At 41.9% G+C, this 40,376-nt stretch carries 41 protein-coding genes, 1 tRNA gene and 2 pseudogenes; 24 read left to right on the top strand and 20 right to left on the bottom strand.

The genetic code is table 11. The features are described from left to right. From AACQ38_RS20730 to AACQ38_RS20705, 6 genes and pseudogenes are all read left to right on the top strand, one after another. Positions 1 to 167 (top strand): annotated as a pseudogene (locus AACQ38_RS20730) (IS4 family transposase); the annotation flags it as partial. Between the two features lie 137 nt (positions 168 to 304). Beyond that, the gene (locus AACQ38_RS20725; RefSeq protein WP_242685640.1) at positions 305 to 3,199 is read left to right on the top strand and encodes a toxin TcdB middle/C-terminal domain-containing protein; all 2,895 of its coding nucleotides are present in this window, start codon (positions 305 to 307) and stop codon (positions 3,197 to 3,199) included. Between the two features lie 193 nt (positions 3,200 to 3,392). Beyond that, complete coding sequence (locus tag AACQ38_RS20720) at positions 3,393 to 4,193, top strand: IS982 family transposase (RefSeq protein ID WP_165578984.1); 801 nt, start codon at positions 3,393 to 3,395, stop codon at positions 4,191 to 4,193. Between the two features lie 161 nt (positions 4,194 to 4,354). Next, positions 4,355 to 7,102, top strand: coding sequence for an RHS repeat protein (locus AACQ38_RS20715; protein WP_165578983.1), 2,748 nt, complete (start codon positions 4,355 to 4,357; stop codon positions 7,100 to 7,102). Positions 7,103 to 7,562: 460 nt separating this feature from the next. Further along, positions 7,563 to 7,859, top strand: coding sequence for a type II toxin-antitoxin system TacA family antitoxin (locus tag AACQ38_RS20710; protein ID WP_113042240.1), 297 nt, complete (start codon positions 7,563 to 7,565; stop codon positions 7,857 to 7,859). Continuing rightward, positions 7,837 to 8,349, top strand: coding sequence for a GNAT family N-acetyltransferase (locus AACQ38_RS20705; protein ID WP_165578982.1), 513 nt, complete (start codon positions 7,837 to 7,839; stop codon positions 8,347 to 8,349). Before AACQ38_RS20710 ends, AACQ38_RS20705 begins: the two co-directional genes overlap by 23 nt. Before the next feature lie 67 nt (positions 8,350 to 8,416). Here AACQ38_RS20705 and fbaA read toward each other — a convergent pair whose 3' ends face one another. From fbaA to AACQ38_RS20665, 8 genes are all read right to left on the bottom strand, one after another. Beyond that, positions 8,417 to 9,493, bottom strand: a complete 1,077-nt coding sequence (gene fbaA / locus AACQ38_RS20700) for a class II fructose-bisphosphate aldolase (RefSeq protein ID WP_011145320.1) — start codon at positions 9,491 to 9,493, stop codon at positions 8,417 to 8,419. Between the two features lie 62 nt (positions 9,494 to 9,555). Further along, entirely contained in the window at positions 9,556 to 10,719 is a 1,164-nt protein-coding gene (gene pgk, locus AACQ38_RS20695) for a phosphoglycerate kinase (protein WP_011145319.1), read from the bottom strand. A gap of 82 nt (positions 10,720 to 10,801) precedes the next feature. Continuing rightward, on the bottom strand, positions 10,802 to 11,821 hold the full coding sequence (gene epd / locus AACQ38_RS20690) for an erythrose-4-phosphate dehydrogenase (protein ID WP_011145318.1): 1,020 nt from the start codon (positions 11,819 to 11,821) through the stop codon (positions 10,802 to 10,804). Positions 11,822 to 12,098: 277 nt separating this feature from the next. Continuing rightward, positions 12,099 to 12,362, bottom strand: coding sequence for a hypothetical protein (locus tag AACQ38_RS20685; RefSeq protein ID WP_158538111.1), 264 nt, complete (start codon positions 12,360 to 12,362; stop codon positions 12,099 to 12,101). Further along, on the bottom strand, positions 12,316 to 12,573 hold the full coding sequence (locus AACQ38_RS20680; protein ID WP_165578981.1) for an SDR family oxidoreductase: 258 nt from the start codon (positions 12,571 to 12,573) through the stop codon (positions 12,316 to 12,318). The genes AACQ38_RS20685 and AACQ38_RS20680 overlap by 47 nt, the downstream gene beginning before the upstream one ends. A 123-nt stretch (positions 12,574 to 12,696) precedes the next feature. Beyond that, positions 12,697 to 13,053 carry a cupin domain-containing protein gene (locus tag AACQ38_RS20675; protein ID WP_049789741.1) on the bottom strand — a complete coding sequence of 119 codons (357 nt, stop codon included), beginning with the start codon at positions 13,051 to 13,053 and terminating at the stop codon, positions 12,697 to 12,699. Positions 13,054 to 13,067: 14 nt separating this feature from the next. After that, entirely contained in the window at positions 13,068 to 13,526 is a 459-nt protein-coding gene (locus AACQ38_RS20670) for a hypothetical protein (RefSeq protein ID WP_165578979.1), read from the bottom strand. Continuing rightward, positions 13,471 to 14,238 (bottom strand): FAD-binding oxidoreductase, encoded by a 768-nt coding sequence (locus tag AACQ38_RS20665; RefSeq protein WP_011145315.1) that lies wholly within the window; start codon positions 14,236 to 14,238, stop codon positions 13,471 to 13,473. The genes AACQ38_RS20670 and AACQ38_RS20665 overlap by 56 nt, the downstream gene beginning before the upstream one ends. Positions 14,239 to 14,446: 208 nt before the next feature. Between AACQ38_RS20665 and AACQ38_RS24205 the strand changes: the two are divergent. The 4 genes and pseudogenes from AACQ38_RS24205 to AACQ38_RS20650 form a co-directional block, all read left to right on the top strand. Next, a pseudogene (locus AACQ38_RS24205) lies at positions 14,447 to 14,599 on the top strand (TetR family transcriptional regulator); the annotation flags it as partial. Between the two features lie 114 nt (positions 14,600 to 14,713). Then, positions 14,714 to 15,040 carry a TetR family transcriptional regulator C-terminal domain-containing protein gene (locus AACQ38_RS24200; RefSeq protein ID WP_242685641.1) on the top strand — a complete coding sequence of 109 codons (327 nt, stop codon included), beginning with the start codon at positions 14,714 to 14,716 and terminating at the stop codon, positions 15,038 to 15,040. Between the two features lie 345 nt (positions 15,041 to 15,385). Next, entirely contained in the window at positions 15,386 to 15,811 is a 426-nt protein-coding gene (locus tag AACQ38_RS20655) for a MarR family winged helix-turn-helix transcriptional regulator (protein WP_158538109.1), read from the top strand. Positions 15,812 to 16,176: 365 nt separating this feature from the next. Then, on the top strand, positions 16,177 to 16,548 hold the full coding sequence (locus tag AACQ38_RS20650; RefSeq protein WP_011145312.1) for an antibiotic biosynthesis monooxygenase family protein: 372 nt from the start codon (positions 16,177 to 16,179) through the stop codon (positions 16,546 to 16,548). 105 nt (positions 16,549 to 16,653) lie between these two features. Here the strand turns inward: AACQ38_RS20650 and tkt are convergent, their stop codons facing one another. Next, positions 16,654 to 18,648, bottom strand: a complete 1,995-nt coding sequence (gene tkt, locus AACQ38_RS20645; RefSeq protein ID WP_109791361.1) for a transketolase — start codon at positions 18,646 to 18,648, stop codon at positions 16,654 to 16,656. Positions 18,649 to 19,357: 709 nt separating this feature from the next. Between tkt and AACQ38_RS20640 the strand changes: the two genes are divergently transcribed. The 4 genes from AACQ38_RS20640 (at position 19,358) to AACQ38_RS20625 (ending at position 21,089) form a co-directional block, all read left to right on the top strand. Further along, positions 19,358 to 20,047: a PAS domain-containing protein gene (locus tag AACQ38_RS20640; RefSeq protein ID WP_165578977.1), complete on the top strand. Its 690-nt coding sequence runs from the start codon at positions 19,358 to 19,360 to the stop codon at positions 20,045 to 20,047. Between the two features lie 97 nt (positions 20,048 to 20,144). Next, positions 20,145 to 20,279 carry a hypothetical protein gene (locus AACQ38_RS20635; RefSeq protein WP_278249270.1) on the top strand — a complete coding sequence of 45 codons (135 nt, stop codon included), beginning with the start codon at positions 20,145 to 20,147 and terminating at the stop codon, positions 20,277 to 20,279. Positions 20,280 to 20,619: 340 nt separating this feature from the next. Continuing rightward, entirely contained in the window at positions 20,620 to 20,886 is a 267-nt protein-coding gene (locus AACQ38_RS20630) for a helix-turn-helix domain-containing protein (RefSeq protein ID WP_011145309.1), read from the top strand. Between the two features lie 59 nt (positions 20,887 to 20,945). Continuing rightward, positions 20,946 to 21,089 (top strand): hypothetical protein, encoded by a 144-nt coding sequence (locus AACQ38_RS20625; protein ID WP_165578976.1) that lies wholly within the window; start codon positions 20,946 to 20,948, stop codon positions 21,087 to 21,089. A 37-nt stretch (positions 21,090 to 21,126) separates the two neighbouring features. Here AACQ38_RS20625 and AACQ38_RS20620 read toward each other — a convergent pair. Together AACQ38_RS20620 and dnaQ are read right to left on the bottom strand one after the other, a co-directional pair. Then, a tRNA-Asp gene (locus AACQ38_RS20620) sits at positions 21,127 to 21,203 on the bottom strand. Positions 21,204 to 21,332: 129 nt separating this feature from the next. Continuing rightward, positions 21,333 to 22,079 carry a DNA polymerase III subunit epsilon gene (gene dnaQ / locus AACQ38_RS20615; RefSeq protein WP_011145308.1) on the bottom strand — a complete coding sequence of 249 codons (747 nt, stop codon included), beginning with the start codon at positions 22,077 to 22,079 and terminating at the stop codon, positions 21,333 to 21,335. A gap of 57 nt (positions 22,080 to 22,136) precedes the next feature. Between dnaQ and rnhA the strand changes: the two genes are divergently transcribed. After that, positions 22,137 to 22,607, top strand: a complete 471-nt coding sequence (gene rnhA / locus AACQ38_RS20610; protein ID WP_011145307.1) for a ribonuclease HI — start codon at positions 22,137 to 22,139, stop codon at positions 22,605 to 22,607. On the opposite strand, the gene AACQ38_RS20605 is transcribed toward rnhA, so the two are convergent. Beyond that, on the bottom strand, positions 22,608 to 23,321 hold the full coding sequence (locus tag AACQ38_RS20605) for a class I SAM-dependent methyltransferase (protein ID WP_011145306.1): 714 nt from the start codon (positions 23,319 to 23,321) through the stop codon (positions 22,608 to 22,610). It lies immediately after the preceding gene. A gap of 44 nt (positions 23,322 to 23,365) precedes the next feature. Here AACQ38_RS20605 and gloB point away from each other — a divergent pair, with 44 nt between their 5' ends. The 5 genes from gloB to AACQ38_RS24195 all read left to right on the top strand — a co-directional run bounded on the left by gloB (position 23,366) and on the right by AACQ38_RS24195 (position 28,426). Then, positions 23,366 to 24,118, top strand: coding sequence for a hydroxyacylglutathione hydrolase (gene gloB, locus AACQ38_RS20600; protein ID WP_011145305.1), 753 nt, complete (start codon positions 23,366 to 23,368; stop codon positions 24,116 to 24,118). Between the two features lie 71 nt (positions 24,119 to 24,189). Beyond that, positions 24,190 to 25,551, top strand: a complete 1,362-nt coding sequence (gene mltD / locus AACQ38_RS20595; protein WP_011145304.1) for a murein transglycosylase D — start codon at positions 24,190 to 24,192, stop codon at positions 25,549 to 25,551. A gap of 671 nt (positions 25,552 to 26,222) precedes the next feature. Continuing rightward, on the top strand, positions 26,223 to 27,158 hold the full coding sequence (locus AACQ38_RS20590; protein ID WP_165578975.1) for a 2OG-Fe(II) oxygenase family protein: 936 nt from the start codon (positions 26,223 to 26,225) through the stop codon (positions 27,156 to 27,158). 538 nt (positions 27,159 to 27,696) lie between these two features. Further along, positions 27,697 to 28,062: a tRNA-dependent cyclodipeptide synthase gene (locus AACQ38_RS20585; RefSeq protein WP_207631944.1), complete on the top strand. Its 366-nt coding sequence runs from the start codon at positions 27,697 to 27,699 to the stop codon at positions 28,060 to 28,062. Then, complete coding sequence (locus AACQ38_RS24195; protein ID WP_445260631.1) at positions 28,007 to 28,426, top strand: tRNA-dependent cyclodipeptide synthase; 420 nt, start codon at positions 28,007 to 28,009, stop codon at positions 28,424 to 28,426. The genes AACQ38_RS20585 and AACQ38_RS24195 overlap by 56 nt, the downstream gene beginning before the upstream one ends. A gap of 1,027 nt (positions 28,427 to 29,453) precedes the next feature. On the opposite strand, the gene AACQ38_RS20580 is transcribed toward AACQ38_RS24195, so the two are convergent. From AACQ38_RS20580 to AACQ38_RS20570, 3 genes are all read right to left on the bottom strand, one after another. Further along, positions 29,454 to 30,125, bottom strand: a complete 672-nt coding sequence (locus AACQ38_RS20580) for a dTMP kinase (RefSeq protein ID WP_165578974.1) — start codon at positions 30,123 to 30,125, stop codon at positions 29,454 to 29,456. Further along, positions 30,122 to 30,331 (bottom strand): hypothetical protein, encoded by a 210-nt coding sequence (locus AACQ38_RS20575; RefSeq protein ID WP_242685639.1) that lies wholly within the window; start codon positions 30,329 to 30,331, stop codon positions 30,122 to 30,124. Before AACQ38_RS20575 ends, AACQ38_RS20580 begins: the two co-directional genes overlap by 4 nt. A gap of 149 nt (positions 30,332 to 30,480) precedes the next feature. Further along, positions 30,481 to 31,524, bottom strand: a complete 1,044-nt coding sequence (locus tag AACQ38_RS20570; protein ID WP_165578973.1) for a hypothetical protein — start codon at positions 31,522 to 31,524, stop codon at positions 30,481 to 30,483. Between the two features lie 1,758 nt (positions 31,525 to 33,282). Between AACQ38_RS20570 and AACQ38_RS20565 the strand changes: the two genes are divergently transcribed. Continuing rightward, complete coding sequence (locus tag AACQ38_RS20565; RefSeq protein WP_242685638.1) at positions 33,283 to 34,197, top strand: 2OG-Fe(II) oxygenase family protein; 915 nt, start codon at positions 33,283 to 33,285, stop codon at positions 34,195 to 34,197. Between the two features lie 122 nt (positions 34,198 to 34,319). Here the strand turns inward: AACQ38_RS20565 and AACQ38_RS20560 are convergent, their stop codons facing one another. From AACQ38_RS20560 to AACQ38_RS20550, 3 genes are all read right to left on the bottom strand, one after another. After that, the gene (locus tag AACQ38_RS20560; RefSeq protein WP_207631943.1) at positions 34,320 to 34,601 is read right to left on the bottom strand and encodes a PIN domain-containing protein; all 282 of its coding nucleotides are present in this window, start codon (positions 34,599 to 34,601) and stop codon (positions 34,320 to 34,322) included. Positions 34,602 to 34,639: 38 nt separating this feature from the next. After that, positions 34,640 to 34,873: an AbrB/MazE/SpoVT family DNA-binding domain-containing protein gene (locus AACQ38_RS20555; protein ID WP_165578971.1), complete on the bottom strand. Its 234-nt coding sequence runs from the start codon at positions 34,871 to 34,873 to the stop codon at positions 34,640 to 34,642. A 352-nt stretch (positions 34,874 to 35,225) separates the two neighbouring features. Beyond that, on the bottom strand, positions 35,226 to 35,360 hold the full coding sequence (locus AACQ38_RS20550; protein ID WP_278249269.1) for a hypothetical protein: 135 nt from the start codon (positions 35,358 to 35,360) through the stop codon (positions 35,226 to 35,228). Positions 35,361 to 35,379: 19 nt separating this feature from the next. Between AACQ38_RS20550 and AACQ38_RS20545 the strand changes: the two genes are divergently transcribed. Then, positions 35,380 to 36,039, top strand: coding sequence for an MFS transporter (locus AACQ38_RS20545; protein WP_242685637.1), 660 nt, complete (start codon positions 35,380 to 35,382; stop codon positions 36,037 to 36,039). On the opposite strand, the gene AACQ38_RS20540 is transcribed toward AACQ38_RS20545, so the two are convergent. Further along, positions 35,939 to 37,186, bottom strand: coding sequence for an RNA-guided endonuclease InsQ/TnpB family protein (locus tag AACQ38_RS20540; RefSeq protein ID WP_165578970.1), 1,248 nt, complete (start codon positions 37,184 to 37,186; stop codon positions 35,939 to 35,941). The genes AACQ38_RS20545 and AACQ38_RS20540 overlap by 101 nt on opposite strands. Positions 37,187 to 37,242: 56 nt before the next feature. Between AACQ38_RS20540 and tnpA the strand changes: the two genes are divergently transcribed. Then, the gene (gene tnpA / locus AACQ38_RS20535) at positions 37,243 to 37,668 is read left to right on the top strand and encodes an IS200/IS605 family transposase (protein WP_112872000.1); all 426 of its coding nucleotides are present in this window, start codon (positions 37,243 to 37,245) and stop codon (positions 37,666 to 37,668) included. Continuing rightward, a complete protein-coding gene (locus AACQ38_RS20530) occupies positions 37,665 to 38,345 on the top strand; it encodes an MFS transporter (protein ID WP_242685636.1) in 681 nt (226 codons plus the stop codon). The genes tnpA and AACQ38_RS20530 overlap by 4 nt, the downstream gene beginning before the upstream one ends. An 87-nt stretch (positions 38,346 to 38,432) precedes the next feature. On the opposite strand, the gene AACQ38_RS20525 is transcribed toward AACQ38_RS20530, so the two are convergent. Further along, positions 38,433 to 39,818, bottom strand: coding sequence for an SLC13 family permease (locus AACQ38_RS20525; RefSeq protein WP_113026620.1), 1,386 nt, complete (start codon positions 39,816 to 39,818; stop codon positions 38,433 to 38,435). Positions 39,819 to 40,376: the final 558 nt, after the last annotated feature.

Genomic DNA, 40,376 nt, shown 5'->3' with positions numbered 1-40,376 from the left:
CCCCGAGTTTGCATTGGGCCTTCATCAATCTGGGAAAACTGGCCGGCTGGTACGATTCCAAACGCACGGGTCGAGTCGGATGGGAACGACTTTGGGAAGGCTGGTTTCGGCTGCAAACCCTGATAGAGGGCTATTTGCTGGCTAAATCAGTTGATTTGGAGATCTGATCAAGAGACAGGTTATCACCGGGCCGGGGCTAAGGGGCTATCACAGCCAACACCCTGATGGTAGCTGGACACGTTTTACACCATTACATGCTCTGCCAATAAAATATTCTCATCCCCGTGCTCAACTTGCCGATTTAATGGGAGCCGGGCTGTCCGATTTAGTACTGATTGGCCCCAAAAGTGTGCGCTTGTATGCTAATAACCGTGATGGTTTTACCCAAGGGCGGGATGTGGTGCAATCCGGTGATATCACTCTGCCGTTACCGGGTGCCGATGCCCGTAAGTTAGTGGCATTTAGTGACGTACTCGGTTCGGGCCAAGCACATCTGGTTGAAGTTAGTGCAACTCAAGTCACCTGCTGGCCAAATCTGGGACATGGCCGTTTTGGTCAGCCAATCACATTGCCGGGATTCAGCCAATCTGCCGACAACTTTAATCCCGACCGAGTTCATCTGGCCGATCTGGATGGCAGTGGTCCTGCCGATTTGATTTATGTTCATACTGACCGCCTGGAGATTTTCAAGAATGAAAGTGGTAACAGCTTTGCAAAACCATTCACACTCCGTTTTCCTGACGGCCTGCGTTTTGATGATACTTGCCAGCTACAAGTGGCTGATGTTCAGGGATTAGGGGCTGTCAGCCTGATCCTGAGCGTACCGCATATGGCGCCACATCATTGGCGCTGCGATCTGACCAATGCGAAACCGTGGTTGCTCAGTGAAATGAACAACAATATGGGCGCTCATCACACCCTGCATTACCGTAGCTCCTCCCAGTTCTGGCTGGATGACAAAGCCGCAGCCTTGGCGACCGGACAAACACCGGTCTGTTACCTGCCCTTCCCGGTCCATACTCTGTGGCAAACAGAGACCGAGGATGAAATCAGCGGCAATAAATTAGTGACCACGTTACGTTACGCTCACGGCGCTTGGGATGGACGTGAACGGGAATTTCGTGGCTTTGGTTATGTTGAGCAGACAGACAGCCATCAACTCGCTCAAGGCAATGCCCCGGAACGCACACCACCGGCACTCACCAAAAACTGGTATGCCACCGGAGTCCCGGAGGTAGACAATACGCTATCTGCCGGGTATTGGCGTGGTGATAAACAAGCGTTCACCGGTTTTACGCCACGCTTTACTCGCTGGAAAGAGGGCAAAGATGTTCCGGCGACACCGGAAAATGATGATAATCTGTACTGGTTCAACCGGGCACTAAAAGGTCAGCTACTGCGTAGTGAGCTCTACGGGCTGGATGACAGCGAACAGCAAAATATCCCCTATACAGTGACTGAATCTCGTCCACAAGTGCGCCAATTACAAGATGGCACTACCGCTTCCCCGGTGCTTTGGGCCTCGGTCGTGGAAAACCGTAGTTATCACTATGAACGTATTATCGGTGATCCTCAGTGCAATCAGGATATTACGCTGTCCAGCGACCAATTCGGGCAACCTCTGAAACAGGTTTCAATGCAATATCCCCGCCGCAATCAACCAACAACCAATCCGTATCCCGATACACTACCGGATACGCTATTTGCCAGCAGTTATGACGATCAACAACAACTATTGCGATTAACCTGCCAGCAATCCAGTTGGCACCATCTAACCGGTAATGAACTCAGAGTGCTGGGATTACCGGATGGTACACGCAGTGATGCCTTCACTTACGATGCCAAACAGGTGCCTGTTGATGGTTTAAATCTGGAAGCCCTATGTGCTGAAAATAGTCTGATTGCCGATGACAAACCACGCGAATACCTTAATCAGCAAAGAACGTTCTATACCGATGGGAAAAACCAAGCGCCATTGGAAATACCGACACGACAAGCTTTAATCGCCTTTACCGAAACGGCGGTATTAACAGAATCTCTGTTATCCGCATTTGATGGCGGTATCACGCCAGATGAATTACCCGGCATTCTGACACAAACAGGATATCAACAAGAGCCTTATCTGTTTCCACGCACCGGCGAAAACAAAGTCTGGGTAGCACGTCAAGGCTATACCGATTACGGAACTGAGGCACAATTTTGGCGTCCTGTCGCACAACGTAACACCCTGTTAACCGGGAAAACGACGCTGCAATGGGATACCCACTACTGTGTCATCACTCAAACCCAAGACGCGGCTGGTTTGACTGTCTTAGCCAATTATGACTGGCGTTTTCTCACACCTGTGCAACTGACTGATATCAATGATAATGTGCATCTCATAACCTTGGATGCATTAGGACGCCCTGTCACGCAACGTTTCTGGGGAATCGAAAATGGTGTGAAAGCAGGTTACTCCTCACCGGAAGAAAAGCCGTTCTCTCCACCAATCGATATCAATACTGCCATTGCTCTAACCGGACCACTCCCTGTCGCGCAGTGTCTGGTCTATGCACCGGACAGTTGGATGCCACTATTCAGTCAGGAAACCTTCAACACATTAACGCAGGAAGAGCAGACGACACTGCGTGATTTACGGATTATCACGGAAGATTGGTGTATTTGTGCACTGGCTCGCCGCCGTTGGTTGCAAAGTCAACAGGCTAGTACGCCATTGGTTAATCTGTTAACTAACAGCATCGGTTTACCTCCCCATAACCTTACGCTGACCCCGGATCGCTATGACCGCGATTCTGGGCAGCAAATTCATCAGCAAGTCGCATTCAGTGATGGTTTTGGCCGTTTGTTGCAAGCATCTGTACGGCATGAGGCAGGCGAAGCTTGGCAACGTAACCAAGATGGTTCTCTGGTGACAAAAATGGAAGATACCAAAACGCGCTGGGCGGTCACGGGACGCACTGAATATGACAATAAGGGACAGACGATACGAACTTATCAGCCCTATTTCCTCAACGACTGGCGATATGTGAGTGATGACAGCGCCAGAAAAGGGGCCTATGCCGATACGCATATTTATGATCCGATTGGGCGGGAAATCCGAGTTATTACCGCAAAAGGCTGGCTGCGACAGAGCCAATATTTCCCGTGGTTTACTGTGAGTGAGGATGAAAATGATACGGCCGCTGACGTGATTATGTAATTGAACCCATATTCGCTCGTTTAATGTTAACGAGCGAATATAAACTACATTGTGAGTTCTAAATAGAGGAACAGGATATTTTGTTACCTTTTATTTCATAAGTAACCTGAGGTTTGCTTAAGAAGGGAACTCAGTGCCTAAGGCACGATCAAAGTTTTTGTCAAAGAAAACAAAATCGTGGAGATCCTCAGGCATGTTTAATTTAGAAGAACTTTACTGCTGCGTCGATGGCTTTTGCCAAAAATTTATTCCTCTCTGGCATCAACAGTTAATTGAAAATGGCTTGCTCAAACGTCGCCGCGAAGCTTCCCTTTCTCTCAGTGAAGTCATGACGATACTCATTTTATTCCACATGAGCCATTATCCTGATTTTAAAACGTTTTATATTCAGCATGTTAAACACTATCTTCAGGCCGATTTTCCCCAGTTGGTCAGCTACACCCGGATGTTAACCTTGAAGCAAAGGGCGCTCATTCCTCTCTGTGCTTTTCTTTCGTCGCGCAAGACTGAAACCCAGGGGAGCGCTTTTATTGATTCAACCAAAATTACCGTTTGCCACAATCTCCGTATTCCCCGTCATCGCGTATTTCAGGGCGTCGCACAGCGAGGGAAAACGAGTACAGGCTGGTTTTATGGCTTTAAACTTCATCGGGTTATCAATGATTGTGGTGAACTTCTGGCAGTGAAGTTGACCTCAGGAAATCAGGATGATCGCCATCCGGTCAACGCGCTGGTACAGGGGTTAACCGGATGTTTATATGGCGATAAAGGGTATTTGTCGCAGGCTTTGTGCGATGAGTTAAGAAGGCAATTTTTGATAGAAACGGTCGTGGATCAGCTTAAAAATATTTCTCAGATAGCGCATTCAAGACACCGCAGTCAGCTCGGTTTTTTATTGGAAATCGTCTCTGGCCTAATTGCTTATACATTCCAACCTAAAAAACCGAGCTTGAATTTACGGGATTGTGATATCGCTATTTTTAAACGAAGCTGAGGTTAATTACCATCAATACAATCTCAAAAATTACCAAAGCGTTTGCATTAATAACATCACGATAAATCACTTTCCTTAACTTATTTAGTGATATAAGGTCTTTTGGCTGTTGCCGTAACTTAAATTATTTTGAAGATTAACACCATCTAAGGAGTTAAAATATGAGCAGTTATCGTTCTGAAATTGACAAAAAAACACCATTAATCAGTGTATTGGATAACAGGAGGTTAAATGTACGTACTTTAGAATATCTACGTACTCAAGCTGATGAAAACAGTGATGAATTGATCACACTCTATGAGTTCAATATTCAAGGATTTGAGGTAAAAAGTACTGATCCTCGTAAGAATAAAAATCAGAGCGGCCCGAATTTCATTCGCGTCTTTAATCTCGCGGGTCAGGTTCTACGTGAAGAAGGGGTTGATGCTGGTCGAACTATCATCCTCAACGATGTTGAAGGTCGCCCGGTATTAACCATCAATGCAACCGGTGTCCGCCAAGACTATCACTACGAAGATAACATCCTACCCGGTCGCTTACTTGCTATCACCGAACAGGTGCAGGCAGAAGAGAAAATGACCGAGCGCCTTATCTGGGCCGGCAATACGCCGCAAGAAAAAGAGTACAACCTTGCTGGTCAGTGTGTCCGCCACTACGATACCGCTGGACTCACTCAACTCAACAGCCTTTCTCTGGCTGGCGTCGTGCTATCACAATCTCAACAACTGCTCGTCGATGATCAAAATGCCGACTGGACAGGTGAAGATCAAAGCCTCTGGCAGCAAAAACTGAGCAGTGATGTCTATACCACCCAAAATAGCACTGATGCCACCGGGGCTTTACTTATCCAGACCGATGCCAAAGGCAACATCCAGCGTCTGGCCTATGATGTAGCCGGACAGCTAAAAGGCTGTTGGTTAACACTCAAAGGTCAAGCCGAACAAGTGATTATCAAATCGCTGACCTACTCTGCCGCCGGACAAAAATTACGTGAAGAGCACGGTAACGGGGTTATCACCGAATACAGCTATGAACCAGAAACCCAACGGCTTATTGGTATCACTACCCGCCGTCCGTCAGATACCAAGGTGTTGCAAGACTTACGCTATCAATATGATCCGGTAGGCAATGTGATCAATATCCGTAACGATGCGGAAGCCACCCGCTTTTGGCGCAATCAGAAAGTGGTCCCGGAGAATAGCTATACTTACGACTCCCTGTACCAGCTTATCAGTGCTACTGGGCGTGAAATGGCCAATATAGGTCAGCAAAATAATCAACTGCCCTCCCCTGCGCTACCTTCCGACAACAATACCTACACTAACTATACTCGCCGCTACAGTTATGATCACAGCGGTAATCTGACGCAAATTCGGCACAGTTCATCGGCTACCCAAAATAACTACACCACCGCTATCACCATCTCGAATCGCAGTAACCGCGGCGTTCTCAGTACGCTGACAACAGATCCAAATCAAGTGGATACGTTATTTGATGCCGGTGGTCACCAAACCAGTTTATTACCCGGTCAGACACTGGTCTGGACATCACGAGGAGAGTTAAAGCAGGTCAATAACGGTTCAGGAAATGAATGGTACCGATACGGCAGCAACGGAATGAGACAACTGAAAGTGAGTGAACAGCCAACCCAGAATGCTACGCAGCAGCAGCGGGTAATCTATCTGCCGGGGCTGGAGCTACGCACAACCCAGAACAGCACCACAACAACAGAAGAGTTACACGTGATCACACTAGGTGAAGCGGGTCGCGCACAGGTACGGATGTTGCACTGGGAGAGCGGTAAACCAGAAGGTATCAACAACAATCAGCTACGTTACAGCTACGATAATCTGATCGGCTCCAGCCAGCTTGAACTGGACAACCAAGGGCAGATTATTAGTGAGGAAGAGTATTATCCATTCGGCGGCACAGCGATGTGGGCAGCCAATAGCCAAACAGAAGCCAACTATAAAACTATTCGCTATTCAGGCAAAGAACGGGATACCACCGGGCTGTATTATTACGGTTACCGCTATTATCAACCGTGGGCGGGCAGATGGTTAAGCGCGGATCCGGCAGGAACCATTGATGGCCTAAATCTATACCGAATGGTGAGAAATAATCCAGTAAGTTTGCAGGATGAAAATGGATTAGCACCAGAAATAGGAAAATATACTAAAGAGGTGAATTTCCTTGATGAATTAAAATTCAAATTGGCAGCCAAAAATTCACATGTTGTCAAATGGAACGAGAAAGAAAGTAGTTATACAAAAAATAAATCATTGAAAGTAGTTCGCGTCGGTGATTCCGATCCGTCGGGTTATTTGCTAAGCCACGAAGAGTTACTAAAAGGCATAGAAAAAAGCCAAATTATATATAGCCGGCTCGAAGAAAACAGATCCCTTTCAGAAAAATCAAAAACAAATCTTTCTTTGGGATCTGAAATATCCGGTTATATGGCAAAAACGATAAAAGATACGATATCAGAATATACAGAAGGGCATAGGTATAGAAGCAATCATCCCGATTTTTATGCAGCAACAGATTTCTTTGCTTTAATGGATAAAAGTGAAAAAAATGATTATTCCGGTGAAAGAAAAATTTATGCGGCAATAGAGGTTAAGGTTTATCATGATTTAAAAAATAAACAATCAGAATTACATATCAACTATGCACTGGCTCATCCCTATACGCAATTGAGTAATGAGGAGAGAGCGCTGGTGCAAGAAACAGAACCCGCTATTGCAATAAATAGAGAATATAATTTCAAAGGCGTTGGTAAATTCCTGGCAATGAAAGCAATTAAAAAATCATTGAAAGGGCAGAAGATCAATAAAATATCAACAGAGGCTATTAATATTCGCTCTGCGGCTATCGCTAAGAATTTAGGAATGCGGAGAGCTTCATAAATTTGGTCACATACCCTATGAATTTCAAGATGGATCGCGACGGCAAGGGAGTGCAGCCAACAAAGAAGCAACTTGAAAGATAACGGGTATAGAACTTTAAATAGAAACTAACTGTACTAGCTCAGACTAGAGCTAGTACAACTCAGGTGACTGCTTCCCGCCGTAAAGAGGGTTTACGGCGGTTTTTGCTAACAATTCTGCATACTCGGATTCACTTGCGCCCGAATTTTGATGATTTTTGTTCTATCTGACTATGGTTTGTTTAGTCTCACAATTATGGCGTCATTTTGGCACACATGTTGAATTTTGTTAAAAAAATCTTAAACTAGCCAATGAAGCGAACTTAGCATTTCACTAAACCAATATGTTCCGCTAGCTCCAAATAAATAATGCAAACGAGTAGTGGATATCTATAGTGAACTAAAGAACTAATAACCGCAATGCGGTAGGAGTAAGGCTTATGGCCACATTAGCAAATGAAAGAATCACCACAAGGGTGAGTTCAGAGACCAAAGAGCTACTTGAAAGGGCGTTATCACTATCAGGGTATGCAAGTTTGAATAGCTTTATTGCCAATGCTGCTGTAGCAGAGGCAAAAAGACTCATTGAACAAAATATGCGTATTCAATTGTGTCAAGAAGATGCATTGGCATTTGTTCATGCATTGGAAAAACCAATCAAGGTAAACGAACGTTTCCTTCGTGCTGCTCGTAGGCATAAAGAAACAATAAAAAATGAAGATAGAACGTCTAGATAAAAACAAACACGATAGAAATAATTTTAACTGTGGTGAACCCGCACTAAACAACTACTTGAAGGCAGTATCGGGACAACATGATAAAAAGGACTTATCAAGAACATTCGTCCTTACAAGTAGTCAAAATGGATCTCAAATAAAGGGATACTATTCCCTAGCACTATGCACGGTAGAGCTAGACGAACTGCCAGAGAAAATATCGAAAAAGTACCCTTCTACACTACATTGCGCACTTATTGGTCTCCTAGCTATAAGTAAGTCATTTCAACGCCAAGGATTTGGTGAAATATTGCTTATAGATGCAATTCGAAAAGCTATAGAGTCGTCAAAATCTATTCCTACCCCGATGATTATCGTCGATGCGAAGAACGACATAGCCAAAAAACTGTATATGAACGTAGGGCTTGAGGAGTTTCCTCAGACAAAGAGCAAACTGTTCATGTCTATGGCTGTTGCAATGGAAATGATGAAAAGAGTAGATGCGATGTAACATCTCATTTACTGAATGCGGCTAACGTTCCCTCTGAATGAAAATTCAGAGGGAACGCTTTCACTAATTACAATACATCAATCGCGTTCAATTCTTTGAATGCCTGTTCCAGACGGGCAGCCATAGAAACCTGACCGGCACGCAGCCATACCCGTGGATCGTAGAATTTCTTATTAGGTTTATCTGCGCCTTCTGGATTACCTAGTTGACCTTGCAGATAGCCTTCGTTCTTTTGGTAGTAGTTGAGAATACCTTCCCAAGTCGCCCATTGGGTGTCAGTGTCGATATTCATTTTAACGACGCCGTAGCTGACCGCTTCTTTGATCTCTTCCGCAGTAGAACCAGAACCGCCGTGGAAAACAAAATCCAGGCTGTTATGTGGCAGATTGAATTTCTCAGAAACATAGTCTTGAGAGTTACGCAAAATTTTTGGCGTCAGTTTAACGTTACCCGGCTTATAAACACCATGAACGTTACCGAAAGAAGCCGCAATAGTGAAACGTGGGCTGATAGCGTTCAGTTTCTCATAAGCATAAGCAACATCTTCCGGTTGAGTGTACAGAGCAGAGCTATCCATATGGCTGTTATCAACCCCATCTTCTTCCCCACCAGTACAACCCAACTCGATTTCCAGCGTCATATCGATTTTTGCCATACGAGCCAGATATTGGCTGCAAATCTCAATATTCTCTTCCAGAGACTCTTCTGACAGATCAATCATGTGAGAAGAGAATAGGGGTTTACCCGTCGCTGCGTAATGCTTTTCACCTGCATCTAACAGGCCATCAATCCACGGCAGCAATTTACGTGCGCAGTGGTCAGTATGCAGGATCACAGGAACACCATAATGTTCAGCCATCTGATGAACATGGTGAGCACCAGAAATTGAACCCAGAATAGCCGTTTGTTGACCTTCAGCTTTCAAACCTTTACCGGCAATAAAAGCAGCACCGCCGTTAGAGAACTGAATGATAACGGGAGAACGAACTTTGGCAGCGGCTTCCAACACGGCATTGATTGAATCAGTACCTACACAGTTGACCGCCGGTAAAGCAAAGCTGTTTTCTTTGGCTATAGCGAACACTTTTTGAACATCATCACCAGTGATGACACCCGGTTTTACGAAATCAAAAATTTTAGACATGTTACGTGGGTCCTGTTTAGAGCGGGCAGGCAGCCAATCAGCCGCTACCCGTCATGACTTAATTACTGTTTTGCACGTTCTTCCAACATCACAACCGCAGGCAGTTTTTTCCCTTCCACGAACTCAAGGAAAGCACCACCACCCGTAGAGATATAAGAAATTTTGTCAGCAATACCGAACAAGTCGATCGCTGCCAGCGTATCGCCGCCACCGGCGATAGAGAAGGCATCACTATCAGCAATGGCGCGCGCGACAATTTCAGTTCCTTGACGGAAATTAGGGAATTCAAATACACCAACCGGGCCATTCCATAGAATCGTTTTGGCGTTTTTCAGAATATCCGCCAGCCGTTGAGCAGATTCATCTCCCAGATCGAGGATCTGCTCATCATCTTTAATATCGTGGGTAGATTTCAAGATTGCTTCGGCTGTTTCAGAGAATTCTGTTGCCACACGAACATCGGTTGGCACCGGAATATCACAGCTTATCAGCAATTTCTTCGCTTCCGGGAGCAAGTCGTCTTCATAGAGAGAACGACCGACATTGTGGCCTTCCGCAGCAACAAAGGTATTCGCGATACCACCACCGACAATCAATTGGTCAGCAATTTTAGACAGCGTATCCAGAACGGTCAGCTTGGTTGAAACTTTAGAGCCCCCAACGATAGCCACCATTGGACGGGCTGGATTATCTAACGCTTTACCCAATGCCTCTAACTCTGCGGACAACAAAGGACCGGCACAGGCCACTGGAGCAAACTTAGCCACACCGTGAGTAGAAGCTTGTGCACGATGAGCAGTACCGAATGCATCCATGACATAAATATCACACAGGGAAGCATATTTTTTGGCTAAGGTTTCGTCGTCTTTCTTCTCACCTTTATTAAAGCGAACATTCTCCAGCACAACCAGTTCACCTTCCGCGACATCCACGCCTTCCAGATACTCTTTTTCCAGTCGAACGGGGGAAGATAATTTCTCTTCTAGATAGTCTACTACTGGTTTCAGCGAGAATTCTTCACTGTATTCGCCTTCAGTAGGGCGGCCAAGGTGAGAAGTGATCATCACTTTAGCGCCCTGTTTTAATGCTGCCTCAATGGTCGGTAAGGAAGCACGGATACGCGCATCAGAGGTGACTTTGCCATCTTTTACCGGAACGTTCAGGTCAGCGCGGATCAAAATACGCTTACCCGCCAGATCTAAATCGGTCATCTTAATTACAGACATGGTGAATCCTCTCATTGATTCTCTAAATTATTTAATCTTGCGCCGTGTGCGGATCTATTATGGATCGTCGATCAACAACAGATCATTTGAAACCCATAGCAGCCATTGCTAACGTTGTATCCAACATTCGGTTAGCAAATCCCCACTCATTATCACACCAGACTAATGTCTTAATCAGATGTTGCCCACTGACTCGCGTTTGTGTGCCATCAACAATCGCGCTGTGGGGATCGTGGTTAAAATCCGTTGAAACTAACGGCAATTCGGTATAGTCAACTATACCACGAAATGAAGTAGCTGCTGATTTTTGCATTAATTCGTTGATTTTATTAACAGTTACTGAAGATTTTACCGTAACACTTAAATCGATAGCTGTAACGTTAATCGTTGGTACACGCACGGAGATAGCTTCAAAACGGTCACAGAACTTTGGAAAAATCCGGGTTATCCCTGCGGCCAGCTTAGTATCCACCGGAATGATAGACTGACTAGCAGCCCGAGTACGCCGTAAATCTTTGTGATAAGCATCAATCACCGGTTGGTCATTCATTGAAGCATGAATGGTTGTCACTGTACCCGATTCAATCTCAAATTGATCATCCAATAATTTAATGATGGGAATAATGCAATTAGTAGTACAGGAAGCATTGGACACAATGCGATCCTCTGCTGTCAGTAAATGCTGATTCACACCATAAACCACAGTCGCATCTAAATCATTCCCCCCCGGATGAGCAAACAGCACTTTTTTGGCACCACTGGCAAGATGTGCCTCACCATCGGCTCTGCTGCCATAAATCCCACTGCAATCAAGAACAATATCAATCCCCAGTTCTTGCCAAGGCAGCATCGATATATCAGATTGATGAAACAAACGAATATTATCATCACCAACCTGCAACACATCATTATTCAGACGCACATCCCAAGCAAAACGGCCGTGACTAGAGTCATATTTCAGCAAGTGAGCAATTCCTTCGGCATCTGCCAGCTCATTAACAGCAATAACCGCAATTTCAGCCCGACGCCCAGACTCATAAAGAGCACGTAAAATACTACGCCCTATTCTGCCGAAACCGTTTATTGCCACCTTAATTGTCATGTTACTCCCTGAATATAGTTATTACCACGCAACCGCTTAGAATAACCGACTCAATCACTGATGTACTGACTGCTTATCACAAAATTGCCAAAACTGCGCGCAGAAAACCGCGTCAGATAACAAAATGAAACGATTCAGCTATAAATAATGAGATTACGGGAAAAGGAAATTGATAGCAATAGTAAAAAGTGACCAACTCATAAAATGAAAGATTACAAAATAATGACCTATTTATTCTGGGTTATTTAAAAAGAACATTCAAAGATTGGTGCTCAACTCAAACATAAGTGTATTGAAGACGGCTATACCCGTTATCTTTCAAGTTGCCTCTTTGTTGGCTGCACTCACTCACCCCGGTCACATCGTTATCTATGCTCCCGGGGGTTCGCTCCCTTGCCGTCGCGATCCATCTTGAAATCCATAGGGTATATAAGCTATTACACGCCCATAGCCGCCTAAAATGAACAGGTGGTACTATGATTCCAATCCAGAAATCAAATATTTGTTCCACCATCCACCGCAATATCCGCACCAGTGACAAAATCAGCCTCCTTACTTGCCAAAAAGCTCACGACGGCTGCAATATCGGTTGTTGAGCCATACCGGCCAGGGACAGTAAGTCTGCGCCAGAAATCAGCATTAGGACCATTGACAGGGTTCATGTCCGTATCAATAGGGCCTGGAGAAATCTGGTTCACCGTGACACCCTTTCCGCCAAGATCACGCGCCAGTCCTTTCGTCAAACCTGTCATTGCCGATCACAGTAGCGGCCCCATAGATAAACAATAAACTCGCTACTGCCCGATCACTGTAACCCGTAATATCTTTAAGAATGGGTGTGAAGTAAGTGAATGCAGCAAAGGTAGCGCCGATGATCAGCATGCGCACAGGGTCGCGGGTACAGTTGATGAAAGCGTGTGGGATGCCCCGTTTGACAAATACGCGCCCCCCGCCGTGACTTGATGCAACACACCATCGGCCATAATTTCCAATTCACCATCTAGTACGAAAAACAGCTCATCAACATCCTTATGGGTATGTATGGGAGGGCCGCTTGTCAGCGGCACTAGAGCATCCAGCAGTGTCATCATGCCTCCACTGCTCTTTGCATCGAGCAAAATGTGATACTCATCGCCACTCATCCAAACCTTGGGGCCACTCCCAGCCGACAAATAGGTGTGCCTTACATCTTCTACAACCTGCAATGGTTGGTTCTCCACAGTCGTACTCATCATCATCTCTCTCGCTAGAAATCGGTAACACAAGCCATTTGGTCTTGTGTATTGGACGCTATTTCATCTCTGATAGTCATCTGACGGGCCAGTCTGAAAATCTCGGGTATAGTATTAGGCACGGCGGGACTCTCGACACCATTCACTTCAACTGTGAGTAATTGCAGCCACTCATCAGCCATCGCAATGAAAATGCCTGACGCGGTTTGAACAATACATCCAGACAAATTAGGGACGCCTATATCTACGCCATGGGGCACTATTGCAGACAAAACAACCACCTTGGTACCATCGGGGAGGAAGAAGTGCGCTCCAGGATGACGATATCCTGCCCGGATATGACGCTGTAATGTCTTCGCATCTAAGTTGAAATTGAGCAGGTAGTCTTGCTCTTGCGGGCGACCATAGTAAGTACGTTTACTGAGATCTTGTGGTACACCGACCGCCATACGACTCAGTGGAAATGGTGTCATAAATTTTGAGAACACCAGAGACAAGCTCTTGAGCTACCCACCGCCGCAATTCTGCAATCGCGGCTTGAAGGTTCTCCCGAGGAAAAGTCAATCTCAAAATACACTGCCTCTCTGGCCGTGGGAGCAGTTTGATGACAGCCGCGGTCACAATCCCAAGATTCGACTGTGTGAACAGATGCAATAAAGCAGGTCCAAGCCCATACGGATTGACGGCAGTTTTCCTGGATTCATCCGGCCACCACCCCACTTTGACTACTTCACCATCCGGTAACACAACCTCCAGCCCGGCGAGATCATCAATCCGCTGACGACGCAGACCAACACCACGATCAAGTGCATTTCCAACCACGCTAGTGTGGCCAGAGGATGCCGTAACATTCAGCATCCGATCAGTACCGACCAAAAAACGTGCAAGTTCTATCTGTGTGAGGCCGGATTCAATCACCGCCCACCCTGATGAGCAATCGATCTCACGAAGCACATTTAAACGTTGAAGATCTATCGTGACCACACCGTCGGTTGCCGGTTGTGCTGATCCCAATCCCCAGTTGCGCCCCGTGCTAATAGCGTGCAGTCCAGCATGAGTCTTGAAGCGATTAAAGATCCTAACGATCTCCTGAACTTCCTCGATCGTTCCAGGACGAATTACAGCACGAATGTCACGCTGCCTAAATTGGCTAACATTCCGCCAGCATACAGATGATGCTGTCACCTGTCACTGTAATAAAGGCCCCAACAGCACCTTACAGCTCTGTGGATCTAGTCTTGATGAAGGATGTGGAACCTTCAAAGTCAGAATCTTCTCGCTTGAGCGTATTTTTATAAAACCTACTACAAAAATCTATCGCGCCTGCCAAAATTGATCAAGATCTTTATGTTATATTGACTACAAAATATAGAAGCTTATATGAGGAAATTGCATGTCTCGACGAGGGAGACCCCCCAATTTCGACCGGGACATCGCACTCAAGCGTGCGATGGAAGTATTTTGGTCAAAAGGATATGAAGGTACACAGTTAGTCGATCTCACCGCGGCTATGGACATCAATCCACCGAGTTTTTATGCAGCCTTCGGAAGTAAAAAGAACGCCTTCTGCAAAGCAGTCGACCTCTACATTAAGACGATCGGTGTCCAGTCGATGCAAGCACTCAATGAAGCAAAAACAGCACGCTCAGGGTTGCGCGCGATGCTGGAGAGTACCATCAATATCGCCTCTTCTCATCAAGCTGGAGGATGCCTGCTTGTCTTGGGTGTTGTGAACAATCTAACGGAAAACAAAGAAGTATGGGCTTATCTCAGGGATGCACGTACCAAAACCCTAGATATGATCCGTGTTCGCCTGGAGCGAGGAATCGCCGACGGTGATCTCCCACCCAATACAAACGTGGATGTGTTGGCGTCGTATTTCCTTGGTTTGACCCAAACTATTTCATTCCAAGCTCGTGACGGCGTACCTCGTGAACGACTTAGGCGCTTGATTGAACCCGCAATGGCAGCTATTCCAGGCAACTGATTCGAATAACGATTATCTCCTTATCACAACCGTGGCTATAGAAACTCAGCATATTAAAGATGCCTGTAAGCAACTACAGCCACCTTCACCGTCAGCTACCAACAGTCCACCCGCTCAATGACCGCCTTGCTACAAATAAAGGCTAAAGCTCGTCTTCATCAGTAAGGCAAAATCTGTCACAAATCACATGTGACACATTAATTTCCCTACATCACTTGTTGAAATATTGACATTTAACCCCGAAAAGTGGAAACTGGTTGTCGTTTTTTGATGTACTTAAGGAAAAGGAAGTAAATCGTGTCAACCGAGAAAACTTCGGCGTTCGAGGTATTCACTGAGATCACATTGGCGGTATTTCGGCTCAACGCCCTACTGCTCTCTAAAGGGGATCAGCTCGTTGCCCCGTTGGGAATCACGAGTGCGAGATGGCAAGTACTTGGTGCGATTGCGCACGCACCACATCCACTTACCACGCCTCAGATTGCCGCCGCAATGGGTATCACACGCCAAGGAGTGCAAAAGCAATTGAATCTCGGGCTGAGCTCAGGGATGGTGAAAACCATCACGAACCCTCGGCATGAACGCTCACCACTCTATCAACTGACCGAGCTTGGTCGGCGTACTTTTGATGCGGCGATATCGCTGGAAGCTGAGTGGGTCGGATCACTGGTGCAATCCACGGATCCTAACGAGCTAAAAGTGACATTAAACACCTTGATAAGCCTGGAGACGAAGCTGGAAGAGTCACCAGTGCCAAATAGCACTATATAAAAATAGCACTATAAAAATAGCACTACATAACATAGTGCTACGGATTCGTTCGTTAATAACGACAAAGAGCTACCAAACAGTTAAACGAAATACAACGTGGAAACAGCATGAATTAGTGGAACACATTTGTCTCTACGTTGACACATTGTTGCCGTTAAAAGCCACGTAAATCACGCGACTCGTCTCGGCAGGATAGCAATACAAGCATATACCTTATAGATTTCAAGATGCATCGCGACGGCAAGGGAGTGAATCCCCGGGAGCATAGAGAACTATGTGACCGGGGTGAGCGAGCGCAGCCAACAAAGAGGCAACTTGAAAGATGACGGGTATAAATATAAACACATAATTTTCAGGAGATAGAAATGGTCAAGCTAGAAGAAATGGACACCCACGTAACCCTGCGGGAACAGTTATTTTCGAACACCGATGGCTCCATCGTGCTGGTGAACATATTCCATGTTGATCCCTCAATGGCTGACACCCTAATAGAAACCTGGAAGGAAGATGCAGAATATTTCCGGTCTAAGGTAGGACTGATTTCCGCACAATTACATCGCGGAATCGCTGGCAGCGGCACATTCATGAACTACGCCATTTGGGAGAGTCTGGAGCGTTTCCGCGCCGCGTTCACGGACCCTGAATTCAAGGAGAAACTCGCCAAGTATCCTGATGGGATTGTCGGTTCGCCTCACGTATTCCAAAAAGTAGCCGTCCCTGGAATTTGCGTGGCATAAGCCAAGGAAAATCGTCACAATCCATCGTCAATAACGATATCGTGCAGAAAAAGAGCGCACCCGCTCAATGTTTACCTCAGGTGCGCTCATTCATGAATTTACTGATTATTTCAGCAAAGCTTTAGCCTTAGCGACCACATTCTCTACAGTGAAACCAAACGTTTTAAACAACTGATCAGCAGGTGCTGACTCACCAAATGTATCCATACCAACGATAGCGCCATTCATACCGACATATTTAAACCAGTAATCGGCGATACCCGCTTCGACTGCAACACGTGCAGAAACCGCAGCAGGCAGAACCGCTTCTCGGTATGCAGCATCTTGCTTATCAAAAGCATCTGTAGACGGCATTGAGACTACGCGCACCTGACGACCTTCCTCAGTCAATTGGTGGTAAGCACTCACCGCCAATTCAATTTCTGAACCCGTTGCGATCAAAATCAGTTCTGGTTGCCCCTGACAATCTTTCAGGATGTAAGCCCCTTTCTCGATATTAGCCAACTGCTCAGCAGTACGTTCTTGCTGTGCCAGATTCTGACGAGAGAAAATAAGTGCTGATGGACCTGCTTTACGATCGATAGCGTATTTCCACGCCACCGCAGATTCAACCTGGTCACATGGACGCCATGTGCTCAAATTTGGCGTCACACGCAAACTGGCGAGCTGTTCTACTGGCTGGTGAGTCGGACCATCTTCACCCAAACCAATTGAGTCATGGGTATAAACAAAGATGCTGCGAATTTTCATCAATGCCGCCATACGCACGGCGTTACGGGCATATTCAACGAACATCAGGAAGGTTGCACCATAAGGCACAAAACCACCATGCAGAGCGATACCATTCATAATGGCTGACATGCCAAATTCACGAACACCATAATGGATATAATTACCTGCCTGATCTTCGTTCAACGGATTAGAACCTGACCACATCGTGAGGTTACTTGGTGCCAAATCAGCAGATCCCCCCATAAATTCAGGCAACACCTTACCAAAAGCTTCCAAGGCATTCTGAGATGCTTTACGACTGGCAATATTGGCTGGATTTTTTTGCAACTGTTCGATAAATGCTTTTGATTCAACTTCCCAGTTTGCCGGTAACTCACCACTGGTACGACGTTTAAATTCAGCCGCTAATTCAGGATACGCCTTTTCATAGGCAGCGAATTTTTCATTCCAAGCGGCTTGTTTCACATTGCCAGCTTCTTTGGCATCCCACTCAGAATAGATTTCCGCTGGAATTTCAAATGCCGGATAATTCCAACCGAGTGCTTCACGAGTCGCAGCAATTTCCGCATCACCCAATGGCGCGCCATGAGAATCATGGGTACCCGCTTTGGTTGGCGCACCAAAACCGATAATCGTTTTGCACATTAACAGAGAAGGTTTATCCGTCACTTTACGTGCTTCTTCGATAGCAGCTTTAACTGAAGCTGCATTATGACCATCAACACCGCGAATCACATGCCAACCATACGCCTCAAAACGGCTTGCCGTATCATCCGTAAACCAGCCTTCAACATGACCATCAATGGAAATGCCATTGTCATCATAGAAAGCAACCAACTTGCCTAACTTTAACGTTCCCGCCAGAGAGCAAACTTCATGAGAAATGCCCTCCATCATGCAGCCATCACCCATAAAGACATAAGTATTATGGTCAACGATCTCATGACCAGGACGGTTAAATTGCGCGGCCAGAGTGCGTTCAGCAATCGCAAAACCGACTGCGTTGGCAATCCCCTGCCCTAAAGGACCTGTCGTAGTTTCTACGCCTGGAGTATAGCCATACTCAGGATGGCCTGGGGTTTTAGAGTGTAACTGACGGAAATTTTTCAGATCATCGACTGAAACATCATAACCGGTGAGATGCAACAGACTATAAATCAGCATAGAACCATGACCGTTAGACAATACAAAACGATCACGATCGACCCAATGTGGATCAGTTGGGTTATGATTCAAATAATCACGCCATAAAACTTCAGCGATATCCGCCATTCCCATAGGTGCACCAGGGTGCCCTGATTTTGCTTTCTGCACAGCATCCATGCTCAGGAAGCGAATAGCATTAGCAAGGGTTTTACGAGTGGTCATTTTCTACTCCAAGTGGGATAAAAACGTTTAGGGGAATAATTTTCTCAGCACAGCGTGCAAACCGCAATCTTTAAAGCCAAATATCAGGAAACTATCTTAATTTCATCTGAACGGCAATTCTTTGATTTGCCTTACTGTTCTACAATGAATTTCAGCATCATCAACGTAATAAACAAACTCACTGTGCATACAAAGGGGGGAAATTAATTAAACACAGCTATTAGTTGCAAATCAAGAGATAAAATAACCAATTAAGAGGCAACACATTCTTAATTTATGGCAATTTTCAGCAACTAAATTGATTGTTTATATTGTTCCCAATCAATAGGACAATACTCTCTTAATATCAACAAACAAATAAACAATTTAAAATAAAATAATACTTATGGTTATATTTTATAATATGATGATATTTTTACCTAAAATAATAAGTAATTTAATTAACAGATATAGATAAAATAAAAAAATATTATTTTTTTGGCGAATTAATTATTGCAATCCATTATATAATCAGGTTATTTTAAATAGAACACATAAAATAGACATATACCCAATGGATTTCAAGATACATCACGACGGCAAGGGAGAGAATCCCCGGGAGCATAGATAACTATGTGACCGGGGTGAACGAGTGCAGCCAACAAAGAGGCAACTTGAAAGATAACGGGTATATACAGACAATTACTTAATTAACAGTCAGGGTACTTTCATGTCAAACATCAGAAAAAGACCAAATAATATCACCCCGCAATTAATTTACATGTGGGAAAAAAGTAATGAGCCGTGGGGCGCTAAAGATCGCCAATCAAAATTTATATACGCAAATCCTGCTTTTTACCAACTGCTCAATTTGCCTGAAGATTTCGATATTTCAGGACTTTCAACGGACGAATTACCTTCACCTATTGCAGAATATACAGAAGAATATTGTCGTCAGGATCAAAAAGTGATGCAAACTATGAAAACAGTCACTTCACTTGAGACGCACCTTTTTGGAGGAAATAAAGTCAAGCAAACCTATCGCTGTAGTAAATACCCACTTTGCGATGAAAATGGGAACTGCATCGGTATCACGTTTCACATGTCCAAAGCGCAAAACTTTTCGACTGCTTACTATCATGAAAAATCACCGCCAGCGGCTTTGGAATTTACACCGCCTAACGACATACTCACCCAAACTGAATGGGAAGTTCTTTTTCTAGCCCTTCGCTCACCGGATGAAGAGAGTATCAGCGAAGAATTAATGATAAGCACAGAAGATGCCGTTAATCATATTCAGTCAATTTATCAAAAATTTAATCTACCACTGCATATAAAATTAAAAGATTTCTGCAAAGCAAATAAGTTTGATCTATATATTCCAGAAAGATTCGTCACTATTGGTAGCCAAGAGTTGTAAATTTCTATTAACTCAAATCTATAGGATATATACCCTATGGATTTCAAGATGCATCGCGACGGCAAGGGAGTGAATCCCCGGGAGCATAGCAAACTATGTGACCGAGGTGAGCGAGTGCAGCCAACAAAGAGGCAACTTGAAAGATGACGGGTATATAAGGAACTTGATTCTACCACGACTCAACTCAATGATATATGGAATAGAATTTCTGGGTCGTGGTTTAAAAAAATAAGAAATTTCACTGCATTTATTATGTGAATATAAAACCGTTAATAAATTATATAAAAAACGGCGTAAAAGTATTCATGAGAAATTATTATTTATTTAAGTTATTAAATTAAAAATATTTTTCAAATAAAATAATAATACTCTTTACATTCAAAAAAAACACCTTCAATATATAGGTTATATTTTTCCATAAAACAATCGATGCCATTATTCAGTATTCTCTCCGATAGCCAATTCAATTAATATTCATTGATAATCTGCACCTAATCACTACCAAACAGCAAGACATTGATAATTTATCTATTATCAATGTTTTTCTCACAATTAAAATTTGGGGATTATTTATGGATATTCAAGACTGGCATCCGGCAGATATTATTGCAGCACTAAGAAAACAAGGAACAAATCTTTCAGCCGTTTCCCGCAAAGCCGGATTAGCATCCTCGACATTGAGTAATGCATTACATCGCCCGTGGCCAAAGGGAGAAGCATTAATTGCTACTGAATTGGGTTTACATCCATCGGATATTTGGCCATCACGCTATAAGCCTGGCAAAGAAAATAAATTCCTAATAAGAATTGCAGAAACAAGCACTATAGAAAGCTGGTAGCGTCTCTATGCCTTACTTCAATGCAATTTCATCATTGTCTATTATCGAGAGATTATTGAATGATATATACCCTATGGATTTCAAGATGCATCACGACGGCAAGGGAGCGAATCCCCGGGAGCATAGATAACGATGTGACCGGGGTGAGTGAGTGCAGCCAACAAAGAGACAACTTGAAAGATGACGGGTATAAGTACAAATGAAAAAGCCCCGGGCAACTACCCAGGGCTTCGGAATCTTTGGCGGTGCGGACGGGACTCGAACCCGCGACCCCCGGCGTGACAGGCCGGTATTCTAACCGACTGAACTACCGCACCGCACAGCGTTCTGGTTGAGAACGAGGTGAATATTACGAATCCAAGATCACTCCGTCAATATTTTTTATAACAAAGTGGCGCACCTGATCAACTTTTCACCCAAAAAGGTGATTTATCGGCAATTTTATATTAGCTTTGTCCAAGATTCATACGCCATAAACAGCTCCCGCCTTTCTTCTCCACTAAATCCAACCTGGATTCATGTGCAGCGAGCTCTTCATCCGTTGCATAAATAACTTTTAATGCCATTTGAGGCCGGGTAATACGCTGTATTTCAGAAACATTCGCACCGCTAGCAATCTCTCCTTCCATTGAAAAGGCAAGAGAAGTCTGCCCGCCGGTCATTATCAAATAGACATCAGACAATATCTCAGCATCGAGTAACGCCCCATGTAAGGTTCGTTTAGAATTGTCTATATCATAACGATCACATAACGCATCAAGGTTATTCCTTTTCCCCGGAAATAGCCCTCTTGCAAGTTGTAAGCTATCAGTAATCTTGCAGAAATCCGCAGTTGGCGGAATATCACGATTCAGTTTGCCAAACTCATAATCGATAAAGCCGATATCGAAGGGAGCGTTATGGATAATCAATTCAGCGCCGCGAATAAATTCAATAAACTCATCTGCAATGTCAGCAAACAGCGGCTTATCTTGCAAAAATTCATCGCTGATCCCATGCACTTCAAATGCTTCAGGGTCGACCAATCTATCCGGCTGAATATAGACATGAAAATGGCGACCGGTTAAACGACGGTTAATAACCTCCACGGCCCCAATTTCAATAATTTTGTGCCCTTCATAGTGAACACCTAATTTATTCATACCGGTAGTTTCGGTATCAAGAACAACTTGTCGTGTAATTGCCGTGCTCATAATATCTTTTTATGTCAAACTTAGGGTTTTGAATTGAATAAGAAGAGTCTACCAGATATGGGCAAGCAGGTAGAAATTTTCACCGACGGATCTTGTCTCGGCAATCCGGGGCCTGGGGGCTACGGTGTGTTATTACGTTATCAACAACACGAAAAAACCCTTAGCGAAGGTTTTTATCATACAACCAACAACAGAATGGAGCTGATGGCAGCAATTATTGGTCTGGAAACACTGACTCGCCCTTGCAAAATTGTCTTAACCACCGACAGCCAGTATGTGCGTCAAGGCATTACACAATGGATCCATAACTGGAAAAAACGTGGCTGGCGTAAAGCAGATAAATCTCCTGTCAGCAATGTCGATTTATGGCAGCGTCTTGATCAAGCCATTAGCCGCCATAACATTGATTGGCAATGGGTCAAAGGCCACGCCGGACATGATGAAAATGAGCGTTGTGATGAACTGGCCCGCGCCGCAGCAAACTCACCAACAGAAACCGACACGGGATATCTCGAAAATAGAGATTAATTACCGCTTCCGGTAACATTTTGTTACGCCAACGGCATTGCCCAATTTAGGTTTTAATCGCGTCACTTTTCTCTGGTTTAGTGTTAATGGCAGTGTGCGCTTGCGAGCAATAATCAGACTGACACAGCCTAATACAGACAAGTGCCGATTAGAAAAACCTGTTTCATTTCGCCAGGGCAATACTTGAAAGCTGTCACGATACACCACTTCATAATTAAGCAAGCTCAACCAATCAAGTTGGCGCATCATGGAAAACATCCGGCTGCAATAGGGTTGATGACGCCATAATCCCGGTACTAATTTCCCCAAACCAAGCAGACTCAATGAATTAAAACCACTGATAATGAGCCAGCCATCATCAATCATCACCCGGTCAACTTCCCGTAAAAGACGATGGGGATCAGCGCTGTAAGCCAACATATGACTCAGTAAGCAAGCATCAACGGACTTTTCTTCAAACGGCAGATGGTAAGGATCGCTAATCACCTGCATATTCTTGCCTTCCCTACCGACATTAATCTGATTAAAAATCGGACAGCCATTACTGTCAATTTCAGCACTCAAATTACCGACTTTCAGCAGATGGAAACCAAATATTTTTGGCCACCAGGGTTGTAATTGGCGCTCCAAAGCGGCACGGTAATACTCCCCCCAAGGTAAATCAGCCCAAGAAGCCGGGGGATTTATATTCTGTATTGTATGTGCAGATTTCATGGCTTCTTTTCCTTATAACCCGCTATTAAAATAAGAGGTATACAATGGAGCTTATCAGCATTCCTGCCCTTTCGGATAATTACATTTGGTTACTTTGTGACGAAAATAGACATGTTGTCATCGTTGATCCGGCAGAATCACAACCTGTTCTTGATACCTTGGAATCTCGCGGCTGGATACCCGATGCAATTTTACTTACCCATCATCATCACGATCATGTTGGTGGCGTCCCTGGAATTATTGATCGATTCCCTGAACTACTAGTATACGGCCCAGCAGAAACCCAGAGCAAAGGTGCCACCATCATAGTATGTGGCGGTGATAGCATCAATTTTGGTCATTTTTCTTTCCAGATCATCGATGTTCCAGGCCACACTCTAGGGCACATTGCTTTTTATCAAGCGCCTTATCTCTTTTGTGGGGATACCTTGTTCTCTGGTGGCTGTGGACGTCTCTTTGAAGGCACCGCTGAACAAATGTATACATCTATCGGAAAAATAGCTGAGCTGCCTGATGACACTCTCATCTGTTGTGCCCATGAATATACTATTTCTAATATGAAGTTTGCTCATGCTGTTTTACCTAATCAGACTATCAGCGAATACCAGCAAAAAGTAATCAGAATGAGGGAAAATAATCAACCAACAATACCAACCACATTACAAACTGAGAAAAAAATCAATATTTTCTTAAAATGTGATGATATTGATTTACAAAGAAATATTGGCATTACACCCAACTCTCAACCGCTTTCCGCCGTTTTCCACCAACTAAGAAGACAAAAAGATCAATTTTGATTGAGAGAGTTGCTATATCAAACCAAGATAAGTATTATTGGTCGTCTTTTAAGCAACCATAAAAATTAATTATGAAGACAAAAGCGATTCTGTTCGCATCTGTCTTGCTGGTTGGCTGTCAATCAGGGCCTGATTGGTCGACGACAGCCGGACAACGGGCACAGAATTCGTCTTCAACGAGTCTAAAGACCGGCAAGATAGCAACTGATAATACCAATCAGCTTGCTGCTTACTGGGGAGAGGGTGATTCTGGCGCTCAGCATGAGCTGTGGGGATATATCCGTGATGAGTTGAAGATGAAAATCCCTGATAACTACAGGGTACGTGAACAACGAAATTATTACCTGAAAAACAAGAGCTATCTCCACGATGTAACTTTACGGGCTGAACCGTATATGTACTGGATAGTCAGGCAGATAAAGCAACGCGATATGCCGATGGAACTGGTACTGGTACCCATAGTGGAGAGTGCTTTTAACCCGCATGCTACCTCACATGCTAAGGCCGCTGGTCTGTGGCAGATTATCCCGGATACGGGTCGCAATTACGGTCTTACTCAAGATAAATGGTACGACGCACGTCGGGATGTTGCCGCATCAACCACTGCCGCCCTGAATCTGTTACAACGCCTGAATAAAATGTTCAATGGTGACTGGTTATTGGCTATTGCTGCTTATAACAGCGGCGAAGGCCGTGTTATGCGCGCAATAAAAGAAAACCAGATAAAAGGTAAGCCAACGGATTTCTGGTCATTATCACTACCACGGGAGACTGCGCTCTATGTGCCTAAAGTTCTGGCGCTCAGTGATGTCATCCGTAATAGCGATAAATATGGCATTACGCTGCCAAAATCCAATAACCAGCGGGCACTTGCTCAAATTGATGTTGGTCAACAAATCACGCTGTCTCAAGCCGCAGAACTGGCTGGCATGTCCCTGACATCGATTAAAGCCTACAACCCTGGGTATAAGCGAGGAGTGACATCACCTAACGGCCCGCATTACATCATGCTGCCAAAGGCAAAAGTTAATCAGTTTAAAAACTCGCTGGCAAATAAAACAGTTTTGAGCAATATTCGCCAAGAAGTTGCTAAAAACAACCACCGACTGAGTAAACAAAGCCAATATAAAGTTCGTTCAGGTGATACATTATCCGCTATTGCCAAGCGGTTTAATATTTCCACCCGTGAATTACAGCGCTTGAATAATCTGAAAACCGCCAGATTGTTAAAAATCGGACAATTATTAAGGGTAAATAATGACAATGCTATTATTTACCGTGTACGCCAAGGTGATTCAATTGCCAGTATAGCTAAACGTCATGGCATCAATATTAAGGATTTAATGAACTGGAACGATGGTATAAAAACAACAGATATCAAGCCAGGAATTGAACTAACGCTTTATATCAATGAATATTATGATGAAGCATAAAACTTTTCCTGCAACTATTTGTTGTTAAATAAATATAATAAATGGCCCTCTCTTAGGGCCATTTCCCCTATTAAGTAAAATAAAACGAATCGATGAAAATCACATAATCAATTGATAAATATAATATTAAACCATTAAATCGGATTAATTATCAATATCGCCATGATGTTAAACATGCTATTTAAGCAATAGCATTTAAATAATATACAATATAATCACGATAAAATATTAATTACAGGACTTAATGAGAGTTATAAAAATATCATTGGTAAACTATCACATTTAATAACAAATAATAAAAGCAATAAAACATCATCAAGTAATTTATAAAACTTTCATATTAACAATCGATTAAAAAAACATGACTCTATTATCGCTATTTATATTTTCATTATTTTTCATATATAAGCCATCAAATTCTTGTAATATTCAAAAAGTCAGCTAGGATAGTTAGTGACCAATATTAATTACTTTGCCGAATAGTTACTTAGGATTTTAATCAATAAACTTGTTGATATAATTATCCAAATTCTAATAAAACGAAAAAAAAGATTAATACACTATAAGAAAACAATATAAGAATAAGCACCAAATGTAATATCGGCAATATACATTCCCGAGATACAAAAAAATAAACAAAAGTTCTGTTACCACAACTAAGGACTATCATTATGACAACATCATCAACAATGCGAACGCCAATCAAGCTACCACCAATGCCATCAGAAAGCGAAGCCTCAAAAACATATAAATCAGCAGACATGGCACGCTCCTATCTAGAGGGAGATGATCTTATTTTTACTGACAACGACGGCTTTAACCGAGCCCTCCGGGATGGTTTTTTCCTCCTGAAAGCACCATCATATATGGATTTTGAACACGGCGATCGATTTGCATACCACTTCTTTGAACCCGCCACAGAAGGTGACCTTCGCCCCTATACGGGATTCAAATCATATACTTTTTCCAATAGTTACGAAGGTTATTTCGACAGAGAACATGATCAATGGGAACATTTCCGCCTCGAACGGGAAAATTGGCACCTCATGCCATCAGAGGTCGCAACACTAGGTCGCCATATGGCACACATTGGTATATGTGTACTACGCTCCGTGTTAACTTATGTTGGTATTCCTCGTCGTGATTGGGAACTCATTACTAATGGTATTTCAGAAGGGCTAAGAAACCAGATGTTATCGTTTAACCACTTCCGATCAGAGAAAGCCATGCGAGGCTCTAAATTTCATCGGGATTCAGGATGGGTGACCGTCCTAAGATCAACTGAACGTGGCCTTCTTGCCTATATAAATGATGAGCTTTTAGCTATTGATCCTGTTCCAGGATACCTAATAATTAACTTTGGTAGTTCGATCGAAGTGCTGACAGAAAATTTAACCCCGAATGTTCGAGCCAATATACATGGCGTTGCTCGCACAGAAAGAAATAGGCAACGCGATAGAATGTCATATGTCATGTTTTTAGTTAGCGATCTGGCTGGCAATGTCTACAAATATGGTCCCAACGGCCCCATCAACGTTCAATCTGTTAAAGAGTTTGTTATCCAAGAAGCGAGTCGAACATACGATGATGATAATGACGCTTTGTAGATATTTTCTGCACGATAAATTGGTGTTATACCCAATGGATTTCAAGATGCATCGCGACGGCAAGGGAGTGAATCCCCGGGAGCATAGGTAACGATGTGACCGGGGTGAGTGAGTGCAGCCAACAAAGAGGCAGCTTGAAAGATGACGGGTATATATAACAATTACATAAACTTTCTACTGGAAAAGATTAGTATATTAATCTCCTACAGCGTTTAAATTAAAAATCTGAGTCTGAATTTATATGCCTATGAAATAATCATTATTAAACAACAGATTACATTAGGTGGTTCGTTTATTATCTTACCAATATTGGTAATTAAAACAAAGCTAACAACAACTCTGTGAAAATTTCATTTATAAATTATCATATTTACTCAAAACACAATAAAATGATTTATAAGACTTTTATTGCAAATAGATTTCTAGTAAAAAAATATATTGTATTTTCTATTCTGGTCATTTGCATTTTAAATTTTTTTATGTCATATATAATGATAAAATCTTCAATTATTAAAAACATATAACCAGGTTGCTATTTATGAGTGAAATAGATAATTACAACATAAACTCTTTTCTAAGAAACAATCAATATCGAGCAAAGATTGCTTTTGTCTCTCCCCAAAGTAGGAGAAATACCTTTAAATCAGAAACAGAATGTTTTTTAGGTGTCAGTTTAGAAAACCGCAATTTCCAATCTAATCGGTTTCATACCTTAGTAAAATGGGCTTCCCAAAGATTTTCCATATGTAAAATATTAATTGGTGACAGTATCCATAGAATTACGCTAGAAACAACGAAAGGATTTTCTCAAGAGGATGCATTATCTCTAGCTATTCAAATAGGCCAAGATTTTATGCAAGAAAATCAATATATTAGATGCATACAGCCATGTCACAAAAATTGAATATATCACTTGTGCACAAATCCAAAAAACATCTGATTACATATTATTTAAGAAGATAATAACTGCATATTTTGAATCTTGCCAAAAATTTCGTTTCTTAGTAGAAGAATTTGGTAAAAAATTTCATCGACATGAATGGAATACTCTCACCGAAAACGAGAAATCATATAGACTACAACAATCATCTGAATATTTTCTCGAAGAATGCTCTGTATTTGCATGCCTGGTAAAAAATGGAAACTCTGTCATGATCTATCCTGGAACATTCAATTCCCTGGCCGAAATAATTGATAAAAAGTTTCCTGGTTTTCTTCCAGAACTTGAGGCTCTCACCGTGGTCTCCATTGATCTAAAAAAGAAGTAGATATAACTAACTAAACCGATTTAAAACTTTGGAGCCTTAAACAAAAAGAATGAAAATAACATAATATTTAAAGATATGTTAATCTTATATTTTACAAATACTAAACCAATTAAAACACTTGAAAGACACATGGCAAAACTATAATGGCTGCCATTCAATCCCTGCTCCATAAAGCTAAGAGCTATTAAGCTATCTGATAGATAGCCAAAACAAGTTAAAGTGGAAATAACAATAAATGAAAACAATATTTTATTATCTTTCATTATATTAAAGTAATTAATTAGTGATATCTTGTTTTTTTGCGATTAACATTGATCAACGGTTCTGAAACAAAAACATATAAGACTGCTGAAATAAAATAAATCATTGATATTAAAATAAGAATCTGTTTTGTTGAGTAATAAATGAGAATAAAACCTAAAAATAACAGGGCCAACATTTTGTATATTTGAAATAAAACCTGCCAATAACTAAATTTTTTTCAAATTGATTGGTTGATATGTTTTTTAATATTTTAAAATTAGAAGGTCCTAAAAATAAACGCAGGATGTTTTTAATAAAAGAATAAAGAATATATATACCTTATGGATTTCAAGATGCATCGCGGCGGCAAGGGAGTGAATCCCCGGGAGCATAGCAAACTATGTGACCGGGGTGAGCGAGTGCAGCCAACAAAGAGGCCATTTGAAAGACGACGGGTATATATTAATGTCATCAATATTGTATTGAAAAGTGGTAATAACACCGCAAAGTAGTGAAATGATAATAATGTACTTTTTTGGTTTTATATTTTCATCTACAAATGATGAAACATAGGGCGTTAGAAATAGTAACGATGCAGCATATGAAATTGTATATAAATATGCGTATATCGTTCTAGTGATATGTGATTAACGTGAATGATATTATCATCTCCAAATACAAGGTGAAAGAGTTTCCTGAGGAGGCTAATATTAATTTACGAAATTCTTTATCCATTATTTCACTCCAACTAAAATAGCCTCAGTAAATATAGCGATTGCAATAATTACCTTCTTTTTAGTATTTCCAATTGAATAATATCCACTATTGATTTAATTACTGCATCTTTAGTTAATGTGTCAATATCAATAATTTTCCAAGTGTCATCATAAAACGTCTGGTATTGATTAAGAACGTGTTTTTGGTATTCTATAAAATCATATTTTTCATTTATCTCTAATTTTCCAGATTCACTAGGTTTTAATATTTTTTTCCTTTTTTCAGCAATGCTTGGAGGAACATCAAGATATATCACCATGTCTGGTTTTGTGTTTATAGATAGAACCGATTTGCTTAATTTTGCTAATTCCGTGGATTTAAGTAAGAATCTTGCTAAATATTTATAATACCAACTATCACATATAATAACTTTACCTTGTAATAAACAAGGTTGAATAATTAAACTATCTAAAACAGCAAACCATGATGCTATCAATAGAATCCAATGCCGGTCACCAAGTTCACCCAATGGAGCTGAAATGTCATAATCCCAAAGGAGATCTCGTATTTTTCCCATGTGATACATACTATACCCAGATGGTAGTAAAGGATAATTCTTATCTAAAAAAACAATATTATTATAATCTAGAGATAAGATATCATAAACTTCTCGTGAAATTGTTGATTTACCTGCACCATCATTTCCTTCAAAAGCTATAAATAAACCGCGTTTAATCATTTCTTTTTTTCCCCGTAGTACGCTTCAGTATCAAGTGAATTTCTACCACTACCGATAATAAATGGTTTGAATCCATATTTTTGATATAATTTATGCATCTCAACATATGTTTTATAAATATCTTCAAAAATAGGTCTAGGGTGATTTTGATATTCAGAACCATGATCAGGATAAAAGACTGCTACTGCTGGAACTATACCCGTCATCTTTCAAGTTGCCTCTTTGTTGGCTGCACTCACTCACCCCGGTCACATAGTTACCTATGCTCCCGGGGATTCGCTCCTTTGCCGCCGCGATGCATCTTGAAATCCATAGGGTATAATCTTTATTCTTTCCATTGCATTCCCCATATGTATTATTTTTTTAATGCCCCTAGTCTTTCGAATTCCAATATATAAAAATTAGCATTTGTATTATTTATTCCAATTTTCTCCAACTCTGAAACAACTTCAAACTCTGTTTTTTCATTATCTATTACTAACCAAACTTTATATGCATCTGAATTAATTTCACATAATGCTTTTTTTGCGAAAAGTATTAATTTCCCATCCTTGCACAAGATTCTATACCATAAATTTTTTATTATTGGTTTATTATTTTCATCTGATAATGAAATGTCGGATGTATTAGCTATTCTTTTCTTTGCAAAAGATACATTGTAACCAAAAATATCTTTTCCTTGACAATAATCTAAAGTTAATTGCCACATTTTAGCAACTGAGTTTATGTAATCAATTGTTGAAATATCATTGATTACATTAAATTTTGAACAAATCATCAAGTATATAGATGTTATTGGATGGTCTTTTCCAAACACCTTCATTGCATTTTGATAACGCCACTTTATTAAAGTGGATGTGTTTCCACTTGAAGCCATAATATAATCCATTGCTGAATTAACTGTTCGTTCAAAGTTGAATGCTGCTGATATTAGGTCATTATTTAAAATATTTCCAATCCCATCGGAAAAACACTTTTCTCCAAAGTTTTTTGCTTTGGTCTTAAGTATTTCACATAATTTAGTCTTATTTATGTCTCCTTTCAATTTGTTAAAATTATTTGACTTTATAATCGATTCCCCTGTTAATATCCTATGAGACAAATGTAATTTATACCAATCGGAATTTGAACCTCCATTGTTGATTATCTTCATGATTTCTTTTATCTCTTTTAAAGAGATTATTGTCACTTCTAACATTCCTATATCGGATGGTATAAATATCTCTTCGCATTCTATTTCCAGATCTCCTTCCAATATAACATAGACATCATAATCAGATTTTGGTGTTGCAAACCCTTCAATGACTGAACCTGACAAGTAGCAAGTATACAGATCAGTATCATTAAATCTTTTATTTATTATTACTGTTATTTCCCTTTTTACGTTAATAATGTCCATGTTTTACCTTTTATCTTATAAATGAAAGGACAAATAAAGGAATAAAGGTTATGGTATACCTTTATTCCTTTTTCTATTAATTAGGGGATGAATTCATTAAACCATTATCATAATTCAATGTTTCATCATTAGTTAGTGGCCTAAATGCTTGTGCTGTTATCACATTCATTTTATTCTCCTCTAGGATTTTTTTGACAAATAAACTGGATTAAAATTTAATTCAGCATCCTAATAATAACAGTTTTTTTAATTCAGCCATGTGATAGTTAATATATTTGTGGGCACTATCACAACTAAAAATATAACCTATTGAAAAGACTGTAAATTATTTGTTGCTTTTTGTGATAAAATCTGTATCAAACTTGGTATGCTTTCCAATAGATTCATTTGACATAATCATTTGAATTTATTGTTATTATTTTTTCGGTCATGTATTCAATACGGTGATCATCATGTAAAATTCTGTCATTTATTAAAGAATTCTTGATGAACAAAATACACGTTTTTATTATCCTTTCAGTCACCGTATTCTCGTTGGCACAACCGAATTCATGTTGTTATCCATGATTACCCCTCTTACACTCGCCTTCGGGACAACCGCATTTGCTACTCAGGAACTTGAGCGGGTATACGATGATAATAATGATGTTTTATCGATCACTTCTCTATTGAAAGCGCCTGACACGTTAAATTTATTTTCTAACAACCTGTTTCCAATAAACTTCTCTCTATAAAACCGGGAGAACAGGATAAGGTAAACAGGTTTTTCTACACACTTTTCATTAATAGTCGATTCGGCAAAGATATCAGTCAATACGTCCATTCTTAATGAACATGAAAAAATTCTAATCCTTGAAATAAGCTTCAAAGAATTTTTTAACAAAATTATATTATTAATAATCTTATCCCCCCTTCTTTAAGTTGCTCATTACAGGTCGATTATGAAGGTTCATCATCATAAAATTGGGAATAATTTCAGTAGCAATTCAATTTATAACAGAATGAAAATACCCGTCATTTATTTTGTACAGGATGATTATGATAAAAAAACATAAAACTGAAAACATTCAATTAATTAACACTAAAAACATAATGATAATATAAATTTTCCTATCAAAATAGACAAGCAGATTAATCTCCCACAGAGTTTAAATTCAAAAAATAACGCTCATTTTATATACACAAATATAAAATAGATATTACCAAACAATAATTTAAATAAAACAAATCATTTATTATCTTAATCAAAATAAATAATCACAACAGAACAAATAAAAATTCCGTAAACATTTCATCAATAAATTACCATAATATAAGATAATGATTTTAAAGATTTTTGTGATAACATTTTTTCCATAAAAAACATATCGTATTTTTCATTGTAGTCATTTGCATTTCAATTCTTTCTATGCCATATATTAACTATATAGATAACAGACATTAATTATGTAAATGCATATGTGACGAAATTGTCACTTATATAGCTATGAAAAATAATTATAATATCATCTTTTTTTTAAGAAACTGTTAATATTGAGTGAAGGTCGATTTAATTTTGGCATCTATATTAGACCAAGAGTGGATCAATATTTCTATCGATATGGCAAAAATGGTGCTCTGACACCTGTAAAGCTATTCCTAAATTTCCAAAAAAGAAAGCTGGTGAAATAATTTATGAATTTAATCCAAAAGTCGAGAGCATAGAAAGTCTTTTTACTACTTTATTTAAGGGCCATAATCATGAAAACCTCATCAACAATGCGAGCTCCAATTAAACTACCATTAATGCCATCTGAAATAACTGCCGCAGAAACTTATAAATCGGCAAACATGGTTCGATCCCGCCTGGAAGGAGACAAACTTGTTTTTACTGATGAAGATGACTTTGATCGAGCTATCCGACACGGTTTTTTTCTCCTGGAAGTTCCACCCCATATAGATTTTGAATACGGAGATCGACTTGCATACCACTTCTTTGAACCTGTTACAGAAGGTGATCTGCGTCCCTATACGGGATTCAAATCATGTACTTTTTCCAACGGTTTCGAAGGTTATTTCGACAGAAAACATGATCAATGGGAAAATCTCTATATCGAACGAGCGCACTGGAACTTAATTCCAACCGAGGTCGCGACACTGGGTCATCATATGGCACACATGGGTACATGTATATTGCGCTCAGTGTTAAATCATGTTGGCATTCCTCGTAGTGACTGGGAATTAGTCACAGGTGGTCTTTCGGAAGGACGAGGGCATCAGATGCTAGGGTTTAATCACTACCGATCAGATAAAGCTACCCGGGGATCTAAATTTCATCGGGATATAGGATGGATAACAATCCTAAGAGCAACTGAACGTGGACTATTAGCTTATATAGATGATGAGCTTTTGGCTATTGATCCTGTTCCTGGTCACCTGATAATTAACTTTGGTAGCTCGATAGAAGTGCTGACAGAAAATTTAACGAAAAATGTTCGGGCCAATATACATGGCGTTGTTCGCACAGAACGTAATGGACAGCGCGATAGAATGTCCTATGCAATGTTTTTAGACAATAGCCTGGCTGGTGATCTCTACAAATATGGTCCCAAAGGTCCGATCAAAGTTCAATCCGTTAAAGAATTTGCTGTTCAGGAAATTAGTCGGTCGTATGATGATAATAACGCTTTGTAGATATTCTTAGCACAATAAATCAAGGTCATAACACAGATTTGAGCTGACAGATACCTTTATATCGGTGTCTGTCAGGTTAAATCAGCAGGTGAACCCCGATCCCTCTCGGGCTCACCAAATCGTCAGACATATGAGAATGGATTTTTAATAACCAAGCTGTCTTCCAACATCTGCCCGTGATTCATGTCTTCACTATAGAGCGTCCGACAACCTGCGATGACCGCAGCCGCCACAATACAAGAATCGTAGAATGACAAGCGATAACGCTCTGCAATAAGCCTAGCTCGGTCATGAACTTCAACCGTAAGAGGCACGATTTTGCAAAAACTACGTACAATATCGAGGAACTCCGCTATCTCTTCCCAACTCATCTTAAGTTTACGCACACACGTGCGCCACTTCATTGAGTACCTGCACATTGCTGTCGATAAAACCACAAGACTTAACCCCTACCATTCGCTTCATCTCTACTGAACTTGAAATCTGTCGGCAACTTACCGCGGAATGTTCGAAGACGCTCCAACAACACCTCAGATCCAGGCTTCTTGCATACTGCGAAGGTACGCGGATCATCCACTACAATCTCAATATCATCACCTTCACGCAATTCCAGAATTTCAACTAAGCTAGCTGGCAGACGTATGGAAAGGCTGTTACCCCATTTTGCTACTTGCATGATATTACCTCCTTGGATATACACTTTTACTGTATATCTACTCTTGCAAAATACAAGCTTAACCAAAGCATCTAACCCGAATGTGGGGAAGACTTTTATCAGGTTTCCTGTAGCTAAAAGAATGTACATAAGGGATAAACTCCGTTCTTATATCCGGCATACCTAATCCGATAAATTAATTCTATGCTCGCTTTCTTTATTACGGATATTACTAATGCGCTTCCCCTTTTTCCTTTGTAATATTTAATACTTTCACATCTGCCTAATCTGGCCTGCCCCCTTATATGTATTTCACAATAGCTTTTCTACGTCACTGACTCATCACGTTTTACCGCAAAAAATATACGAACATCTATCTATACCCGTCATCTTTCAAGTTGCCTCTTTGTTGGCTGCACTTACTCACCCCGGTCACATCGTTACCTATGCTCCCGGGGATTCGTTCCCTTGCCGTCGCGATGCATCTTGAAATCCATAGGGTATACATATGGAGTTAAATCGATCTTATGAACAAAAAAGCACAATATTCATCCACTCTGGAACAAAGCACAAAATACACGTTTTTATTTATCCTTTCAGTCACTGTATTCTTCGTTGGCGCAACCGAATTCATGTTGTCATCCATGCTTAACCCTCTTGCAATCGCCTTCGGGACAACGGCGGTCGGAGCATCCTGGCTGGTATCCAGCTATGCATTTTCCTACGCTCTGGCAGCACCTATATTTGGGTATTTTTCAGATCGTATTAACAGAAGCAGATTACTTCTGATTTCTCTGCTGTTTTTCGCCGCAGATGGCCTCGCTATCACTCTTGCTCCCACTCTTAATATCGCAATCATACTGCGAATTTTTGGCGGTATAGCATCAGCGGTCATCATACCCACCGTATTTGCCTTGATCGCCGATATCATTCCCTATAATCGCCAAACGGGAGCGATGGGCGTTGTTATGCTCGGTATGACTTTTGGCATTGCATTCGGTCCAGCTTTAGCCGGGATGTTGACAGATTTAATAAATTGGCAAGCACCATTTTTATTTAGCGCACTCGGCTGTGTCGTTACATTCATCATCGGGCTCTACTGCTTTCCATCAAAAACTGCACCTGTGACTGCTCCCCGCCCTGTCGGGCGAGGCTTCCCACTTCCCAGGCCGCAACCGTCTGTGTGACGGATTTACACTGGCCTCCATGGGCAGAAACGACGAGTCCCGCCGCTTGTAATTCCAGTATTCCCTTGCGTTCGATGTTGATCGCCGCATTGATATCGCGGTCATGCTCTACTCCGCATTCAGGACATTGCCAGATGCGTTTATTTAACGGCATCTCCGACATTTTGTGACCGCAGCAGTGACAGGTTTTCGAACTGGCGAACCATTGATCCAACTTCACCAGATGCACTCCTTTCTCTGCTGCTTTGTATTCCAGTTTTGCGACGAATCCAGACCATCCAGCATCGCCTATCGCACGAGCCAGATGGTGATTTTTCATCATATTTGCCGCTTTCAGCGTCTCGACAATTACCGCTTGGTTTTCGTCAACAATTGCGCGAGATAATTTATGCTGGAAATCGGCGCGGGCGTTGGCTACCCGCTCGTGAACTGCCGCAAGTTGTATTCGGGCTTTACGTCTGTTTGCGCTCCCCTTTCTCTTACGCGAAAGGGCTTTCTGCTTCCGGCGCAGATTGTGACTGACATTGATAAGGTGGCGCGGATTGGCAATCTTATTGCCGTCCGATTTGATGGCAAAATGCGTCAGCCCCATATCCAGCCCTGTAACGTTTGATATCAGTGCCAGTTTCGTAGGTGCTTCCATTCCGTCATCACAGAGTAACGATGCGTAGTATTTTCCGGTTGCGCTGCGGCTCAATGTGATACTTTTCAGCGTTCCCGTAATTTCACGATGTAAACGAGCTTCAATCGGCAAGATTTTCGGGATTTTGAGCGCACCATCAATGACTTTGATTCCAACACAATGATAGCTAGATTGCTTTCCGTGCTTACTTTTAAACGTCGGGAAACGGGCTTTCAGTTTCGGATTGAAAAAGTTGGAAAAGGCCACTTCGAGATTAATCACCGCCTGCTGTAACGCGATGGAATCATACTCTTTAAGCCATGCGTATTTACGGGATTTTTTTGCTACGGCCAGTAAAGGTTTCAAGTCGTTACGGGGGCTTAAACTCACCCCGTGCCGCTGGTAAGCCTGTTTTTTAATGTGAAGAGCTTTGTTGTACGCAAAACGCACCGCACCGAACTGGGCATTGAGAAATTCCGCCTGTTCCGGTGTCGGGTAAATACGTACTTTCGTGGCTCTTAACATAATCAGCGCTCATTGATATACTTCTGTTATTTTAACAGGTTAACGGAATATATCAATTGAGTAATCATGATGATTTGCTGGAGGGGTTCCTCCGTAAACGGCATAGTGTCAGCAAACTGGTTGTACACCTGATTTTTACCACAAAATACCGCCGAAAATTGTTTGACGGACGAATGATAGAGCAGTTGCGTGATGCTTTTTGTTCTGCTGCCGGAAAGCTCGAATGCGAAATAATTGAGATGGACGGGGAGCCAGAGCATGTACACCTGCTGGTTGCCTACCCGCCAAAGCTTGCTGTCAGTGTGATGGTCAATAATTTGAAATCGGTATCATCACGTCTGCTACGCCAGCAGAACACGCATTTACGGATGCAAAGTAAAACCGGACTTTTGTGGTCAAGATCGTACTTTGTCTGTAGCACCGGAGGGGCAACGATTGAAACGCTCAGAGCCTACGTTCAGAGTCAGTCAACGCCAGATTGAGCTTTAAAGCCCTGCGGGATTTTCGCCTTATATCCCCGCCCGCACTGGCCGAGGGTTTACGGCGTTTTTCGCTAAAGCCAACAAACCCGCGCTTAATCTGGTTTCGACAATGGTCGGTTGTCAGGCCACTCATTGCAAAAGGGGCGTGGAATGGTGCCGGTGTCTCTGCTTTTCTTTTGTCTGGAGAAGTTCTACGTCAACGGTACGGATTTGGCCCCACAGAAATCGGTTTGACTGTTGCAGCCTTTGGTGCTGGCTTAGGCTTAGGCAATCTGTCCGCTGGTTTGCTTCGCAAGCTTTGCGGTCGAGAAGAAGTGACTTTGGTTTTGATCAGTTTGCTACTGACTGGTGTGATCTCAGTTTTTATGCTTGTTCCGCTTACGCTTCCCGGTTCTCTAGGATGTTTAATATTCTGGGGTGCCGCACTGGGCGTTGGAGCGCCGACAAGTACCGTCGTTTTGGCAACACGATCAGGCCCTCACAAAGGTATGGTTCTGGCCTTTGCAGAAACATTCAATAATCTGGGGATCTTGTGTTTAGTGCCATTAGCCACTATTGGGTTAGTCACAGGAGGTTCAAGCACAGCAATGGCCGTGCTATCCGTCGGATTGGTCATCGGCCTTACATTGACAATATTGGATTTCTGGCTGACGCGCTCGGCAAATCCTTCTCGATGAATCTTCACCCTCTGGCTTTATTTCCCCATCGTACATTTGATGGGGATAATAGTTATTCTGTCCAGAGGGACATGAATAAATTTTCAGTTACAACCAGAATAACCAAGCAAACAGAGAGATGATCGCGATACAGGCAATATTCAGCACCATACCCACTCTGACCATTTCAGTCTGTTTAATATGACCGGAGCTGAAAACAATCGCATTAGGTGGTGTGGCAACCGGCAACATAAAGGCACAGGATGCCCCAAAACCGATAATAAGTGTCAGCGTCACTACCGGCATCCCCAACGCTTCCGCAACGGTTGCGAATATCGGTACTAGCAATGCTGCACTGGCTGTATTACTGGTAAATTCAGTCAGGAAGATAATAAACGCAGCTACCGCAACAATAATCACAAACCAGTGGCTTGCGCCAAAAGTCGCGGCCATACCATTCGCCATGATTTCACTAGCACCTGAGTTTTTCAAAATAGCGCTTAAAGTCAGACCACCACCAAACAGTATCAACACCCCCCACTCGGTATTATTTTGAATCTGCGACCAACTCGCTACCCCCGTTATACCAATCAGAACAGCAGCACTGACAGCAATAATAGTATCCAGATCTTTCACACCTCCTAAGGCAGAGCTGATAACCGTGCTAAAGATCCAGCAAAATACGGTTAATAAGAAGATCAGCATGGTCATCAGACGTTTGCCAGTCCAATCCAGTTTTTCTAGCTTCATGTCGAATTTATGATTCAAATTCGGGCGCAGCATCAGATACATAACACCCACCATCATTGGCAGCAGAATAACCACCAACGGAACCCCAAACTTCATCCAATTGAAGAAATCGATACCCAATTGCGCTGCTGCAATCGCGTTTGGTGGGCTCCCCACCAAAGTACCTAAGCCACCGATACTTGCACTATAAGCCACACCCAACAGCACAAATACAAACGTATGGCGCTCAGAACGTGCATCCAGATTAGACAAAATACCCAATACTAATGGCAGCATCATCGCGGCAGTCGCTGTGTTACTGATCCACATGGAAAGGCCAGCCGTCACACCAAACAACAACATCACCGCTACAGATAAACGTCCACGGGCAATCATCAACAGACGGTTAGCTATCAGTCTGTCCAATCCTTGGATGTGAAGGGCCGTTGCCAGAGCAAAGCCACCAAAAAACAGGAAGATAATGGGATTAGCAAAAGATTTCAGCGCATCTCCCGTATTCATTAACCCCATACCAACTGCCAGAATTGGAATACATAATGCAGTAATCGTGACGTGAATAGCTTCAGTAAGCCACAGCACACCAACAAATATCATTAGTGCTAAACCTGCATTAGCTTTTTCACCAAACGGTAACGTATTAAGTAGAATAAGTAGTAGCGCAATATCAGCAGCCAGAATAATTAAGCCTTTTTTATTCGAAAAATTTGGCCTTATAGCTGTGGTTAAAGATTCAGAAACATCCATGGTGACTCCATTAGCGCCGGTGATATCTGATCCACCATTGCTACAATTGTTAAAAAAATACAAGGCGTGTGAATATAAGGAGTCTTCTCTGGGAATCAAATGCCATTCTTTAAATTTTGAGATCTAAAGCGCAATAACTAATCAATTAAATCATAAAAGACGGTATATTATACAAATTCTCGTTGTTACATCACATTATTACACCTTTATAGTTATAGGAAATCATTACGTTTTATGCAGCTTTTTTGGGCACAAAAGCAGTTAAAAAAACGAGAGGGTGTTTTAGCATCAACGATGGTTAAAAATCTGGCGAATTAACTTACCAGAAAGGTTATAGGCTTAACGAGTATTTAAACATTAACAAGGCCATTTTTTTCATTTTTCACTGATAGCTTTATGATGGTAGGTTTTAAACTGTTATTAAAAGCCACGGTAGATTCACATAATAAGTGCAACATCGTTAATCTGGAAGTAAACATGTTCGTATTCCTTTAAATAATTCATTCGGGGTTTTCCCACCCCGTGTTTTTCGAGGGCGATTATTTAATCGGTTTACCA

Origin of the sequence: Photorhabdus sp. RW14-46, assembly GCF_963887965.1 — a bacterium.
Lineage (GTDB): Bacteria > Pseudomonadota > Gammaproteobacteria > Enterobacterales > Enterobacteriaceae > Photorhabdus > Photorhabdus laumondii.
Note: the sequence above shows the minus strand (reverse complement) of the source record. Positions and strands in the feature narration are given on the sequence as shown.

Excerpts from the sequence above, each read along its gene's own strand:
- AACQ38_RS20725 (WP_242685640.1), top strand. The coding sequence starts at position 305 with ATGGGAGCCGGGCTGTCCGATTTAGTACTGATTGGCCCCAAAAGTGTG.
- AACQ38_RS20720 (WP_165578984.1), top strand. The coding sequence starts at position 3,393 with ATGTTTAATTTAGAAGAACTTTACTGCTGCGTCGATGGCTTTTGCCAA.
- AACQ38_RS20715 (WP_165578983.1), top strand. The coding sequence starts at position 4,355 with ATGAGCAGTTATCGTTCTGAAATTGACAAAAAAACACCATTAATCAGT.
- AACQ38_RS20710 (WP_113042240.1), top strand. The coding sequence starts at position 7,563 with ATGGCCACATTAGCAAATGAAAGAATCACCACAAGGGTGAGTTCAGAG.
- AACQ38_RS20705 (WP_165578982.1), top strand. The coding sequence starts at position 7,837 with ATGAAGATAGAACGTCTAGATAAAAACAAACACGATAGAAATAATTTT.
- fbaA (WP_011145320.1), bottom strand. The coding sequence starts at position 9,493 with ATGTCTAAAATTTTTGATTTCGTAAAACCGGGTGTCATCACTGGTGAT.
- pgk (WP_011145319.1), bottom strand. The coding sequence starts at position 10,719 with ATGTCTGTAATTAAGATGACCGATTTAGATCTGGCGGGTAAGCGTATT.
- epd (WP_011145318.1), bottom strand. The coding sequence starts at position 11,821 with ATGACAATTAAGGTGGCAATAAACGGTTTCGGCAGAATAGGGCGTAGT.
- AACQ38_RS20680 (WP_165578981.1), bottom strand. The coding sequence starts at position 12,573 with ATGACAGGTTTGACGAAAGGACTGGCGCGTGATCTTGGCGGAAAGGGT.
- AACQ38_RS20675 (WP_049789741.1), bottom strand. The coding sequence starts at position 13,053 with ATGAGTACGACTGTGGAGAACCAACCATTGCAGGTTGTAGAAGATGTA.
- AACQ38_RS20670 (WP_165578979.1), bottom strand. The coding sequence starts at position 13,526 with ATGACACCATTTCCACTGAGTCGTATGGCGGTCGGTGTACCACAAGAT.
- AACQ38_RS24200 (WP_242685641.1), top strand. The coding sequence starts at position 14,714 with ATGCTGGAGAGTACCATCAATATCGCCTCTTCTCATCAAGCTGGAGGA.
- AACQ38_RS20650 (WP_011145312.1), top strand. The coding sequence starts at position 16,177 with ATGGTCAAGCTAGAAGAAATGGACACCCACGTAACCCTGCGGGAACAG.
- tkt (WP_109791361.1), bottom strand. The coding sequence starts at position 18,648 with ATGACCACTCGTAAAACCCTTGCTAATGCTATTCGCTTCCTGAGCATG.
- AACQ38_RS20640 (WP_165578977.1), top strand. The coding sequence starts at position 19,358 with ATGTCAAACATCAGAAAAAGACCAAATAATATCACCCCGCAATTAATT.
- AACQ38_RS20630 (WP_011145309.1), top strand. The coding sequence starts at position 20,620 with ATGGATATTCAAGACTGGCATCCGGCAGATATTATTGCAGCACTAAGA.
- AACQ38_RS20625 (WP_165578976.1), top strand. The coding sequence starts at position 20,946 with ATGATATATACCCTATGGATTTCAAGATGCATCACGACGGCAAGGGAG.
- dnaQ (WP_011145308.1), bottom strand. The coding sequence starts at position 22,079 with ATGAGCACGGCAATTACACGACAAGTTGTTCTTGATACCGAAACTACC.
- rnhA (WP_011145307.1), top strand. The coding sequence starts at position 22,137 with ATGGGCAAGCAGGTAGAAATTTTCACCGACGGATCTTGTCTCGGCAAT.
- AACQ38_RS20605 (WP_011145306.1), bottom strand. The coding sequence starts at position 23,321 with ATGAAATCTGCACATACAATACAGAATATAAATCCCCCGGCTTCTTGG.
- gloB (WP_011145305.1), top strand. The coding sequence starts at position 23,366 with ATGGAGCTTATCAGCATTCCTGCCCTTTCGGATAATTACATTTGGTTA.
- mltD (WP_011145304.1), top strand. The coding sequence starts at position 24,190 with ATGAAGACAAAAGCGATTCTGTTCGCATCTGTCTTGCTGGTTGGCTGT.
- AACQ38_RS20590 (WP_165578975.1), top strand. The coding sequence starts at position 26,223 with ATGACAACATCATCAACAATGCGAACGCCAATCAAGCTACCACCAATG.
- AACQ38_RS20585 (WP_207631944.1), top strand. The coding sequence starts at position 27,697 with ATGAGTGAAATAGATAATTACAACATAAACTCTTTTCTAAGAAACAAT.
- AACQ38_RS20580 (WP_165578974.1), bottom strand. The coding sequence starts at position 30,125 with ATGATTAAACGCGGTTTATTTATAGCTTTTGAAGGAAATGATGGTGCA.
- AACQ38_RS20575 (WP_242685639.1), bottom strand. The coding sequence starts at position 30,331 with ATGACGGGTATAGTTCCAGCAGTAGCAGTCTTTTATCCTGATCATGGT.
- AACQ38_RS20570 (WP_165578973.1), bottom strand. The coding sequence starts at position 31,524 with ATGGACATTATTAACGTAAAAAGGGAAATAACAGTAATAATAAATAAA.
- AACQ38_RS20565 (WP_242685638.1), top strand. The coding sequence starts at position 33,283 with ATGCGAGCTCCAATTAAACTACCATTAATGCCATCTGAAATAACTGCC.
- AACQ38_RS20560 (WP_207631943.1), bottom strand. The coding sequence starts at position 34,601 with ATGAAGTGGCGCACGTGTGTGCGTAAACTTAAGATGAGTTGGGAAGAG.
- AACQ38_RS20555 (WP_165578971.1), bottom strand. The coding sequence starts at position 34,873 with ATGCAAGTAGCAAAATGGGGTAACAGCCTTTCCATACGTCTGCCAGCT.
- AACQ38_RS20550 (WP_278249269.1), bottom strand. The coding sequence starts at position 35,360 with ATGTATACCCTATGGATTTCAAGATGCATCGCGACGGCAAGGGAACGA.
- AACQ38_RS20545 (WP_242685637.1), top strand. The coding sequence starts at position 35,380 with ATGAACAAAAAAGCACAATATTCATCCACTCTGGAACAAAGCACAAAA.
- AACQ38_RS20540 (WP_165578970.1), bottom strand. The coding sequence starts at position 37,186 with ATGTTAAGAGCCACGAAAGTACGTATTTACCCGACACCGGAACAGGCG.
- AACQ38_RS20525 (WP_113026620.1), bottom strand. The coding sequence starts at position 39,818 with ATGGATGTTTCTGAATCTTTAACCACAGCTATAAGGCCAAATTTTTCG.